This window comes from Corallococcus sp. AB045, assembly GCF_003668895.1.
GTDB lineage: Bacteria > Myxococcota > Myxococcia > Myxococcales > Myxococcaceae > Corallococcus > Corallococcus coralloides.
The window spans coordinates 1-52,989 of the sequence record NZ_RAWN01000051.1 but is presented as its reverse complement, the minus strand read 5'-3'; the positions used below and the strand labels follow the sequence as shown (position 1 = coordinate 52,989).

Genomic DNA, 52,989 nt, shown 5'->3' with positions numbered 1-52,989 from the left:
GGCGGGCGGGGGCATCGAGGTCACGGTCTCCTGGCGGGGTGCAGGCCATGCGGCCAGCCTCCGCTCTTTCCCCAGCACGCTAGGTGAATCCGGAATCGGCTTCAAGCACCCCTCCCGGCGGCCGGAGCGCCGGTTGTCGGGCGCGGACCACGCCCCACGGGCCGGGGAGCGAACGGGCACGCACGCGGTCTTCCCCCTCCGGCCTGTCCTCCACGCCCACCACCCCTAGCTTTTTCCCAGCGGGGGGCCCGAGGGGCCACCCCGTCCCACTCACACATCATCCGGGAGAGATTCCATGAAGAAGCTCATTGGGGTTTTCGCATCCGTGGCGCTGCTGGGTTCGGGTGTGGCCTTTGCCCAGGAAAGCGCGACGCAGGGCTCGCAGCAGCCGTCGACGTCGTCCGGCAGCATGCAGGGCTCCTCCGAGAGCACGGGCGGCTCGGGGTCGTCCTCGGCGCACACGATGGGTTCGTCGAGCATGACGGGCTCGAACGAGCTGACGGGCAAGGTCGTCAAGAGCGACAGCAAGAAGGTCTACATCAGCAGCGCCAGCGGCGCGGTGGTGCCCCTGGACATCGACAGCAAGACGCAGTTCACCGACCCGAGCATGAAGAACGCCAAGAGCCTGAAGGAGGGCCAGGAGATCCGCGCCAGCTTCCAGGTGAAGGACGAGAAGAACATGGCGACCAGCATCTCGCCGAGCTCGGGCACGGGCGGCTCGGGCACCGACCCGATGGCGCCGGACTCGTCCATCAACGAGGGCACGGGCGGCTCGGGCATGGATGACAAGAACCAGGGCATGGGCACCGGCAACGACTCCACGATGAACCCGGACACGGGCTCCAACACGGGTTCCAGCAGCTCGCCGAAGACCTACTAGCACCGCCGCCACTCCCCTCCCCTGTTCCTCTCCCGCACGGGAGGGGAACCCCGGCTCGCGGCCCTCCGTTCGTCGGCGGGCCGCGGGCGTCTTCCGTGATGGGCGCTTCCGCGCGGCGGAAGCAGGAGCGGCATGGACCACGAGGCGGATGTCGTCATCCTGGGGGCCGGCGCCGCGGGGCTCGCCGCGGCTGAACGATTGATGAGCAAGGGCCTGCGGGTCATCGTGCTGGAGGCGCGCGACCGCGTGGGCGGCCGCGTGGCGACGCTCCGGGACACGGTGGCGGACGTGCCCCTGGAGCTGGGCGCTGAGTTCGTCCATGGCAAGCCCGCCAGGCTGATCAGGCGCATCCACCGGGCTGGCCTGAAGGTGAGCCCATGCAACGACACGCATGCGCTCCTGTGGCGCGGGAAGCTGGGTGATGGAGAGGACGCCTTCGCGTTCCAGGAGCCCCTGATGTCCGCGAAGGGACCCGACCGCCCCATGGCGGCGTGGGTGGCGGAGCAGGCGCGCATCCACCGGTGGCCGCCCGTCGTGTGCGCGATGGCGCGCTCGTATGTCCGGGGCTTCTACGCGGCGGATCCGGACGTCGCGAGCACGCTCGCCATCGCGCGGATGGAGCGGACCGCTGACACGTCCGGGGGCACCACGCCTTCGCGCGTGCTGGAGGGGTATGACCGCGTGCCGCACGCGATGGCCGCGAAGCTGCTCGCGAAGCCGGACACGCTGTTCCTCAACGCCGTGGCCGAGGAGGTGCGCTGGAGACCGGGCTCGGTCCTCGTACGAGCCCGGACCCGGCAGGGCACTCCGCTCGGGACGTTCCGGGGGGAGCATGCGGTGGTGACGCTTCCCGTGGGCGTGTTGCAGGCGAAGCCTCCCGCCCCGGGTGCCGTGCGCTTCATGCCTCGCGTGCGGGAGCAGGAGCGGGCCTGGAACCGGTTGGCGATGGGCTCCCTGGTGAAGGTCATCCTGCGCTTCCGCACGGCGTTCTGGCGCGAGCAGGAGGCCACCGCGCGCTTCGGCTTCTTCCACGTGCCCGCCTCCGCGTTCCCCACGTGGTGGACGCTGTCGCCTCACCGACGCACGCGGCACCTGGTGGGCTGGAGTGGAGGCCCTGCCGCCGCGTCGCTGTCCCGCGCGAGCGAGAAGGCGGTGCTGGGACGCGCGCTCCAGGGGCTGTCACAGCTCTTCCATCTCTCCGTGCGGGAGCTGAACGCGCGGCTGGAAGCGTGGCACGTGCAGGACTGGCAGGCCGAGCCGTACACGCGCGGCGGCTATGCGGTCATCCCTTCTGGCGCGATGGACGCCGTCGGAGCGCTCGCGAGGCCCGTGGGCCGGACGCTCTTCTTCGCTGGCGAGGCCACGCACGCGGGCGGCGATGAGGGCACCGTGCATGGTGCGCTCGAGACGGGACGGCGCGCGGCGGACGAGCTGCTGGCCCGGCGCTCGAAGGCTTGAGCCCTTTCCGTCCTCCTGGCGGGGGAGCGGGCGGAGGGGCGCTGGTGGTGATGTGCGAGCGTTGGCGCGTGGACATCTTCAGGGCATGCGCCTCTGGATCGCCATCGTCGCGGGATTGAGCATGGGTCAGGCGTACGACCCGGAGCCGTTGCCCCCGGAAGATCCGTCCGTGAGGGACCCCGCCGCCGCAGCCCTGCAGGATGCCTATGAGCAGGCCGCGGACGACCGGAATGGTGCGCGGCCTCCGCAGGGCTACGTCATCCAGGCCCCGTCGGATCCGACCGAGGGCAGCTATTACTCGCTGACCCCCCTGATGCCCGATGGCAACCCGCCGGTCACTTCGGGCGAGGTCGCGGTCCAGCAGTCCCAGACGTATGTGCCGCCGCCCGTCCCCACCGTCTTCGAGCAGCAGCAGCCCGCCGCTGGTGAGGCGACCGAGACGGAGGCCGCACAGCCCCAGACGGGCACGGGAGGCGCTGGCACGGCGGGGAGCCCGACGGAGCAGCCCGCCACGGGTTCGGGAGCGGCCGGAACGCCTTCGACCACGGGTGGAACGACCGCGGGGCAGCCCGCCACGGGCGCGGGTGCCGCGGGGACCGCGCCGGCCTCTGGCACTCCTGAGGCGAATGCCCCTGGCTTCGGCGGCGGCGCCTATGACACCGGCGCGACCTCCTCCGCGGCTCCGAGCAACGTCGCTCCGGGTGGCACGGGCGAGGCACCGCTGGATACATCGAGCGTGACGGTGCAGGAGCCGGGGACCGCGACGGGCGGCGCGGGTGCGGCCGGTACGACTGGAACCGAAACCGCCACACCGCCCTCCGCGACGGGCGGCATGGGTGCGGCTGGCACTCCAGGAACCGGATCCGCCACGCCGCCCGCGACAGGTGGCGCGGGTACGGCGGGAACTGGCACCACCGCTCCGTCGGGCACGACGGCGCCAGCACAGGCACCCCAGGGAGCGCAGGGACAGGCCCAGACGCCGCAGGACACCGCCGCTGCCAAGGAGGAAGTGACGCGTCTGCGCCAGCGCATCGCGGACCTGGAGCAGGAGATGGAAGCCCGCGACACGCGCGCCACCGAGCGCACCCAGGCCGTGCAGACCCAGGTGGACACGCACGAGCAGCGCGCCTACGAGGCCGAGCGCGCTCGGCAGCAGCGGCTGGCTCGGATCCAATCCGGCGGCCAGTGGATGCTCGCGGCGGATCAGGCGCTGGAGCAGGGCGAGTTGGACGTGGACAACGCCCTCGACATCGCCGACGAGGACTTCTCGGTCGTTCGCCAGAGCGCATCGGCCTTCGGGCAAGGCGGCGTCGTGGTCCAGGCCGAGCGCATCCGCGCGCAGATCGCCTATGCCCGGGATGCCGCCAACCGCCGGGACATCTACGCCGCGCGCATCGCCCTGCAGAGCGCGGGCAATGAGCTGCGGCTGGCGCGCGCCGCGAGCCTGGAGCGCTCGGGCACGTCCAACTCCCTGCTCAATCCGTGATGCGCGGGGTGGTGCTCGCCGGTGCGCCCGCGGGCTTCGCGATGAGGTAGCCCTGCACGAAGTCCACCCCGTGCCGGCGCACCCAGGACAGCTCCTCGGGCGTCTCGATGCCCTCGGCCACCGTCTGGATGCCGAGCTGCCGGGCGATCTCCAGCAGCTTCTGCACGATGGACGCCTTGTAGGGGTCCGCGTGGACGCCCCGCACCAGCTCCATGTCCAGCTTCATGAACTCCGGCCGGAGCTGGTGGATGAGGTTCAGCGACGAGTAGCCCGCGCCCAGGTCGTCCAGCGCCACCTTGAAGCCCGCCGCGCGGTAGAAGTCCACGATGGCGCGCAGGTGCGCCGCGTTCGCGGCCCGGTCGGATTCGATGATCTCGAAGACGACGTGCGACTCCGGGATGCCCGACTCGCGGATGGCCGCCACCGTGGAGCGCAGGCAGTAGGCCGGATCGTAGATGGCCGTGGGCGTGAAGTTGATGAACAGGTGCGTGCTCAGCTGGTGCCGCACCGCCTCGCGGATGGCGGTGGTGCGCGCGGCCAGGTCCAGCTGGAACAGCAGGTCCGCCTCGCGCGCCGTGTCGAACAGCCGGTTCGGGGGCACCAGCGCCCCGTCCCGGTCACGGCCTCGCAGGAGCGCCTCGTGCGCGAAGACGCGGGAGGTGTCCTGCGCGTGGACGATGGGCTGGAAGAACGTGGTGAGCCGCGACTCCGCCAGCATGTCCACCAGCCACCCGGACTGATGCAGCATGGTGAGCCGCTGCAGTGAGTCCACGCGCGGGAAGTCCGCCAGGCCGGGCTCGCCGTCGCCTTCGACGAAGAGGGCGCGCGTGCCCCGCACCTCCTCCGCCGTCAGCACGTTGGGGAGGTTCGCGGAGAGCTTCCGCAGGCCGCCCTCCCCCATCCCCACCACGACACACTGAACGTCGGTGCGCAGTTGGAAGGTGCCCCCCGAATCACGCAGGTGGGCCACCAGCTTGCCCAGGCTGTGGCCCAGCGGCGGCCACAGGAAGAGACGCCCCGGTGCGTCCGGCGTCTCGGGCAGGGTCTGGCAGCGGCCACATCCGTTCAACGGGGTCATGACACAGCCTTGGCGTCACGGGGTGTGGCGGAAGATGAGCAGCCCGCGCGTTGTGTCCCACCCATACACCAGCCCGTCCGCGACATGAACGCCCTGGAGGCCGTCGAAGTAGCTCTTGCCCCGGCCCGCGTCCGTCTCGGTCCAGGTGTTGAAGTACCCGGCCGCCTTCGGCGTTCCCAGCGTGGCCACGTCGTACACCCGCAGGCCGTCCTGGTAGTTGGCCACGTAGAGCGTGGTGCCCGACAGGGCCATGCCGGCCAGCGTCGCCTCGGGCCGCAGCGGCACTTCGCCGCGCTGCACGATGGCCGTCGGGTTCGTGGCGTCCAGCGCCAGGATGGAAGAGCCCCAGGCGTCAGAGCCCTGGTAGACGACCGTGGAGTCCCCCAGCTTGCCCACCGCCAGGGCGCTGGTGGAGGGCCCGGCGAAGCGGCCCAGGAGCTTGGGCAACTTCGCCGTCGTCGCCAGGGGCGCGAGGTCCGTCACCGTCATGCCGTAGCTCCAGTTGCTCACGTACAGGCGGTTGTCCTGCACCGCCAGGGCGTAGGGGTACTCGCTCAGGGCGGGCGAGGCGCCCTCCACCGAGTAGCGCACCACGAGGGTCGGCGCGGACGGCTGGGTCACGTCCAGGATGACGATGTCCGACTTGGGCAGGGGCGACGCCACGTAGAGCAGGTTGCCGTCCTTCACCATGCCGTCCACGCGCACCGGCAGGTCCGCCAGCACTGTCTTGTCGCAGGTGGGGATCTCCGGGTTGGCGAGGTCGCAGATGCGGATGCCCGTCGCGTAGGTGCCCAGGTAGAGCGTCGTGCCGCTGATGAGCGTGCTGGTGAACGTCTCCGTGGGGATCTTCTGCTCGGACACCAGCGTCGGGTGCGCGGGGTCCTTCACGTTGTAGACGAACAGGCCCTCGCTGCCCGCGATGACGTAGGCGTAGCCGTTCGCGACCGACAGGCCGCGGGCGGCGCCGCGGGGCAGCACGCCCTGGCCCAGCAGCTCCACGCGGTCGGACTCGGCCTCGCCCTCGCGGCGCGCGACGCGCTTGGCGGTGAAGGTGCCCTGGCTCAACATCTCGCCGTTGCCGCACACGCGCACCACCCCCAGCACCTCGCCCGGCCCGGAAGCCTTGCAGCCGGCGAACGCGTAGCGCAGCGTCGAGCCGTTGGCGCCCGCCAGGTCGCTGGTCAGGAAGAAGGTGTCCGGGGTGATTTGCTTCGTCGTCATCGTCAGGCCGACGAGGAGCGGATCGCCGGGCGAGAACCGGATGGACGACGGGCCCGAGTAGCCGTCATCCAGGTTGATGTTGGTGTTCCAGATGCCTTCCGCCTGGACGACACTCAACGTCGACCGGTCACAACCGGGCAGGTCGATGGCTTCAAGCTGACACTCGGCCTTGTTGTCGGAACTGTCCTTGCCACAACCGAAGGCGAGGAGCGCGGTAGCAGCGACGAGAGAAAGACGATTCATTCCCTCCTCCATACCGGGCCATCCCGACCGCCGCCAAGTCCCCCCGGCGTGCACAGAGGGAGAAGAGCCGGGACGTCCACCGCAACGCAAAGAAACAAAAGGACCGCTTGTGCGTTTCCGGTGGGAGAGGGAGCCTTCCGCCAGGCCCCTGATAGCCTGTCTCCTCGCCGTACCGAGGTGCTTTTTGAACCCCCGTCCGCACGTGATCGCCGTGCTGCTGGCCCTGCTCCTGCCGGAGCTCGCGCTGGCCCAGGTCTTCGTCGTTCCCCGTCGCGCGGGGAAGACGCCCGTGAACAGCTACGAGTTCGAGTGGCGGCATGTCGACATCCTCGTGGGTCCCGCCGCCACCGGCCTGGCGAAGCCCGCGGACCACACCGCGCATGAGAACCCGCCCGGCACCCAGGGCGGCGCCAATCCGCAGGCACCCACCACGTCGTCCCAGACGGGCGACATGCAGTCCCCGCCGGGCGGCCCGGAGGTCACCCCTTCCGGCAACGTGACCATGGCGCCGCCGGGTGAGCAGAAGCCCCCGGCCGATGGCATCGCGCTCGACATGGGCGCGTCCGACGCCGGCATCCCTCCGACCGTCACGGGCCTTGCCGACGGCGGCATCCCGCCTCCGGGCGTGGTGGCGCTGGCGGACGGCGGCACGGTGGGCGACGCGGGCACGCTCGCGGGTGTCACCAGCGAGGACGGCGGCACGGTGTTCTCCGGCGCGCCGCTGATGCTGGGAGGCAGCACGGACGGCGGCTTCAAATACACCTACGCGAAGGACCTGGGCGCGAAGACGGGCGGCGTGCGCTTCTACTTCTACGAGCGCGAGCGCGAGGTGGCCGAGCGGGCCGCGCCCATCATCGAGGAGGCGTACCGGTACCTGGTGGATCAGTTCAAGTACGTGCCCACGGAGACGTTCCCGTACATCCTCTACAGCAGCTACGCGGAGTTCCTGCAGACGAACGTGTTCGCGGTCTCCGAGGGCACGCTGGGCGTCACCTCCACGGAGGACCTGAAGCTGTCCCTGCCGTACCTGGGCGACCACCACCTCTTCGAGGAGGTCAGCACGCACGAACTGGCGCACCAGTTCACCATCCAGAAGGTGCGCACCGTGGCCGAGCAGGCCAAGACGTTTGGCGACCCGCTGGGCGGCTATCCGCTGTGGTTCATCGAAGGCCTGGCGGAGTTCTACGCCAAGCGCGGCCTGGACCCCGAGGCGGAGATGATGGTGCGGGACCTGCTGGTGAACCCGGACCTGATGAAGGGCTATGCCTTCCTCGACTTCTTCTCCCCCGGGCCGTACGGCTACCTGTGGATCTACAAGGTCGGTCAGGCGCGCGTGGCGTTCCTGGAGGACGAGTACGGCGCGGGCATCACCCAGCGGCTGCTGGAAGAGGCGCCCCGGCTGGTGGGCGGCTCGCGTGATTCCCCGTCGCTCAAGTTCGAGGAGCTGCTGGAGCGGCTGACGGGGGATGACCCCAAGCGCATCTCCGCGCGGTTCGAGAACTGGCTCAAGCGCCGGGCGTTCAAGACGTACCTGGACTCGTCGCAGACGGCGCCCGCGCTGGACTCGCTGGGCGAGACGCCGGGAATCGTGACGGCGATGGCCAGCGGTCCGGACGGCAACGTGCTGGCGCTGCGCACCATCATTCCGGAGACGGGCGAGAGCCGGCTGTACCTCACGGATCCGCGCACGCCGGGCAAGACGGTGAAGGTGGCGGGTGACGGCGTTCCGGGCGTGGAGTCCCTGCACCCGGTGTCCGGCCGCAACTTCGCGCTGACCAAGGACAAGGTCGCGTTCGTGGCGGAGCGCACCGGGCGCGACGTGCTGTACGTGCAGGACTACGTGCACCTCTCCGAGAAGCGGGCCACGGACGTGCTGGTGCGGCGCTCGGCGGTGCGCACGGGCATCGGCACGGAGGTGGGCCTCAACGTGAAGCTGGAGACGGGCGACCGGCGCTCGTACCGCGTCGACAGGCAGGGCGTGCTGGCCATCTACTCGCCGGCCTTCTCCCCGGACGGCCGCTACATCGCGTTCATCGGCATCAACGACGCGGGCCTGCGCGACGTGTACCTGGTGGACCTCACGCAGGGCGAGGACGCGAAGATCCGCAAGCTCACCGATGACGTCTTCGCGGAGCGCCAGGTCACCTGGGGCCCGTCCGGCATCATCTACACGTCCGACGCGACGTCGCACCGCAAGTACAACCTCTTCCGCATCAAGCCGGACGCGCCGGCGGGACAGGCCGAGCGCCTCACCAGCGAGGACCGCGATGAGGCGGATCCGCTGGCGCTGCCGGACGGCCGCGTGTTCTTCGTCGCCTACAACAAGAGCAGCTCCGACCTGCACGAGCGGCTGGCGGATGGCCGCATCGTGCGGCGCACCGACCTGACGACGGGCGTCTTCGAGCCGGGCCCCGGCCCCGACGGCGGCCTGTGGATGCTCTTCCACATGAGCGGTGAGCGGAAGCCGTCCCTCCTGCGTCCGCCGCGCATGCTGTCGATGGAGAGCGCGAAGGAGCCGGCGGCGGATCCGCCCTCACCGCTGGCGCTCCGGCCCCTCACCGACGCGCAGGCCTACAGGCCCTTCACGCGGGAGAACATCGAGCTGGGGCCCATCTTCGGCTTCGCGGGCGCGGGCGGTGGCGGCTTCGTGGGACAGGTGTTCGCGTCCGCGTCCGACCGGCTGCGCGACCACCAGATGGTCCTGACGCTGGCGGTGTACGGCTCCTTCGAGTTGACGGACGGCCTGCTGCTCTACGTCAACGACGAGAAGCGCACGACGTGGGGCGCCGGTCTGTTCCAGTCGCTGCGCTTCCGCGTGGACAAGACGTTCGACAACCTGCCGGCGAATCAGCGTCCGTTCTTCGTGTCGTCGGAGCGCTACTTCGGCGCGTTGGGCAGCCTGCGCTACCCGCTCAGCACCTTCTTCTACCTCCAGGGCGACCTGAGCATCGGCGGCACGAAGTACTTCCTGGATGACTTCAGCGAGTTCTACCTGGCGTTCCCGGAGCGCAACGAGTCGAACATGGAGCTCTTGTCCGCGTGGCGCGCGGACAATCAGCACATCCGCTTCCAGACGGAGCTGAGCGGGCGCGTCGGCTACGACAGCATCAAGTACCACTACGCGACGGGGCCGCTCGCGGGCAGCTCCGTGCTGCTGGAGGCCACCGTCGGCGTGCAGCCCTTCGACGGGCAGGCGTACGGCAACCTGCGCCTGGACGCGGAGCGGTACTTCCCCATCTACGGACGCACCAACTTCTTCGCGCGCCTGGGCGCGGGCACCACGGCGGGCGGCCGCTACGCGCGCTCCTACTACCTGTCCAGCTTCGACACCCTGCGCGGCGTGAACTTCGGCGACGAGCGGTGGCTCCTGGGCCAGCACTTCGTCTACTCCACGCTGGAGGCGCAGCTGCCCCTCAACGACATCATCCGGGTGGCCTTCCTGAGCGACCTGGAGGCCATCGCCGCGGTGGACATGGGCGGCGTGGGCGAAAGCGCGAGGGACTTGTGGGACCACCGCGTGCTCAACGCCGTCGTCGGCTTCAACCTGTCGCTGGGGCCCCTGCTGTTGCGCCTGCACTTCGCGCGGCCCTTCGACATCAACGCCGCCGCGGGCATGCCCGACGAGGGCTGGGTGACGAACTTCTCCATCGGCGTCGCCGGCCTCAACGGCTTCTTCGACACCAGGGGCGACCGCAGGCCGGGCTCCGCCACGCCGGGCCCGGCGCTGATGCCTGCCCTGGGCGGCGGCTACACCACGCCCATGGCGCACTGAAGAAAGGGGCGCGCTTCCCTCTTCCCGGGGAGGCGCGCTCCCGTGTCAGGACTGCGCGGCGACGAGGGCGGCGTTGGCTCGAGCCAGCGGTCCCCCGTCGTTGGGGATGCGCTCGAAGTCCCCGCGCAGGGCCTTGATGGCGAACTTCTCCAGGTCAATCTCCCGGCGGGTGCGCACGCCCAGCGTTCGCACCAGCACGGAGAGGGGCCCGAAGCCGGTGAGGCCATGCTGGAGGAGCAGGGCCAGGGTGACGCCGCCGAGCATGCGCCAGCCCCGGCCGGACCTACGGCCGAGCAGCAGGCCTCCGAGCGCCATCGCGGGGACGCTCACGACCAGCGTCCGGTGCACGTCCCACTCGTGCTCCAGCTTGTCGAGGTACCGGCTCATCTCCGAGCGGTCCCCCTGCTCCGCCATGTAGCGGACACACGACTCCACATGGGCGTCGATGCGCCGGTTCATCGTGGAAGGCGCATGGGCACGCACGGCATCGGTCGAGGTCTGGTTCCAGGACTCCATCATCGCTCCCTTGACGGACTTGGGCCGTCCTCCAGCCTGCTCCTGAAAAGCTAGGTCCGGCGGTCGTGTCCGTGCACAGCGCGGCGTTCCGTGGCCGTTGCCCGGCTGCTCGCCTCGGGGGCGATGACGCCTGGCTCTTTGTTCCGGAGGGCAGGCGGGCAGGCCCGCGCCGGCCCCTCACGCGGTCCGTCAGCGGCCCCCAGGGAGGGCAGGCGAGCATTCCGGGAAGGGAAAGAGTTTTCCTTCCGCTGGGTGATCCAGGGCCCATGCGTCGCCCCCGTGAACTTCCTCGCAGACGACAGGCGGGGGCTTCCACCGTCCTGGCGGAGAGGCATGGGGCTTGCTCAAGGGTCGGACGATGATGCGCCTACGACTCCTGATCAGCCTCTCGATGCTGCTGGCGGCATGTGGTGCCGGAACGTCGAATCCCGATGACCCACTGCCCTCCGAGACCGACCCCGGCATCACGGACCCCAACACGCCGGACGCCGGTGCACCTGACGCGGGCTCCTCGGACGCGGGCACCCCGGATGCCGGGGCTTCCGACGGCGGCTCCGTGGATGCGGGCACCGACCCGGTGGATGGCGGGAGCGCGGATGCCGGCACGGATCCGCAGCCCATTCCGGAGGTGGAGCGGCCCTACACGCTGCCGAAGCTCCAGACGACGGTGCCGGAGTACGCGCTGATCATGCCTCCGGAGGTGCTGGAGAAGTTCATCAACGACCCGTGGACGGAGGAGCAGGACGCGACGTTCCAGGCGAACGGCAAGACGTTCCCGGTGAAGGTGCGGCTGCGCGGAGCCTCCGCGCGTTTCTTCGACAAGAAGAGCTGGAACGTCAGCTTCGCGGACAAGGACAAGTTCGAGGGCCGCACGTCGCTCAACCTCGTCGCTGAGTACGCCGACGCGTCGATGATCGCGGAGAAGATCTCCTGCGACCTGCTGGCGGCGATGCGGGTGCCTGCGTCGAAGGCGACGTTCGTGCGGCTCTCCGTGAACGGGAACTACGAGGGCGTGTTCCTGGAGGTGGAGCAGGTCAACAAGGCCTTCCTCAAGGCGAGGCAGTTCCCGGACGACGACGCGTCCATCTACCGCGCGGGCTGGAAGGACACGGAGTTCAAGACGTGGAAGGTGCCCTACCAGGGCGACTGGGTGAAGAAGACGAACGAGAGCGAGCCCGACGACGCGCTGTGGGAGGTGCTGGACGTCATCAACCACACGCCGGAGCCGCAGTTGGTGGCCGCGCTGGAGAAGAACCTGGAGATTGAGTCCTACGTGCGCTCCATGGTGCTGGACGCGCTGATGTCCAACAACTTCGTGGAGGACTCCGAGAGCTACTTCATGCACGACGACATCACCGGGCGCTGGCGCTACGTGCCCTGGGACCTGAACAACGTCGATGCGCGCTGGTGGTACACGAACACGGTGGAGGACCAGTCCGCCTCCACGAGCAACATGAAGCACCCGCTGTTCAACTTCACGCTGCTGGATGGCTGGGTGGAGAAGATGTACCAGCAGCGCAAGCTGGAACAGGGGAGCTACCCGGGCTACCTGCCGACGTTCTCCAACATGGGCACGCGCGTGGTGCTGAACCCCGTGCTGCGCTCCCGCCTGGAGGCTCGGCTGGACAAGGCGCTGGACGAGGTCTTCACCTCGAAGGTGATGGACCCGTACATCGACCAACTCCATGCGTTGCTCAACGCGTCCATGCAGCAGGACCCGTACATGGACTACGCGAAGTTCAGCGCGGGCAAGGCGTACATGAAGCGCTTCGTGAAGGTGCGCCGCGAGTTCGTGATGGCGGAGGTGAAGCGGCTGAAGGCGGCTCGGTCCACGCTGGTGATGGAGGCGTTCGACCCGCGCGAGGGCTGGGTGGAGGTGGCCAACCACGGCACGCAGGCGGTGTCGCTCCAGGGCATGACGCTGACCACGAACCTGCGCGTGAGCCTGGCGGGCGGTGACTACGCGCCCACCATCGTGAAGGCCCCCATGGGCGCGGTGCTGGGCAACACGACGGTGGCGCCGGGCCAGACGGTGCGGCTCACGGCCGCGTCTCTGGGCATCACCTTCCCCGCCAAGGGCGAGGTGGGCCTGTTCGACGGCACGTCGGTGGTGGGCATGAAGGACGCGCTGTTCTACGGCCAGCTGCCCGCGGGCAAGCACTACGCCCGCGGCGCGGAGGGCTGGGAGGTGCGCTGAGCCCTACTGCCGCTCGCGCACCACCAACGTGCGCCGAGCGGTGAGGCCGCGGTCGTCGGTGACGAGGATGTCGTGCGTGCCCACGCTCGGCTTCCACCACAGGCGCTCCGCGGCCTTCGCCGTTCCCAGGACGGCTCCGTCCACGAACCACGTCAGCTCCCGGTCGTGCGCGGCCTCCGCCTCCAGGGGGATCTTCTGCTCCTCCGTGTTCATGCCCGGGATGAGCAGCGCCACCGTCCCTTCCGGCGGCGATAGGATGGTCGGCGTGTCGCGCTCGCCTCCCGCGACGCAGCCGGGTGCCAGGGGCGGCGGTTCAGGCAACTGACGCTGCTGCTCCGCGAGCCACCGGCGCAGGCTGGACGGCCAGGTCAGGTACACGCGCGACTCCGTCTTGCGCCCGTCCCGGCACCCCGGCCCCACGGCCAGGCCCGTCGCCACGTCCACCTCCACCCGGTGGTGGTACGGACACGGTGTCGTCGGCACCGCCGTGCGCACCGCGTCCACCCGCTTGCGCTGCGTGCACGCGTCCGTGGGCAGGTGCCCCGAATACGCGCACACCTCCACGCTCACCAGGTCCTTCGGCGGCGCGGCGTCCTCCTCCTGCAACGCCGTGCCTCGCGGGCCGATGCCTTCCAGGATGTCGAACAGCAGCGGGGCCGCGTTCTCCGCGCCCACCAGGTGCACGCTCGACGCGTGGTCGAAGTTGCCCAGCCACACCACCGCCGTGTGCTTCGGCCCGGAGCCCGCCGCCCACGCATCCCGGTTGCCGAAGCTCGTGCCCGTCTTCCAGTGCACCCGCGCTGGCAGCCCCGTGAGCCGCCTTCGCTCCGGGAAGTCCGGCCGATCCCTCAACGCCAACGCCTGCCGCGTCAGCCACGCCGCTCCCGGCGATACCAACGCCTGGGCCTTCTTCGGCGCCGTGTCCTGCGCCAGCACCCGCAGCGGACGCACCTGACCATCTCCCGCCAGCGCCAGGTACACGCCCGTCAACTCCAGCGGCGTCAGCTCCAAGCCGCCCACCGCCGCGGACAGGCCGTAGTGCCCCGGCCGCGGATCCAGGCTGTTGACGCCCGCCTGCCGCAGCGAACCCAGGAAGCCCTCCACGCCCAGCCGCTCCAACAGCCTCACGAACGGCAGGTTGAGCGACTGCGACAGCGCGGACTCCATCCGCACCAGCCCCAGGAACCGCCCGTCGAAGTTGCGCGGCTGGTAGCCGCCGTACGCCACGGGGATGTCCGGCACCAGCGTCTCCGGTCCCACCAGGCCCTGATCAATCCCTAGCGCATACAACAGCGGCTTGAGCGCGGACCCCGGCGAGCGCGGCGTGGCGAAGCCGATGATCTGCCCACCGTGCTGGGCATCGAAGAAGTCGAAGTTCCCCACCAGCGCGCGCACCTCGCCCGTCTCCCGGTCCGCCACCACCGCCGCGCCGTTGTGGATGCCCTGCCGGTCCAACCGCCGGGCCGCTTCCCCCAGCGTGCGTTCGACGAAGCGCTGCGTGCCCGCGTCCAGCGTCGTCGCCAGCCACGTCTCTCCAGGCCGCTGCGCCTTGAGCCACACCGCCGCGTGCGGCGCTTCCCTCGGAAATGGCGTGAGCACGTTCGGCACCGCCGTCGCCCGCACCTCCGCCAGCACCGTGTCGGACGCGACGCCCTCCACGGCCAGCCCTCCGGACTCCAGGAGCCTCCGGGCAATGTCGTCCCGGGCCGAGCGCAGCCGCTCCTGGTTCTCCGGCGACGGGAAGCGCCGGTTCGGGTTCTGCGGCACCGCCAGCAGCGTGGCGATCTCCGCCGGGCTCAGGTGCTGGGCGGTGTGCCCGAAGTACGCGAGCGCCGCCGCCTCCACGCCCTCCACGTTGCGCCCGTAGGGCACGAACTGGAGGTACGCCTCCAGCACCTCCTGCTTGGACAACCGCGCCTCCAACTGGGCTGCGCGGAACGACTCAATCACCTTCGAGGTGAACGTGCGGGGACGGGGCTCCAGCACGCGCACCAGCTGCATCGTCAACGTGGAGGCGCCCGACACCCGCCGCCCCCGGCTCAGGTTGAGCCCGAGGGCGCGCAGGGCCGCGAGCGGATCCACGCCCGGGTGCTGGAAGAACCGCTTGTCCTCCAGCGCCAGGAGGGCGCGGACATAGGCCCGGTCGACGCGGTCCTTCGGCGCGGGGATGCGCCACCGCTCGTCCGGGGCGAGGAAGACGTACGCGGGCGACCCGTCCCGGTACGCCATCACCACCGAGGGGGGCGCCGCCAACCGCTCCGGCAGCGGCACCCACCAGGCCGCCACGAGGCCCGCGCCCAACAGCACGAGCCCCGCCAGCGCCACCCCCGCCCACTTCCTCACGTTGAGACGCACGCGACGCATGGGGCCTAGAGCAGGTCGTCCTTCCAGGGGCCCAACACCTGCACCGTGCCCGCGGCATCCCGGGCCCAGAGCGAGGAGTCGTACATCGCCTCGGCCTCCGCGGACGGCAGGGTGAAGCTGCCCGCGGTCACCGCGCGCACCGCGTAGACGAGCTTCTTCGTCTCATGGGCCTGCAGCGCGCCGAACGCCTCCATGCGGTCATCGCGCACGTTCACGTAGTCGGCGGCCCACAGCGAATCCGCGTCCACCCAGTCCACGCTGCCGCCGCGCCCCAGGCGGGCGTTTTCGATCTCCCAGCCCGCCGGCAGCCGGTCCACCAGCGCGATGTTCTGCACGCGCTCGCCCCGGGTGTTGGTCACCTCCAGTTCCACGTAGATGAGGTCCGCCAGCTTCACCGGCTGGGCCTTCATGTCCAGCGCGGTGCCGTCCAGCGAGCGCCAGGTGCGCTTGAGCGTCAGCCCCTCTCCCCCCACCTTCACCTCGGGCGTGGTGCGCACGCCCTCGCTGTTGAGGATGAGGTACACGTTGCCGCCGCCCTTCTCCTTCAGGTCCAGCGACACGCTGGCGCGCTCGCTGGCGCGGGCCAGGGCCCACGTGCGGTCCGACACGCGCGCGTCCTTCTCCGCGACGGGCGTCACCGTCTTGCCCGCCACCGTGAGCGTGGGCGGCGAGAAGCTGGTCGCCGTGCCCTGCAGCCGCTTGCCCAGGCCGGTGATGCCCCAGACCAGCTCCTGCGTCGAGTAGTACGCCGACGTGCGGGCGGACAGCGCCGTCGCCACCATGCGCGCCAGGGGCTCCCCTTCCGGCGCGTCGCCGAAGAGGTCCTGGAAGGTGCTGAGCATCATCCCGCGCCGGCGCCGGTCCGAATAGAACGACCAGTTGTTGCGGCGGTCATCGGTGACGGTGGACACGTCCGGGTTGCGCAGCTCCTTCTCGTAGCGGCGGTCGCCGGACAGCCACAGCGCGGCCTTGAGCAGGTACAGGTCCTCCTGGTCCTCGCCGCCGAGCGCGGCCTTCTTCGCCGCCGTCTCCAGCGCGCTCACCATCGCCTGCGCCCGCGCCTTGCGCCCCTTGCCCGCCACCGCGAGCACGTAGTGCATGTACGCCTCCGAGTGCTGGCCGTAGTGGTCGTCCTGCCCCACGCGGCCCTCCTTCCGGGTCAGCTCGTCACCCATCCACGCGAGCGCGCTGTCCACGCGGTCGTCCGGCACCGGGTACTTCAGCTTGCGCGCGTCCAGCAGCATGTGCGTCGCATAGGCCGTGCCCCAGGCCACCGGCTCCGTCTGGCCCGGCCAGTACGCGAAGCCGCCCGAGGCCGTCTGCATGGCCAGCACCCGGTTGATGCCCGACTGCACCATGTCCTCCACCTTCGCCGTGGAGACCAGCGTCGGATCCACGCGCTCCACCAGCTGGCTCACGAACAAGAGCGGGCGGGTGGAGGACGTCGTCTGCTCGATGCAGCCGTACGGGTAGCGCACCAGGTACGAGAGGTGCTGGAGCGACTTCGCGTAGGGATTGTTCGTCACCCAGACGCTGGTGCGCTCCGTGGTGGGCACCCAACCGGCGAGCAGCGCCTTCAGGTCCGTGGTGCCCTCCGCCAGCTCCACCTGCTGAATCTTGCGCTCACGGGGCCCGGCGGGAGACAGCGGCACGTCCAGCTGCTCGCGCGACGTGTAGCCACCGCCCTCCACCGTCACCACCAGCCGCGCCGCGCCCACGGACTGCACCGCGCGGCCCTGGAAGACGAAGGTGCGGGACTTGCCGTCCTCCAGCTTCGCGCGGCCCTCGCTCTTGCCCTTGAGCTCCAGCGGCGAGCCCAGGCCCTCCGGCATCGCGAGCCCAGGCACCGCCAGCGCCTCCGCGGACAGCGACACCTTCACGTCCTGCGCCTTGCCGGACAGGTTGGTGACGAAGACCGGGATTTGAATTTCGTCGTTCTGGGTGAGGAAGCGCGGCAGCGTCGTCTGGAGCACCAGCGGGTCACGCACCAGCACCTGCGCGCTGGCCCGGCCAATGCGCTTCGCGCCCGCCGTCACCACCATCACCCGCACCGCGCCCCGGTACTGCGGCAGCTTGAAGGGCACCTTCAGCTTGCCGTTGGCGGGGACCTCCACCACGCCGCTCCACAGGGCCACGGGCTTCACCGGCTGCACGCGGCCTTCCGCGCCGCCCTCGTCACCGCCGGTGGAGCTGGAGTTGCCACCCGGCGGCACCAGGAGCGCCCAGCCCACCGTCTCGTAGGTCTGGATGCCCAGCGCGCGCCGCGTGAAGATCTCCTTCAGCGGATCCGGACTCTGGAAGCGCGTGAGGGACAGGATGCCCTCGTCCACCACCGCCACGGTGGCGAAGGTGGGGCCCTCCACGCCTTCCACCGCCACGTCCACGGTGAGCGTGTCGTTGCTGCGGACCTCCTTGGGCACCGTCAGCGCGACGGCATGGGTGAAGTCCACCGGCTCCAGCGCGATGCTGCCCACGCCAAAGGCGCGGTCGGGCATGAACGCCTGTGCGGATTCCAGGTGCGGGTCCTTCACCAGGAACGCGCTCACGTACACGTTGGGCGCGTATTCGGAAGGCGTGAACGACCAGGTCACCTCACCCGGCTCCACCTGCTTCCACGCGGTGGTGAGCACGCGGTCGGTCTCCACGGTGAAGAGGACGCGGCCCCGGTAGGGCGCCTTCATCTTCACGGTGAGGGCCTCGCCCACCTTGCCCTTGGCGGGCAGCGAAATGTCCAGCGCCGTGGGCTTCAGGGGCCGCGGCGTCTGGTCCACGCGCGAGCCCTCACCCCACCAGTAGTAGCGGCCCTCTCCTTCGATGGCGAGGTCCGTCTGGGTGTTGCCCGCGCGAGCGCGCACGAGGTAGCCCGCGCCGTCGCGGCCCGGCAGCACCGTCGCGGTGAAGCGGCCGTTCTCCACCTTCGCCGTCGCCTCGCCCTCACGCTGCGGGCGCAGGTAGCGCTGGTAGCGCTCGTAGCCGGACTCCTCGTCGTAGTAGTAGCCGTAGTTCTCCTCGAGCAACTGGTACTCCAGCTGCACCGTCTTCGGCGCCTTGTCGCCGGTGACGGGCTGGCCGTTCCAGTCCACCACCACGCCGGTCAGCGTGAAGGGCGTGGCCGCCTTCACCTTCTGCGTGTTGGCCTGGAGGCCCAGGTAATACGCCTCCGGGTGCACCGGCACAGTGGCCTCGCCGATGGTGGAGCGGCCGCTGCCGGACTCGAAGACGCTGGCCACCGCGGACAGGCGCGCCGCGCCCTTCATGGGGCCGGACGCCGCCTGCGCCGGGCAGTTGAGGAGCGCCTGCCCCTTCGCGTCGAGCGTGCCCTTCACCTGCCCCAGTGTGACGGGCCGGGGCGCGTTGCCGTCCTGGCGCCAGACGCCGTAGGTGTACTGGGCGTTCTGCTTGGGCTTGAAGGGCACGGACTCCAACCGGCACGTCATCTCCACCGGGCTGCCCTCCGCGGATCCGCCGAAGAGGTACGCGGCCTCCACGCCCACCGGAATCTCCGTGCCCTGCACGTAGCCCGGCGCGCTGGTGCTGGCCGTCACCTTCATGCGCTCCGGGACGAACTCCTCCACGTTCACCGCGTAGGAGGCCAGGTCGCGGTCCGCCACCTTGAGGCGCACCCAGTAGTGGCCGGTGTCCTGGAACGCCGCGAAGGCCTGGTCGAAGGCCACGAGCCCCGCCGCGTTCGTCTTCAGCGTCACCTTGCGGATTTCACGCTCGCGCGGGTCGATGACACGCACCTCCACCGGCATGCCCACGGGCGGCGCCAGGTTGTCCTGGCCGCGCAGCACCGCGGCCACGTGCGCGGTGTCACCGGGACGGTACACGCCTCGGTCGGACCAGATGGAGGCGCGGTAGGGCTGCTCGGCGCGGTACGGCTCGCCCTGCACGTCCGAGTTGGCGATCTCCGTCTTCAGCTCGTCGTACTTGAGGTACGTCAGCTCGTCGCCCTTGCGCGCCACCAGCGCGAACGGAGCGCTGTCGTCCACGCCGGGCGCGGGGACCTTGAGCTGGCAGCCCGCCTCGCCCTGCGTGGTGCAGCGGGCCACGGCCTGTCCGCTCTTCTTCACCAGCGTCACCTCCACGCCGGACAGGGGCTCCGTGCTCTCCAGGCCCAGGGCCCAGACCCACACCTCGCCCGAGTCCTTCGAGCCGACGGCCGGCCCGCCGCGCTTGGCCACGAGGCTCAGGTCGGTGAGCAGGATGCGGGCGGCGGCCTTGTAGTCGCCGCGCTCGGCGAGGATCTCCACCAGGCCGCGCGTGTTCGCGGGCACCAGCGACGCCACGTCGATGTACGTGGTGAGCAGCGCGTCCGGCGTGGACTTGAGCGGCACCGCCTTGCGCACCAGCACGTTGCTCGTGCGCTCGTCGGCGGTCTCCGAGTAGTCGCTGCCCATCCAGAAGACGAGGTTCTCCGGCGGGATGTTGCGCACCGTGAGCGTCACCTCTTCCAGGTTGAGATGCTGCAGGGGCAGGTTGCGCCACGCGCTGCGCGGCAGGTAGCGGCCGTTGGCGTTGAAGCGCACCTGGGACTGGCGCGCGGGCACGGAGAAGCCGCGCGACCAGGCGCCCATCAGCGTGCCGCCGCCCACGGAGAGCGTGCCCTCCGCGAGGGAGAGCGTGTGCGGGCCGCGCTTGAAGTCACCGAAGATGCGGAAGCCGCGCCGCGACGGGGCCACGGTGAACTTCACCTTCGGCTTGAAGCGGATGGCGTCCTGGGCCACCGCGTCGCTCAGCGAGCAGCCCTTGTTGTCGTCGTCGTAGTAGTACGAATCCCACTGCTCGTCGGTGGGGCTCGCCGGGGCGTCCGCCGCCACATCGCGGCAGCTCACCTCGTAGAAGTAGCCGCTGGAGCCCTCCTGGAGGCTCACGTAGGTGATGTCCAGCCGCTTGCCGCCGTTCAGCCCGAAGCTGCTCGTGGCCGCGGGCGCCTGCACGGTGGAGGCGCCGCCCACCGGTGTCAGCCCTTCGCGCAGGGAGAACTGCAACGTCGCTCCGGGCTTGAGCTTCGGGTGGGTGAGCGCCACGGACAGGGAGCTGCGCGTGTCCGCGCGGGTGCTCCACTTCACGTCGCTGATGACGGTGTCGCCCACGCGGAAGCTGGTGCGGGAGCGCACGGCGGCCAGGTCCACCGGCCCGGAGAAGTCCACGTTCGCCTCCACGCGGCCCTTCGGCAGGTCCATGCGCGTGGGGTAGATCTGGGAGAACTTGAAGGCGTAGGTCGTGAAGTTGTAGCGCCACTCGCGCGCGGACGGCGGCTTGATGACGCCCGCGTCGGTGTTCACCGCGTCCACGGACACCGTGTACGTCGTGCCGGCGGCGAAGCCCGTGGACGGAGTGAAGAGCAGCGACGAGGGGCCCGTCCACCGCAGGCTGCCCCCGACCTCCGGAGACACCGTGACGACGCTGCCGTCGACGCTCTCGTAGCGCGGGCGCACCGGCAGCGCGAACTCGATGACCACGCCCGTGGGCAGGGCGTTCTCGCTGGCCAGCTCGTGGATGACGGGCGTGAGCTTCGCGGCCTGCACCGGCGCGGGGGTGGACGGGGACGTGGCGCCGGCATCAGGCGTCGTGGCGGACGAGGTGGTGGCGGGCGGCGTCTTCGCGGGCTCTTGCTTACAGCCGGCGGCGAGCGCGCCCACGAGCAACGCCGGCAAGAGCCAGCGGGCACGGGGAGCGCGCGCGGCCTTCGGCGGGACTGCGGACTGCGGGGACATGTTTCCTCCAGGAGGTAGCGGCGGAACCGATTTCATGCCGCGTGCCGCGCGTGGGCTCCTCGGAGGCGCACGGGAAGTGCGGCCCGGCGACCACATGCCGGCGCTCCCCCGTGCGCGTCCGCGGACCCACAGGGTGTCCGGGCAGCCACACTCGCGGGTGGCCTGCTGGACGCGCGCGGGACGCGGGATTTCGCGGTGCAGACTGGCGGTGAGACACCTCGGCGGTCAACAGGGGTCCCTGCCCGGGGCCCGCGGCGGTAGGGTGCGCGCCCATGGTGCTGCCCGTCCGATTCGTCCTCATGCGCCCGCGCAACGCGGAGAACCTGGGTGCCGCCGCCCGCGCCCTGAAGAACTGCGGCCTGTCCGACTGGGCCTGGGTGACGCCGGAGGTGGAGGACCTGGGCCCCGCCCACCGGCTGGCGGTGCACGCGGAGGACGTGCTGGGTGGGGTGAAGCGGCCGGACTCGCTGGACGCGGCGGTGTCCGACTGCGTCTGGGTGGTGGGCACCAGCTCCCGCAAGGTGGAGGGAAAGCGCCGCCTGTCTCCGAGGGCCGTGGGAGAGGAGCTGGTGGCGCGGGCGAAGCAGGGGCCCGTGGCGCTCGTCTTCGGGGATGAGCGCAGCGGCCTCACCAACGCGGAGGTGGAGCGCTGCCACGACCTGTCCGCTGTGCCCACCGCGCCGGAGCAGCCCTCCATCAACCTGGCGCAGGCGGTGCTGCTCTACGCCTATGAGGTCCGCATGGCGCACCTGGCGGACACCGCGCCGCCGCCGGGTCCCCTGCCCCTGGCCGCCACGGACGAGGAGCTGGCCCGGGTAGAGGCCACACTGGAAGCACTCCTCACCACGGGCGGCTTCCTCGTGGACGAAAAGCCCGGGCGCACGGCGGTGCGGGACCTGGTCGCGCCCCTGCGCCGCTCCCGCCTCACGCGCAACGAGGCCCGGCTCTGGCTGGCCGCGCTGCACACCGTGCGCAAGCACTTCCCGGGCAGGGACGACCCCTGAGCAGGCAGGGGGACACCCCACCCCTCGCGGCGGGATGCGTGCGCGTCGCTACCTTTCCTGGAACGTCCGAACCTCACGGAAAGGAGCACCGCGTGAACCACATGCCCTACGAGTCGATGATCGTGGGAGGCACCGAGCCCGGCCCTGGCCGTCAGGCGCCATCCCACGAGGACGCACTGGAGGAACCCGGACGCACGCCCGAGACGGCGGAAGACGGCGGGCTGGAGGAGGAGTCCCACCGCATGGCGGACGGCGACGAGCCGGGCAGGACGCCGGGCTCCGCCGAGGGCGAGGACCCCGACGAACCGGCCCGGCACTAACTGAGGGACACGCCGCCGCCCGAGCGCGGCTACAGTGCCGCGCCCATGCCTCGCAAGCCCGAACGGCCCCCCAAGTCCCCGCCCCGCCCCAACCGCTGGGAGGGCAAGGAGAAGCCGGACTGGCTCTCCCGCGCGCTCGCCCGCGCGGGCGCCATGCCCCAGGACGAGGCCGAGGCCGCCATCAAGGCGGGCCGAGTCACCGTCAACGGCCGCGTGGCGACCACGCCGCTGACTCCCGTGCCGCCCGACGCCGTCATCAAGGTGGACGGGATGCCGGTGCGCAAGGGGGCGCCCACGCACGTGCTGGCCTTCCACAAGCCTGCGGGGGTGCTGACCTCCACCGCGCGCCAGCACCGCACGGGCACGGTGTTCGAGCTGCTCCTGCCCCAGCTGCCCCTGGAGCTGAACCGCTTCACCTGGCACGCCGTGGGCCGGCTGGACGTGGACACCACGGGCCTGTTGCTCTTCACCAACGACGACAAGCTGGTGGCCCACGCCACGTCCCCGGAGACGAACCTGCCCAAGCGCTACGTGGCCACGGTGTTCAGCACCGCGGACGACGCGAAGGTGGAGCCGCTGCGCCAGGGGATGATGCTGGATGACGGCCCCGCCCGCCCCGCGGTGGTGCGCGTGCGCGACGAGCACACGGTGGAGGTGATTCTCACCGAAGGCCGCCACCACCAGGTGAAGCGCATGCTGGGCGCCGTGGGGCTGCCTGCCCGCGCGCTCCACCGGGAGGCCGTAGGCGACATCACCCTGGACGACATCCCCGAGGGCGGCTTCCGGCTCCTCACCGAGGAGGAGGTCCGCGAGAAGCTGAATTACTCGGGCCGGGACTGACTTCCCGGTGCCCTGGCCCCCCGGGGTGGGGTTAGGGTGCGGCCCATGGCGGACTTCGACCTGGTGGTCATCGGATCAGGCCCCGCGGGTGAATGGGGCGCGGTGCAGGCCTCGCTCGCGGGGAAGCGGGTGGCGGTGGTGGAGCGGGAGCCGGTGCTCGGCGGCACCGCGGCGAACACCGGCACCCTCCCCTCCAAGACGCTGCGAGAGACAGCGCTGCACCTGTCCGGCTTCAAGGCGCGCGGCCTCTACAGCGTGGACGCGACGCTGCGCCACGAGGCCACCGTCTCCGACTTCCTCTTCCGCGAGCGCCGCGTGAAGCAGATGGAGCGCGAGCGCATCCACAAGAACCTCCAGCGCCACGGCGTGACGCTGTTCCAGGGCGCCGGCTCCTTCGTGGACGCGCACACCGTCGCGGTGAAGCGCGACGGCGCGGAGGTCGCCCGGCTCACCGCCGGCACCGTCCTCATCGCCACCGGCTCCAGCCCGTACCGCCCGCCGATGTATCCCTTCGGCGACCCGCGCGTGCACGACTCGGATGAAATCCTCGACATCACCACCCTGCCCCGCACGCTGGTGGTGGTGGGCGGCGGCGTCATCGGCTGCGAGTACGCGTGCATGTTCGCCGCGCTGGGCATCCCGGTGACGCTGGTGGAGGTGAAGAACGACCTCCTGTCCTTCCTGGACGCCGAGGTGGGGCAGGTGCTGCGCGACTGCATGGAGACGCTGGGCGTGCGGCTGCGCCTGGGCCAGACGGTGGAGTCCGCGCACGTGCCGGAGTCCCACGAGGAGCCCATCCGCCTGAAGCTGTCCACCAGCGAGGTGCTGGAGGCGGATCAGGTGCTGGTCGCCTCCGGCCGCACCGCGAACATCGCGGGCCTGGGCATCGAGGCGCTGGGCGTGAAGCAGGGCAAGCGCGGCCAGATTGAAGTGGGGCTCGCGTACCAGACGGCCGTGCCGCACATCTACGCGGTGGGGGACGTCATCGGCTTCCCCGCGCTGGCCTCCACGTCCATGGAGCAGGCCCGCATCGCGGTGGAGCACGCGTTCGGCCCGGGCAAGCGCACGCTCACGCCCATCCTGCCCTACGGCATCTACACCATCCCGGAGGTGTCCATGGCCGGCGACACGGAGGAGTCCCTGCGCGCGCGCAGCGTCCCCTACGTGGTCGGCCGCGCCACCTTCGAAAGCAACCCGCGTGGGCAGATCATCGGGGAGAGGCAGGGACTCCTGAAGCTGCTCTTCCACCGCGACGACATGAAGCTGTTGGGCGTGCACGTGCTGGGCGAACAGGCCTCGGAGCTGGTGCACGTGGGGCTCACCGCGCTGCTCACCGGCTCCACCGCGCAGCTCTTCGTGGAGACCTGCTTCAACTACCCGACGCTGTCGGAGGCCTACAAGGCCGCCACCTACGACGCGTTGGACCAGGTCCGCGTGAGCAGCACCTGATCCACCAGACCCGCTAGCGCGAGTCCTTGAGGCTTCCCACCGTGAAGCCCGCCTCGCGCCGGGCCACCCGGTTCACGCCGTCCGCGGACACCCGGGCCAGCGGGGGCGCGGCGGCGGGCGATGGGGCCTTCGAGGCAGAAGCCTTGGGGGCGGCCCCCTTGGAAGCGCCGCTCTGCCCCGCGGCGCCCTGGAGCAGCTCCCGGATGCGCGCCCAGCGGACCTTCTCCTCCGCCACCAGCCGCACCAGCTCCTCGCGGGCGGAGGCGTCCGGCAGGTCCTCGGCGGCCGCGGCCACCTTGTCCATGAAGGGAGCCAGGTACCCGAAGTCCCGGTCGAAATTGGGGGTCGCCATGGGGGGCACCTTAGCCGTGGTAGACGCGCGACGCGACGATGCGCCCGCCCTTCACCTCCAGCACCTCCGCCACCGGCAGGGGGGCCTCGTTGGGCGCGTGGCGCAGGTACTCCATGAACACCCGGTCCCCGTCCGCCGTGAGGGCCGTCTCCTCGTAGCGCAGGCCCGGCAGCCGGGCGATGGCGTCCCTCCACCACCGCTCCAGGGCCGGCCGGCCCACCAGGCGCCCGCCCGTCTCCGGGTGCAGGACGCGAATCTTGGGCGAGGTGTGTGTTGCATCCTCCGCGTACAGCGCCACCAGGGCGGTGACGTCGTGGGCGTTGAAGGCCTGGAGCCAGGCCCGTGCCAGGGAGAAGTTTTCGCTCGCGCTCATTGTTATGAGACCTCAGTCGGAACAGGGACAGCGGAAAGTAGGCGGATGTACGCCCCGCGTCATGCGGATTTGTCTGGTAACTGGGTCCTGTGGGAAGTAAGGGCCCCGCCTGCTCTGTTCCCTCAGGCAATTTTTTCAATAGAAGAAGGACCGGATCGTGGCCTCCAACGTACCCATCGAGAAGATTCGTAACATCGGTATCTCTGCCCACATCGACTCGGGCAAGACGACGCTCTCCGAGCGCATCCTGTTCTACACGGGCAAGATCCACGAGATCCACGAGGTCCGCGGCAAGGACGGCGTGGGCGCGATCATGGACTCGATGGACCTGGAGCGTGAGAAGGGCATCACCATCCAGTCCGCCGCCACGTACGCGATGTGGGGCGAGTACAACATCAACCTGATCGACACCCCGGGACACGTGGACTTCACCATCGAGGTGGAGCGCGCGCTCCGCGTCCTCGACGGTGCCATCCTGGTGCTCTGCTCCGTGTCGGGCGTGCAGTCGCAGTCCATCACGGTGGACCGCCAGATGAAGCGCTACAAGGTTCCGCGCATCGCGTTCATCAACAAGATGGACCGCTCGGGCGCGAACTACGACCGCGTCGCCGCGCAGCTGAAGGAGAAGCTGGGCCACCACGCGGTGAAGCTCCAGTACCCCATCGGCGCGGAGGACCGCTTCCAGGGCCTCATCGACCTGCTCTCCATGAAGGCGTTCTACTTCGATGGTGAGAACGGCGAGAACGTGCGCGAGGAGGCCATCCCCGCGGACATGCTCGACGAGGCGAAGCTGCGCCGCGACGAGATGATCGAGGGCATCGCCAACGTCGACGACGAGCTGGGCGAGGCGTTCCTCATGGACCCGGGCGCCATCAACGAGGAGCAGCTCCGCGCCGCCGTGCGCCGGGCCACCATCGCGCTGAAGATGACGCCGGTGATGTGCGGCTCCGCGTACAAGAACAAGGGCGTGCAGCTGCTCCTGAACGCGGTGTGCAGCTACCTGCCCAACCCCAAGGAAGCGACCAACGAGGCCCTCGACCAGAAGAACAACGAGGCCAAGGTCATCCTGGAGTCGGACGCGAACAAGCCCTTCGTCGGCCTGGCGTTCAAGCTGGAAGACGGCCGCTACGGCCAGCTCACCTACATGCGCATCTACCAGGGCAAGGTGAGCAAGGGTGACTTCATCTTCAACCAGGTGAACCAGAAGAAGGTCAAGGTTCCCCGCATCGTCCGCATGCACGCGTCGGAAATGCACGACGTGAGCGAGGCCACGGCCGGCGACATCGTCGCGCTGTTCGGCATCGAGTGCGCCTCCGGCGACACGTTCACCGACGGCACCGTGAACTACACGATGACGTCCATGTTCGTGCCGGACGCGGTGATCTCCCTGGCGGTGACGCCGAAGAACCGCGACAAGCTGACCAACTTCTCCAAGGCGCTCAACCGCTTCCACAAGGAAGACCCCACCTTCCGCGTGCACCGTGACGAAGAGTCCGCGCAGACCATCATCAGCGGCATGGGCGAGCTGCACCTGGAGATCTACATCGAGCGCATGAAGCGCGAGTACGACTGCGAAGTGGTCGCCGGCAAGCCCCAGGTGGCGTACCGCGAGACCATCTCCCAGAAGGGCGAGTTCGCGTACACGCACAAGAAGCAGACCGGTGGTTCCGGTCAGTTCGCGCGCGTGTGCGGCTACGTGGAGCCCCTGCCCTCGGACGCCGTGCAGCAGTACGAGTTCGTGGACGACATCGTCGGTGGCTCCATCCCGCGCGAGTTCATCCCCGCGTGCGACAAGGGCTTCACGGAGGCCGTGAAGAAGGGCAGCCTCATCGGATTCCCCGTGGTGGGCCTGCGCGTGGTCATCAACGACGGCGCGTTCCACGCGGTGGACTCGTCCGAAATGGCGTTCAAGACGGCCGCCATCATGGGCTTCCGCGAGGGCTACGCCGCCGCCAAGCCGATCATCCTCGAGCCGATCATGAAGGTTGAAGTCACGGCTCCGGAAGACTTCCAGGGTTCCGTCGTCGGCCAGCTGAACCAGCGCCGCGGCACCATCCTGGAGACGGGCACCGCCGAGGGCTACGTCACGGCCGTGGCGGAAGTGCCGCTGAACACGATGTTCGGCTACTCCACCGACCTGCGCTCCGCGACCCAGGGCAAGGGCGAGTTCACGATGGAGTTCGCCCGGTACTCGCCGGTCCCCCGCAACGAGGCGGAGGCCCTGATGGCGCAGTACAAGGAGAAGCAGGCCGCGGAGCAGGCTGCCCGCAAGTAGTCCGGGTGCCCACGCCGCACTGGCTGTAGGAAGGGCGCTCCCCGCTTCAAGTGGGGGGCGCCCTTTCGCTTTCTTCCGTCCCCCTTTTCGAAAGGTTCCTTTCCGTGACGCTGCTTCGCGCCGCCAACGTCCAGCTCGCCTTCGGCAGCCGCACCGTCTTCGAGGGCCTCACCTTCACCATCGAGGAGGGCGAGCGCGTGGGCCTCGTGGGCGTCAACGGCTCCGGCAAGTCGTCCCTGATGAAGATATTGGCCGGCGCGGCGAAGCCGGACCTGGGCGAGCTGCAGCTGCGCCGGGGCGCGCGTGTCACCTACCTGCCCCAGGAGCCGGAGTTCCCCGAAGGCGCCACCGTGCAGAGCGAGCTCGCCGTGTCCCAGGCGCCGCTGAAGGAGGCGCTGGACGCGCACGCGGAGCTGTCCCGGAAGCTGGAGGCGGACCCCGCGCACGCCACCCAGAAGATGCTGGAGCAGCTGTCCGCGCTGAGCGACCGGATTGAACAGGCGGGCGGCTGGGACACGGAGCACCACGCGAAGACGCTCTTGGACCGGCTGGGCGTGAAGGACTGGGACCGGCCCGTGGCGCAGCTGTCCGGAGGCCTGCGCAAGCGCGTGGCCATCGCGCGCGCGTTGCTCACGCGCCCGGACCTGCTGCTCTTGGACGAGCCCACCAACCACCTGGACGCGGACACCGTGGACTGGCTGGAGGACGAGTTGGACAAGCTGCCCGGGGCGCTGCTGCTCGTCACGCACGACCGCTACTTCCTGGACGACCTGGTGGACCGCATCGTCGAAATCCAGCCCGGCGGCGGCCTCATCTCCTACCCCGGCAACTACGCGGCCTACGTGGAGCAGAAGCTCGTGGCCCAGGAGAACGCGGAGACGGCGGAGCACAAGCGCGGACGCTGGATTGCCCAGGAGGTGGCGTGGCTGCGCAAGGGCCCGGAGGCGCGGCGCACCAAGAGCAAGGCCCGCATCGAGAGGGCGCAGAAGCTGCTGGCGGAGAAGGGCTTCCAGCGCCCCAAGGTGGCGGATTTGAAGGTGGTGGCGGCGCCCCGGCTGGGCCACACCGTCATCGAGGCTGAAGGGCTGAAGAAGTCCTTCGGCGACCGCAAGGTGCTGGACGGCGTGGACTTCCGCCTCCAGCGCGGCGAGCGCGTGGGCTTCCTGGGGCCCAACGGCGTGGGCAAGACGACCTTCCTGCGTGTGATGCTGGGGGAGATTCCCGCGGACAGCGGCAAGCTCGTCATCGGGAAGAACACCAAGGTCGCCTACTACGATCAGCAGCGCGCCCAGTTGGATCCGGATCAGACGGTGTACGACGCGGCCTCCAACGGCGAGGACCACGTGGAGCTGGCGGACCGGAAGGTGGCCCTGCGCGACTACCTGGAGGACCTGCTCTTCCCGGTGCCCATGCAGCGCATGAAGGTGGGCGCGCTGTCCGGCGGCGAGCGCAACCGGCTGCTGCTGGCGCGGCTGTTCCTGGAAGGCGCCAACGTGCTGGTGCTGGACGAGCCCACCAACGACCTGGACATCGTCACCCTCAACATCCTGGAGCGCCTGCTCCTGGACTTCGCGGGCAGCACCCTGCTGGTGACGCACGACCGGTACTTCCTCGACAAGGTGGCCACCGCCATCCTCTCCTTCGACGGCGAGGGCAAGGTCACCCGCTACGAGGGCAACTACGACATGTACAAGCGGCTGCGCGAGCAGTCGCAGGCCGCCGCGCTCAAGGCCGCCGCGCTCAAGAAGGACGAGCCGAAGAAGGACGAGCCCCGCGAGGACTCCGCCCAGAAGCCCGCGCAGAAGAAGCCCGGGAAGCTCTCCTACAAGGACCAGCGCGAGCTGGACGGCATGGAGGCCACCATCGAGGCCGCGGAGAAGCGCAAGGCGGAGCTGGAGGCGAAGCTGGCCGACCCCGCCGTCTACAGCCAGGGCTCCAAGGTGGCGGAGGTGAATCAGGCCCTGGAAGCCACCACCGCCGAAGTGGACCGGCTCTATACGAGATGGCAGGAATTGCAGGACCTGGCGGCTGGAACTGCCTGACGCGGCGATATTTGCGCGGGGCAAACATCAATGGGTGGCACCCGTGCATGATTTTCGGGCCGGGGGACTCTGGCTAGAGTCCGCGTCCCTCCGCCTCGGGAGTCGTCACGTGTTCCGTCCGGCCTCGGTCATCACCGCTGCCCTGCTGTCCCTTCCCTTCTCCGCCCACGCCCTGGAAAGCGGCCCCAAGAGCCCGCTGCCCATGTTCGACTTGCAACGGCTGCGCCTGGACCCGGCGGCGCTGGGCTCGCTGGTGGTGGGGACGGGCCGGACGCTGGAGTCCGGGCAATTGCGTGTGAGTTTGAACTACCACTACGAGCAGTTGCCCATGCATTTCCAGACGCGCTGGGAGCCCGGCGAGGGCACGGGCCTGGTAGAGAACAAGATGACCGCCCACATGACGGTGGCCTTCGGCGTGCTGTCGTGGCTGGAGGTGGGCGGAGAGCTGCCCTTCGTCCTGACGCAGGGGGGAAAGCCCACGCTGGAGTACTTCGGGCCGAACTCCGGGGGCATCGCCACGCCGTGGCTGACGGCCCGGGCCGCCGTGCTCCGCCAGTCGAAAGGCGCCCCCATCAACCTCTCGGTGGGGCTCACCGCGGGACTGCCGGTGGGCAGCCGCGAGGCGCAGGCGCACGAGGAATACGCGTGGCAGCCGCGTCTGCAATTGGGCTACGTGGGCGAGGGCTTCCAGGTGGGTGGCGAGGCCGGCATCTTCCTGCGCAAGCGCCAGGACCTGGGCCCCGTGTCCTACGACCCGCGCGACATCGCGGGCAATGAGCTGCGATTGGGCGCCACGGTGACGTCGCTCCACGGCGAGACGACGCGCGGCGAGGTGAGCGTGCTCACGGGCATCCCGCTGAACGGAGGCCGGGTGGGGGCGGAGCTGCTCATCGCCATCCGCCGCCATGCCCTGTCCAGCCTGGACCTGTATGTGATGGGCGGCCCGGGCGTGGGCGCGGGGTTCGACACGCCCACCTTCCGCTTCGTCGCGGGCGTGTCCTGGGCCACCAGCAAGGTGGACTGACGGACAGCCCCTACTTCGGCATGAAGCCGAAGGCCTTCACCATCGCGATGGCGATGCCCAGGAGGCTTTCGCCCGCGATGAAGCCGGAGCTGACGGGCAGCACCGCGTCCTCCGCGAGCTTCGGCTTCGCGCGCCGGAGGAACGCCGCCAGCGCCGCGCCCACGAAGAGGCTGATGGAGCTGGAGCCGGGGATGACGATGGCCAGCCCCAGGCCGGACGCGCTGGGGATGAAGGCCTTCACCTTCGGATGGGCCCAGCGCTCCAGCAGCACCAGCGTGATGCCCAGGAGCGCGCCACACAGGGCGCCCACGCGCGCGGTGGGGTGCAGCGCGGACACACCCGAGGCGAGCATCTTCGACACGCCGGCCCACACCATGGACGCGGGCGCGGGGAACTGCTCCGTGCCCAGCACGTCCGCGGTGGGCACCAGCAGCTTGAAGATGGGCACCACCACCAGGGCGCCCGCGACCACGCCGAACAGCTGCGCGAAGAACTGCTGACGCGGCGAAGCACCCAACAGCCACCCGGACTTCAGGTCCGTGAGCAGGTCCGCCGAGTGCAGCCCCACGCCGCCCGTGGCGTTGGCGCTCATCACGTTGGCGGGGATGTTGCCCGGCGCCAGGCCACCGAAGATGAGCTGGGTGACGGGGCCCAGCGCCTTGGTGGGCGTGGTGTCCGTCTCTCCCGTCACGCGCGACGCGATGACGCCCATCACCACCGCCAGGGGGAGCGCGAGCACGCCGGCCCACCAGGGAATCTGGAACAGGTAGGCCATGAGGAAGACGGCCACCGGGCCCAGGAGTCCGAAGCCCAGGGGGAACCACGCCGGGGGACACTCGATGTCCGCCAGCGGATCCTCGCGAGCGCCCTCCTTGGGCTTCATCCCCACCAGCCCGCCCAGCGCGGAGAACGAGCGCACCACGCTCTTCCACTGGAACGCGAACGACAGCAGGCCGGACGACACCAGCACCGCGGAGCCCGTCCACAGCGACCAGCTGTTGATGGCCTTGTACGTCACCTCCGGGATGACGCCCTGGGAGACCATGGCCGGCGCGAGGAAGCCGTAGTTGAGGATGGCGCCCAGCAACATGGACCAGCCGGTGCGGAAGTTCACCAGCGCGCCCGCGCCGATGAGCAGCAGGCTGAAGTCGAGCGACAGGGACCACTTGCCCGCCTCGCGTCCGAGGATGCTGAACGGCAGGCTCACCTTCTCCGGCAGGTTCTTCAGCCAGGTGAAGCGCGCGTCGCGCACCAGCACCAGCAGCGCGCCCACCAGCCCCGCCAGGCCCAAGAGGCGCGACTTGCGGCGGGCCACCGCGCCGTGGCCGTGCAGCGCGCGGATGGTCTCCGCGGTGGCCGTGCCCGTGGGGAACGGGAGCGCTTCGATGTTGATGAGCTGGCGCTTGATGGGGATGGCGGCGAAGACGCCCAGCGCGGAGATGACGGCGAACCACACCATCAGCCAGCCGGACGACGGCAGCGTGCCGGTGAGCATCAGCAGCGCGGGCACCGCGGCCATGTTGCCGCCGCCCGTCATGTAACCCGCGGCGGACGCCACGGAGCCCATGGCGTTGTTCTCCAGGTCGGTGAACTCGTTGCGCAGCAGCTTCAGCGAGCGCAGCGTGCCGAACACCGCGAAGGCCAGGATGCACGCGGTGATGGTGACGCCCAAGCTCCAGCCCGTCTTGAGGATGACGTAGAGGTTGGACAGGCACATCACCGCGCCAATGAGCATGCCGGCGATGACGGCGCGCACGGTGAGCTGCCGCGCGCCGCCCTGGTAGACGTGCTCCCGCCAGTACAGCTCCGGATCCATGGCCGCGGAGGCGCCGGGCCGTTCGGGGACGGCGCCGGGGTCGGGCGCGGGGACGCGGAGCTGGCTGGGGTTCGGGACGGGAGGAACCATGGGGGGCGCAAGATAGTGCACGCCCCCCGGGGTCACGAAACGCTCCGTGCCCGGAGGCTGGGAAAAGCGCTACCCGTGCGCGCCGCCCGGCCCGTGGACATGACCGTGCGCCAGCTCTTCCTGCGTCGCGTCACGCACTTCGCGCACGGTGACGTCGAAGTGGAGCGTCTTGCCGGCGAGCGGGTGGTTGAGGTCCACCACCACGGAGTCCGGGTTCACGGCGATGATGCGCAGAGGGACGTCGCCGTCCTCAGTCTGGGCCATCAGCGTGCCGCCCACCTGGGGCAGGTACGTGGTGGGCAGCATGGTGCGGGGGACGTTGCGCACGCCCTCCGGCTTGTGGATGCCGTAGCCCTGCTCCGGCGTCACCACCACCTGCTTGCTGTCCCCCACTCCCAGGCCGTCCAGTTCGCCCTCCAGGCCGGGGACGATCTGCTTGTGCCCGTGCAGATAGGCGAGCGGCTGGTTCGGGGCGCTCTGGTCGATGATCTGCCCGTCTCCCAGGTGGAGGCGGTAATCGAGGGCGACGACGCGACCGTTGGCGACTTTCATGCGGCTGAAGCTCCTTGGATTCGAAAGACGGCGGAGGGGACTTCGGTCAAAGGTGGAACCGGGGTGACGCCACGTCAGGCGGTGGGGGACTGCGCCGCCTCCTCACCGACCGGCTGGTCGGGGGGCTCGCCGCGTGACACGTACACCGCGGCCGCCAGGTCTCCGGTGACGTTGAGCACGGTGCGGCACATGTCCAGGAAGCGGTCCACGCCGAGGATGAGGCCCAGGCCCTCCACCGGGATGTGGAACATGCCCAGGATCATGGCGATGACGGGGATGGAGCCCGCCGGCACGCCCGCGGTGCCAATGCCCGCCAGCACGCAGATGAACATGATGGTCGCCTGCTGCGTGAGGTCCAGCTGCACGCCATACACCTGCGCGAGGAAGAGGACGGTGACGCCCTCGAAGAGCGCGGTGCCGTTCTGGTTCATCGCGGAGCCGGCGGTGAGCACGAAGCGCGACACGTTGCGCGGCAGCTTGAGGTTCTCCTCCGCGACCTTGAGGGCGGTGGGCAGCGTGGCGCTGGAGGAGGACGTGGAGAACGCGGTGACGATGGCCAGCCGGCAGGAGCGGAAGAACTCCACCGGGTTGCGTCCGCCCAAAAAGCGCACGGACAGCGAGTACATGACGAACATGTGGATGCCCAACGCCAGCAGCACCACGCCCACGTACGACGCCAGCTGTCCCAGGATGTGGAAGCCCAGGCGCGCCGTCATGGAGAACAAGAGCGCGCCCACGCCCACGGGGGCCAGTTGGAGCACCCCGTCGATGAGCTTCATCATCACGTCATAGAGGCCCTGGATGACGTCCTTGAGCCGCTGCGCGGGCTCGCCCGGGGTGAGCGCCAGGCCCAGGCCGAAGATGAGCGAGAAGACGATGAGGCCAATCATGTCCCCGTCCGCCGCGGCCTTCAGCGGGTTGGTGGGCACCATGGACATGAAGAGCGCGCCCGCGGAGGTGTCTCCAGGGGGCGGCGCGGGTTTGATGGTCGTGCCCGTGCGGGCCAGGGCGCGGGCCTCGTCGCTCAAGCCGTCACCGGGCCGCAGCGTGTTGACGAGCAACAGACCGATGAGCACGGAGATGACGGAGAAGACGACGGTGTAGCCCAGCGTGCGGGCGCCCAGCCGGCCCACCTGCTTCAGGTCCAGCTCCGCCACGCCCACGACGAGCGCGGAGAACAGGAGCGGCACGACGAGCATCAGGAGCAGGCGGATGAAGATCTGCCCCAGGGGGTTGGTGACGTGCTCGACGAGCCAGATGAGCCAGTCCGCGCTCCCGAACACGGCGTTGCAGACGAGCCCGGCCACCGCGCCGGCGGAAATGCCGAGGAGCATCTTCTGATGGGGCTTCATGAGGGGGCGAAGCCTACCGGCGAAAGGGAGTGGCGCCCACCTCGCGTTCAGGGGAAAGCTTCCGCCCCATCGTGGAATCCCTCGTCCAGCTCACCGAGCCCGCCCTGCCCCCGACCCTCTTCCAACGGCTGTCACGCCGCGTGGGAGACCTGAAGGGCGAGCGCCTGCGTCACACGTACCAGACGACGTTCTGGTACGCCTTTGGCCCTCCGGAGAACGTGGTGGAGGAGGTCATCCACACGCTGCGGCCCCGGGTGACGAAGGGCTGGAAGATCGCCGGCGTGGAGTGGTGGCTTTCGCGGATGCGGGCCACGGACGTGCGGGTGGACTTCCACCAGGACCGGGACGAGCGGCTGGCGTTGGCCACGGGGAAGCTGGTGCACCCGGTGCGCTCGTCGGTGTTGTTCCTCAACCGGGTGCGGGGCGGCGCGCTGGCGGTGACGCGGGAGCTGCCGTGTGAAGACAACCCGTCGCTCGCGCCGGACCGGCTGGAGGATTTGACGCTGGTGGCGCCTCGGCCCAACCGGCTGGTGGTGTTCGACGGGACGCTGACACACGGGGTGCTGGACGCGGACAACCAGGTCCCGGACGGCAAGCTGCCGGGGCCTTCTCGCGAGCGGCGCACGCTGGTGATGAACTGGTGGGGGCACCGTCCCACGGACGTGCCCCTGTGGAGCGAGACGCGCTTCTACCGGGCGCTGGCCAGCTGACGGGCGGTTTCGCGCAGGCGGTGGGTGACGCGCTCGGCCCACTCGGGTTCGACCTCCATGCAGGCGGGGCGGCGGCCCAGGCGCAGGGCGGCGGAGGGCATGGAGCCGCTGCCGGCGAACGGATCCAACACGGTGTCGCCGGGGCGGCTCCAGGTGCGGACCAGGGGCTCCAGCACGGAGAAGGGCTTGTGGTGCGGGTGGCCGCCCCACTGCGCGGCCTCCGCGTCATCGTCGTAGCCGCCGACGACAGCCCACACGGTGGGGGCGTCCCCGAGTGCGAGCGGCGGCGCGGGCGTGCGGGCGATGACGAGGGCGACCTCGTAGACGCGCAGCATCTGCTCGTTGGCGTTCTTGTCGGTGGTGCGCTTGCCCCAGACGTATTCGCCGCGCAGGTGGGTGTAGCCCAGGCCGTGCGCGGCGGTGAGGATGGGCTCCTTGCCCAGCAGGTTGGTCCAGATGATGAGGGGCGCGTCCGGGGTGAGGTGCGCGGTGGCGCGCGTGAGCCAGGCCTCGGAGAAGACGCGGTAGTCGCGCACGGACTCGAAGCGGACGATGGGGTTGCGGTCGATCTTCTTGTTCGCGCGAGGGTCGCGCAGGTCCCCGCCCTTGCGGCGCCGGGTGAGCAGGCAATAGGGCGGATCCGTGTGGAGCAGCGAGGCGCGGGTGTCGCCGAGGGCGGCCCGGTAGCCCTCGGGCTCGCGCGCGTCGGCGCGGACGCAGCGCAGGGATTCGGGCGTGAGGTCGGAGGTCATCGTGTGGAGCCGCACCCTACCCGGCATGGGGACGGGGGTGCCGGGATTCTGGCACGCTCGGTGGGTATGCGTGTTCGGCCTGGAGTAGCACCGTGACGCGTTCTCATCCCCACATCCGGGATGGCGTGAGCATTGCCTTCTATTTGAGGCATTCGCACCGTGACATCACCCAGCGTATTGAACACACCCTCCATGTGTTTCAGCACGCCATCGCCCCGGCATCCCTGGATTGGTATTGCGACTACGAAGGGGACTTCCACGAACTGGATGAAGAGGGGCAGGAGGTCCTGGAGCAGGAGTTCCACGCCTCCCGGTTCGCCCATGTCCATCTGGCGGATCACGTCAACGGAGTCGGCGACTACAAGTTCATCTATGAAGGCCAGTGGCGGGAGAATCCCGGCTCCCCGGATGCGGCTCGGCTGTCGAGCACCGTCACCTTCTGGCTCCCCACGGAGTTCCTGGAGTCACACGGGCCTTGCGCCGTCCGCGAGCTGGCACTGAAACTCTCAGCGGACCTCCCGTTCGCCTCGGTGCACGCGGGGCTTGCATTCAACGCCGAGCTCGGCCTCCTGGAGGTCGATGAATGGATCCAGCGCGAACGCCTTCGCCATCCCGGAATGGATGTTCCCGATGAGTCCGCGTCCCTGCACCTGGGCGACCGCATCCGCGGCGTCCATTGGATGAACTTCCTGGGTCCTCCGGTGCTCACGGAACTGGGCGGTGTGGAGGCCCTTCGTGAACGGCTTCGGAGTCCTGGCACGACCGTGCAGTCCCTGTCCGACGGACGCGCGGTCGTCACGCTGGGGATTGAACCTGACGCAGAAGACGTAACGAACAGCCCAGTGCTACCGGCCTATCGTGAACTGGCTCGCGTCCTGGAGCCCTGGATGTACTTCCAGGGCGACTCCCGCCCGTGGCGTGGCACCGAAGAGCAACGCAGATGGGAGCGCCGGTTCCTGGATTGAGTCAGGCTTCGGGCTCAGGGGAAACTGATGCCGCTCCACTGCACCGTCCGGGCGCCATCCACATCCGAGACGTTCAGTTGATAGCCTTCCCAGTCCGGGTTGTTCACGTCGAACTCCAGCACCACGGTGACCTGGGATTCGTTCGTAATGGGCCCGGATTGGAAGGGAGGAAAGGACGGCCACTCCTTTCCCTGCCGGTCCACCAGCACGGCCCGCCCGATGGTCCATGGCTTCTTGTCGGCCGCCGTCAGCAACAACTTCACCGCACGTCGCCGTCCCGACGAGAACGTCGCCCCCTTGTCCATCAGCAATGAGCACTGCCGCCTGCAGTTGAAGGTGCGCACCTGGTCCACTCCGAGGCCAGGAAACGCCGGCGTCGTGATCAGGAGTCCGCGAAGTCCCGTCGGTTCGCTCGCGCCTCCCGCCGGGGAACCGCGTTCCTGTCGCAAGCGTTCGAGCTCTGCGCGCAGTTGCTGGATTTCCTGGAGGTACGACTCCGCGGAACGTGCACGCCGGTAGACTTCCACCTGCCGATCCACGGCACCGGAATCCACCACCAGGGTCAATGACAGCCTTGAGGGAAGCGTCGAACTCGCATCCTTGAAGGGAATGGCCAGCTTCAAGACGTTCCCCTGCGGCAAGTCATTGGATGGAACGAGGACCAGAACCGAACTGCCCGTGCTCACCCGCGCGAACTGGGCTCGCGACTCCAGGTTCACCTGGTCCTGCTGGATGTCGGTATCGAAGAGCAGCGTCGTGCTTACCCCTGGCCCGATATGGATGGGACGTATCCCCGAGTCCGCTGCTCCCACTTCCATCCGGAGCGTTCCCTCAACTGCATCCTTCGCACCGGGAGAAGCCGCCAGGACATGGGACGACCAGAGCAGCAGAGGAAGCACGACGAACAGACAGGAGGGCACGGTGGGAAGGGCTCCTCGAACCGGGGGGCGGCAAAGGTCTCCTTCTACCACGAGGCGTTCGAGGTGCCCCCCGCGCGATGATGACCCATCGCCGTGAGTAGGCGTCAACGCGTCGAAGGGTTACTCATCGATCGGACGGAGGAGGCGCGTGACCGACACCACGTTGAACAACTGGATCGGAGTGTACCGGACAGTCGCGGTGTCCTCCGGGAAACCGGTCTGGTTCAGCGGCCAGCCGAACAGGCGGGTAACGCTGTCTTGGAACTCCATGCAGATGGGGATGACCCTCCCTCCAGGTAGGGTGGCCTCGGTGAAGAGGAGCCGTGTGTATCCCGGTTCAAACACCGAGCGGCCCCTCATGATCGTCCCGCCTGGCAGTTGACCGGCTTTGTGGCCTAGATAATGGACGATGCCTTGGATGGGCCCTTCACGCATCGGCATGTACCCGGCCTCGGACTCCATCAGGTAGACGCTGTTCATCGCGGCTCGGCCTGCTTCCCTCTGCTCCTTCATGGCCTCCTTGGCCCCCGGAGGGCATGGTTCGCCTTCAGTATTGCGCGTGTTGGCACTGCTTCCCGCGCAGGACATGCCCACGCAGGCCGCCACGGCTGCTCCAGCGATCTTCCGCATGACACCGCCATCTCTACGCAGGGGTTTCGCGAGCGCGCTCGCGGCCTCGGGTGGCACGGACGGAGTCGGATCCACCGCAGCGGAAACGCCCGCATCCGGGGAAGACGCCACCGCGAGCACGGCGGCATCGGGAAGACTCGGAGTTGGTGTCACAGACGAACTTCCTTTCTCAGACACAGGCGCTACGGCAGGTGGAGGACGGTCTGGAGTCAGCCGCAACAGCCCGAAGATCAAGAAGCCCAGCAGCAGTGCTCCAAGGCCGAGCACCGCGCCGGAACGACGGCGCCTCTTCGGCTCGACAGACTCCGCGGGTGAGGTCGGTCCCGAAGGTGCTGGCTCCCGGGCGGCTTGTGCAGCCAGCTCCGTGGAACTCCCAGAGAACTGCGACAGCGACACCACGCCCCGGTCCAGCCCGGACGCATCCGGATCCGCCGGGACATCCAGCGAGACCTTCCAGTCCGCGTGGCGCTTGTCCTTCGCCGCGTCCCAGAGCGCCTGCAACAGCGTCTCCGTCCCCGAGTAGCGATCCTCGGGACGCTTGGAGAGCAGCCGCATCGCGATGTCCGACAGGATGGAAGGGACCTTGGGGTTGATGTCCTTTGGCGCTCGCGGCACCACCGCCTCGATGGCGGGAAGCAATCGTTCGTAGGGAAGGCGTGGGTCGAAGGCGTAGCCGTCCGTCAGGCACTCGTAGAGTAGCGCGCCCAGCGCATACAGGTCCCCCGGGATGCCTGCGTCGAAGTTCGCTCCGGACTTCCAGGAGCCTTCGCGCAGGAAGGCCACGCACTCCGGCGGCAGCAGATGCGGCGACGCGGGCGCCACGCCCACCGTCAGCGTGGAGGCCCCCGGGATGCGCGCCGTGCCCAGGTCGATGAGGATGGGGCGCTCGTCCAGGCGGCGGATGAGCAGGTTGTCCGACTTGAGGTCGCGGTGATGCACGCCCCTGCGGTGGAGATCCGCCACCACCCGCACGACCTCCGTGTAGACGGTCAGCAGGTGCGCGGCGGAGGGCTTCACCCGCCAGCGCCACTCGTGGAACGTCTCGCCGTCCACGAAGTCGGTGACGTGGAAGAGGTAGCCGTCCGGTGGCTCCGGCCAGCGATCCACGGCGTGCACGCGCGGCAGGTTGGGATGCGGCGCGCACGCGAGCAGCGCCGCCACCTCCCGCGTGATCCGCCCGTTGACATCCTCTTCATCGCTGGCGTGCTGGTTCGCCGGACGCAACGCGAGCTTCAGCGCGTAGACATTCCCGCCCCGCTCCACCTTGAAGACCCGGCCGAAGCCTCCCGCGCCAAGCGTCCCGACGATTCGCCAGGGACCGACACTGTGGCCGACTTCAAGCTGGTCCGGGTGAAGCGGCGTGGTCATGACCCTGACTCAAGCAGTGACATAACCTGGGAGGTGGGGACGACCACCCGGGTTTTCAGGACCGCCGAGGGCGCCTTCCCTGCCACACCCCACCGCGGAGGTCGGATTCCCCGCAATCCGCGAGCGTGCCCGGCCGATGACGGCGCGGACCCACTTGGCGGAACCACCCAGGGAGCGGTGCTCAATGCGGACAACCTCCGGGGTTGACCCTATCTGGCCCTGCGGGGCTGTCACGTTTTTTCGTGACGCAGCAGGGGGGTCGCCCCTGAACGGGCGTCCAACCCGTCAGGCAGCCCGAGGCTCGTGAAACAGGTTTCAGCCCGTCCGGATGTGACGGTGGGCCCTGTCTGGGATTGCGTGGGGCCCGACTCCGGCCGGCTATTCGCCTTCGTCGGACGTGTCGTCCGCTTCCGCCAGCGCGCGGGCGGCCTGCTCCCACTGGCCTCCCAGTCGGGCCTCGGACGCCAGGGCTTCGTCCCAGGAGGGACCATCCGGCAGGAGCCGCGACGCGTGCTTCAAGGCCAGGCGCTCCAGCGCGCGGGCTTCGCACAAGCGGCGCAGTTCCAGCGCATCGAGCCCATTCGCGGCGAGGAAGGCCTCACGGCGCGAGGCCCGGACCTTCCGCTCGTTCCACCACTCGGCCTCCTCCGCGGCGATCTCCTCTTCCGTCGCGTCGAGGCCCAGTGAACGCGCCCAGCCCGCGAGTAGTGCCCTCCGCAGGCCCGCCTCCGCCCAGGCCGCCGCATCGGGCGCGCCGCGCAGCAGCTCCATCACGCGCCCGGAGTCCACGGCGCGGGAACCCACGCGCGTCACGTCCTCCATCAGGCGCCGGCGCCTCACCAGCGACGAAGGATTGCGCCGCGCTCCAGGTTGCGTCGGGGCCGCTCGACTCACGAACTCCGCGCCTGCGCGCACGCACTCGATGGCGTCCAGACGCTTGAGGTCCTCCACTCCGCCCGCGAACCAGGCGTCCCATGCATCGAGCACGGGCCGGGTCCACGCGGGCTCCACGGCCTCGCGGATCCGGGTCCAGGTGCGCTCCTGGTAGAAGACACTCGCCGCCGCGTCCACCAGGGACTGGGCCGCCGAACGCCCCAGCACCCGCGCCTTTCGCGCCAGCTCCGCCGCGTGCCTCACGTTCACCAGGGGCACCGTGAGGGGACGCCAGCCGTGTTCCGCGTCCGCGTGCAGCAGCGCCACCTCCGAGTCATCCACCGCCACGCCGTCGCGATACCAGCCGAAGATGCGGCCCACGCCGACCACGCCGTGCTCGGACAGCTCCGAGGCGCGCAGTGCGCCCATGCTGCCTCCGCCGAAGACGGCCACTCCGGCTTCCAGCGCCGCGAGCAGTTCGTGATGCCACACGGACGGCTGCGCTTCGAAGACGCCATCCACCAGCACCAGCGCGCGGGGCTTGAGCGACAGCGCCCTCCACACGTCCCCCTGCCGCGCGGGAGGCAACACCGTGCACGGCGCGATCCTCCGCGCCTCCGCCGCGGGCAACGAGGGCCCCAGGAACACCACCAGGTCGTCCGGCCGCCGCTTCACGCGAGCCCGTTCACGCGCAGGCCCGCTCACGGCATCCGAGACACCTTCAACCACGGCCCCGGTCCCTTTGCGCTTCACGTGAGATCCATCACGCGCAGGCGCAGGGTCGCGCCCACCAGCCGAGACGCCAGGACCCGTGGGCCCGGAACCCTTGCGCTTCAGGCGACTTCCCTCACGCGCAGGACTGCTCGCGGCATCCGGGACGGCCCCTGAACCCTTCACACCTGACCGCCGCTTCACAGGAGCTCCGAGACGCGCATGCCCGGCACCACGACCTTCCACACGTGCAGCCCGGGCACCGGTGCGTCCAGCGCCACGCCCGCCACCTGTTTGAACCCCGCGCCGTCCAGCAGCGACAACACCGTGCGCACCTTCGCCGCCGCGGTCTTCGCGCGCCGGTCCATCGCATCCGGCATCGCGGCCACCTCGCGACGGGGCCTCACCTCCGCCAGGGCCTGCGCGAACCCCAGCGCCGCCTCGCGGTCCGCCGCGGCCACGTCCTCACGGGCTCCGTGGATGTCCGTCAGCCGTGATTGCGCGGCCTCCAGCAAGGCCTTCAGCAAGGCCTCATCCCGGTCCATCGCGCACGCATAGCCGGCCGTGAGCGGCACCGGGCCCTCGTCCGCGTCCACCAGCACCGCCGCCGCCACGGGCAGCCCCACCCTCCCGCGCGTCCGGGGCGCGGGCGTCACATCGAAAAGGTAGGCCCTAAACCCCTGGGCCTTCAGCGCGTTCCTCAGCGCGGCCGTGCGTGGTGCCCAATCCTCCAGGGACTCCGGCCGCAGCATCCGCCCCACCACGCCCTCCTCCGACCAGCCCTCTGGCAACGCCCTCGACAGCTGGTCGCGCTCCGTGGCCTCCAGCAGCGCGTGCAGCAGCGCCGGGTCCGACTCCGGATGCGCCCCGGAGCCATTCGTCGTCCACGCCACCGACACCGGCCCCAGCTCCACCGTCCCCGCGGGCGGGCAGTACACGCCCTGCGCCGGGACCCAGACCCGCTCGTCCCCGGCCAGCGTCCGCGCCTCGCACCACGCCAGCCGCACCGCCGGCCCCGCGAGCCTCGGCGCCACCACCGCGCCCGCCGACCCGAGCGCCTCCACGCCCCAGACCGTGTCGCCTGTCCGCTCCAGCTCCGTCTGGGAACCCCAGCGCAGCCGCTCCGGCCGCACCGTCTCCGCCGCCCACAGCTCCGCGGTCTCGAAGAGCGCGCCCCGGGCCGCGGCCTCGTACGTCAGCCCCTTGCCATTACACACCTGGAGCACGTGTCCACCCGGACGCACCGCGCAGGCGACCTCCACGCCGGTGCGGTCCAGGCCGGTGACCCGGGCGACCCGGGTGACTCCCAGGCCTCGGGCCAGGGCATCAAGAAAGGAGGGGGAGATGGAATCCATCAAGGCAGGCGACACGGAGGGACACCTTAGCGGACACCCGGCGCGGCGCGGCATGGGATGACGGGGAAAACGTGGTAGGGGAAGGGCAGCCCCGGCCGTATCGGGATGGAGCGCGCATCGAATGATTGCCGTCGGAGAACTCGCACCGGACTTCGCAGCGACCGACTGCCACGGGCAGCCCGTTCGATTGTCGGAGCTGCGAGGCCGGCGCGTCGTGCTCTTCTTCTTCCCCCGCGCCTTCACCGTGGGCTGCACCATCGAGAACCGCGCCTTCAGGGACAACCACGAGCGGATCCGCTCGCTGGGCGCGGAGCTCGTCGGCGTCTCCGTGGACACGCTCACCACCCAGTGCGACTTCGCTGAACAGGAGGGCATCCACTTCGCCCTGCTGGGAGACGACGAGCGGCGGATCAGCCGCGCCTGGGGCGTGCTGTGGCCGATCCTCAACATCGACCGGCGCGTCACCTTCATCATCGGCGCGGACGGCGTCGTGGAACACGTCATCCACCACGAGGTGCGCGTCTACCGCCACCTGGATGATGTGCTGAAGTACCTCCAGGCCCACCCCACCCCGGGCAGCGACACCGCCTCCGCCTGAGGCCTTGCGCCCGCCCGCCTGCCCGGTACCGGACGCCTTGCGCACGTCCCGGGAGGCGAAAAACGGGCCGGAAAATAACCTTCCGGCCCCTGGAGGGTTCAAGCCCCTGTGAGCGGACGGGTCCTAGGACTGGTGCGGCCCGGTGGGGCCGTGAGCGCTCTCTCGGATGAGGCCCTGTGCGGGGCCTTCCTCGCGGGGGACGCGACGGCGTTCGGTCAGCTCTTCGAACGGCACCGGGGCCTCGTCTTCTCGCTGATGCGCCGCTACACCGTGAGCGCGGAGGACGCGGCGGACCTGACGCAGCAGGCCTTCCTCCGGGCCCTGGAGGCATCGCGGCGGGTGTTCGCGCGCTTCACGCCCACCACGCCCACGCCGTTCCGTTCGTGGCTGGTGCGGGTGGCGCTCAACCTGGCGAAGAACCACGCGCGCCAGGGGCTGCGGTGGCGGCCGGTGCTGGTGGAGTCGGTGACGGATGACGTGGCGATGGACATGGGCGAGGGCGCGGACGCGTCGCTGGAGCGCACCCAGCAGGGCCAGCGGGTGCGGCAGGCGGTGCTCGCCCTGCCCCGCCGTCAGCGCGAGGTGCTGACGCTGCGGGTGGACGGCGGTCTACCGTTCAAGGACATCGCGGAGACGCTGGGCATCACGGAGAACAACGCGAAGGTGCAGTTCCACCACGCGGTGAAACGCTTGAAGGCCGACGTGGCCGGGGAGACGCAGTGATGGGTGCGTGCGTGGAATACGAGGAGCAGGCGAGCCTCCACGCCGCGGAGGCGCTGGAGGGCGAGGAGGCCGCGCGCTTCCAGGCCCACCTGGAGTCCTGCGCGGCCTGTCAGGCGGAGGTGGCCTCCGCGCGCGAGGTCCTGGGCCTGGTGGCGCTGCCGCCCCAGACGCCCGTGGAGGTGCGCGCGCAGGAAGGCCTGGGCGCCAGGACGCTGGCGGCGTGGCGCCGGGAGCAGACGCGCCGGGGGATGGGCCGCCGGGCGCTGGGGTCGCTCGCGGCCGTGGCGGCGGTGGTGGCGCTGATGCTGGGACCGTCCGCGCTGGAGCGGCTCAAGGCGCCCCGACCGGTGACGGCGCCGGCCTCCGTGCCGTCCGCGAGCGCCCGCGACGACGTGGACGCGGAGACGCTGGCCGCCTTCGAGGCCTGGGCCGGGTTGGATCCGCTGGAGGACGACGGCTCGGGGTACGGCGTGGATGAGGACCTGTCGTGGGACGACTCCGACCTGGACGGGGACTTCGACCTGGGAGAGACACTGTGAAGACGATGAAGCGGATGACCTGGGCGCTCGTGTTCGCGCTGCCAATGATGGCGATTGCGCAGCCCGGGCCGAGGGCGCCGGGCGCGCGTGACGCCGACCGCATGGCCCGCGCCGAGCAACGGCAGCGGCTGCGGCAGGTGCTGGAGCTGGCGGACACGCTGGAGCTGGACAGCGCGCAGGCCCTGAAGATGGATGAGACGCTGCGCCGCTTCGAGGACCGGCGCCGCCCGCTGCGTGAGCAGGTGCGGGACTCGGCGCGCATCCTCCACCTGGCGTCGCGGGGCGACAGCGCGGCGCTGGGTCAGGTGGACGCGGCGGCGCAGAAGGTCTTCGACGCCCGCGCGCAGATCGCCGCGCTGGACCGGGAGCTGTACCAGGCGCTCGCCAGGGACCTGAGCCCGGAGAAGCGCGCGCGGCTGGCCGTGGTCATGGCCCGCTCCGAGGGCATGAAGGGACTGAAGACCAAGGGACCGAAGGAATCGCGCGGCGACTGAGGACGTCCCTCCCGACGGTCGGAGGCGGACGGGCGGGCACGGACGGGCATCCCCGGGGGACATCCCCAACGTCATGGCGTTGACCGCGCCCCTTCCCCAAGGGATGCGCCCCTCCTCCTGGAGTCCGCCATGCGTCTGCTGTCCCGTGTTCTTCCCGTGCTCGTGGGCCTTGGGCTCGCGTCCTGCGCGGGCGTCGATGTTGGCACCAACTACGACCCCGCCGCCGTCCAGCGCATCCAGCAGTTCCACACCTATGCGTGGCTGACGCATCCCCAGCAGACGAAGGACACGCGCATCAACAACGACATCACCAATAGCCAGGTGACCGGGGCGGTGGACCAAGACCTCCAGGCCCGCGGCTACCAGAGGGTGGATGCGAGCGCGAACCCGGACTTCCTCATCGGGTGGCAGGGTGCCATCAACAAGCGGTTGTCCGCGGAGACGGTGGACAACTACTGGGGCTACCCGTGGGATCCGTTCTGGGGTTCGTACTACGGGCCCTCGCAGACGTACGTGCGCGAGTACGACGAGGGCACGCTTATCCTCGACGTGGTGGACGCGAAGGAGAAGAAGCTCGTCTGGCGCGGCACGGCAAAGTCGGACATCGGCAACAGCCCGAGCGCCCAGACCGACAGCGGCAAGATTGAAAAAGGCGTGAACAAGATGCTGAAGGACTTCCCGCCCGAGCCGAAGGAGAAGAAGTAGGCGCTCTTTCAGCGCGCGCGCCGCCACGCCCGGGTGAGCAGCAGGCCTCCCAGGAGGCCACCCACGCCCAGCAGCACCGTCAGCAGCGTGAGCCAGAGGAACACGCGGTCCACCAACGGGCCCAGCCGGTCGAACGCGTGGTCCACCCAGCCGCGCGCCAGTCCGTCCAGCTGCTGGAGCGTGGCCACGCGCTCGGCGTGCAGCGCGTCCACCAGCGCCTGCCGCTCCCGTCCCACGTCCGCGAACACCGCCTGCCGCTCGCCGTTGACGAACTCCTGGAGGCCCAGGCGTTCGGCGTGCACCGAGTCCAGCACCGCGCGGCGCTCGCGTTCGATGAGCGCGGGAGAGTTCGCGGCCAACGCACCCACCCTGTCCAGCAGGTCCACCGTGCGCCCCAACTCCGCCAGCGCGGCCTGGACGGTGGGAGCCTGCATGGCATCCGTCGCAACCAGCTCCGCCTGCCAGCGCGCCTGCCGGGGCAGGCTGGTCGCGTAGAGGTCCACCCGCGCGGTGAGGTCGCGCGTGTCCTCGACCAGGTTGGCGGCCGTGGAGCGCAGTCCTCCGCCCGTCACCTCCGTGAGGGAGGCCAGCAGGGCCGTGGTGGATTCGCGCGTGACGAGCGGCCCGGTCAGCGGGTGCGCCGCAGCCCAGGCGTGCACCTTGTCGCGCGCCTGGGTCACGTCCTCGAGGCCCGTCACCACGCGCCACTCGGCCTCCACCTGGGACTCCAGCTCCACGAGCGTGGCATGGGCGCGCGCCAGCAGCTCCGGCGATGCGTCCACCGCCGTATGAGGCAGCGAGTCCTCGAGCTGGGCCAGCAGCGTCCAGGTGTCGATGAGGGCGGCCACCGGATCCGGCTGGAAGAGCGCGCTCTGCACGGCGGGCACCGCGTTGGCCTTGAAGCGCAACATGGCCGAGGCCACGTGCGGTGAACCGGAGCGCGCGGCCAGGTCGTCCGCCAGGGCTTCAATCAATCCGGAGAAGCGCCGGGCCAGGTCCCTCACCCGCGTGCGCATCACCGCCACGGACAGGTCGGAGCGTCCCACACGCGTGGTCAGCTCCGAGCGCTGCGGCGCCAGCGACGCGCATCCACCGCACAGCACCGCGAACAGCACCACGGTCACGACGCGTACGGGGAAGAGAGCCGGAACCATGGGCCGGCACCCAAGCTGCGCACGCCCGGCCCCGCCGCCGAGCAGTCCCCCGGGGCGGAGCCAACGTCGGACGTCCGACGTCCGTCACTTCTCCGCGAGCGCCTTGTCGATGGCGGCCTTCAGCTCCGGGCTGTCGGGCGTGACGCTGCTGGGGAAGGCGGCCTTCACCTGGCCGTCCTTGCCCACCACGTACTTGTGGAAGTTCCACTTGGGCTCGCCATGGTCCTTGGCGAGGAACGCGTAGACCGGGGACTGGCCCTCGCCCTTGGTCTTCACCTTCTCGAACATGGGGAAGGAGACCTTGAAGCGCAGCTCGCAGAACTTCGCGATCTGCTCGGAGGTGCCCGGCTCCTGGCCGCCGAAGTCGTTGGACGGGAAGCCCAGGACGACCACGCCCTTGTCCTTGTAGCTGTCGTAGAGCGACTGGAGGCCCTTGTACTGCGGCGTGTAGCCGCACTCGGACGCGGTGTTCACGACGAGGGCGACCTTGCCCTGGAAGTCCGACAGCTTCTCGGGCTTGCCGTCGAGCCGGTTGGCGGAGAGCTGGTGGAAGGACATGGCTTTCTTCTCGGTCTTGTCCGCGGCGGAGGCCACCGTGGAGAGGGAGACCACCGTCGCGACGGTGCACAGCAGGGAGGTTCTCATGGCGGGCGCAGGATGCCGGAAGGAGCGCATGGATTCACCGTCCCCGTGAGGCGACACGCGCCTTGGGTTCTTCAGTGGAAAAAACCGACTTGAGCACGCGGCCCGTGGGCGTCTTGAGCTTCGCCACCTCGCGCGGCGTGCCTTCGCCCACGATGCGGCCACCGCCCTCGCCGCCCTCCGGCCCCAGCTCCACCACGTGGTCCCCCGCGGCGATGACCGACGGGTGGTGCTCAATCACGACCAGCGTGTCGCCCCGGTCCACCAGCCGGCCCATGAAGGTGATCAACTTCTCCACGTCGCCCAGGTGCAGGCCGGTGGTGGGCTCGTCCAGCACGTAGAGCGTGGGCTCGTGGCGGGAGGTGGCCGTCAGCTCCGCGGCCAGCTTGAGCCGCTGCGCCTCACCGCCGGACAGCGTGTTGGAGCCCTGGCCCAGCTGCAGGTAGCCCACGCCCAGGTCCGCCAGGCACTCCAGCGGCGCGGCGACCTTGGGCAGCGCGCGGAAGACGTCCTTGGCCTCGTCCGCGGACAGGCGCAGCACATCGCCCACGGTGAGCCCGTGGTAGCGCACCTCCAGCGTGGCGGCGTCGAAGCGCGCTCCGTTGCAGGCCTCGCACGGCGTGACGACGTCCGGCAGGAAGGACATCTCGTGGGAGATGGCGCCCTGCCCTTCGCACACCTTGCAGCGGCCACCCGCCGCCGTGTTGAAGGAGAAGCGCGCGGGCCCGAAGCCGCGGATCTTCGCCTCCGGCGTGGCCGCGAACACGCGGCGCAGCTCGTCCCAGATGCCCAGGAACGTGGCCGGCACCGAGCGCGGCGTGCGCCCGATGGGCGACTGGTCCACCGACAGCACGCGCTTGATGGACTCCGTGCCCTTGAGCGCGTCGAACGCGCCGGCCTTCGCCGTGACGAGCCCCAGCTTGTCGCGCAGCGCCGGATACAGCACCTGCCGGATGAGCGTGCTCTTGCCGGAGCCCGACACACCGGAGACGACGTTGAGCCGCCCCACCGGCAGCCGCAGGTCCACGCGCTGGAGGTTGTTCGCGCGAGCGCCCTTCAGCTCCACCCAGGCCTTCGGCTCTCCCCGGCCGGACGGAGGCCGCACCTGCGCGGCCCGGAGCGCCTGCGCGGTGGGCGAGTCCGACTCCAGCACCACGTCCGGCGTGCCCTCCGCCAGGATGTGCCCACCGCCCCGGCCGCCCGTGGGCCCCAGGTCCAGCAGGTGGTCCGCGGCGCGGATGGTGTCCGAGTCATGCTCCACCACCAGCACCGTGGAGCCCGTCTCCACCAGCGCGCGCAGGTTATCGAGCAGCCGGTGCGTGTCGCGCGGGTGCAGGCCGATGGTGGGCTCGTCCAGCACGTACATCGCGCCGGTGAGGCCCGCGCCCAGCTGCGCGGACAACCTCAAGCGCTGCATCTCGCCGCCGGACAGCGTGGCGGCGTTGCGGTCCAGGGACAGGTAGCCCAGGCCCACGCGCTCCAGGAACTCCAGCCGCCGCAGCATCTCCTGCCGCGCCGTCTCGCCCAGCAGCGCCCGGTCGCCCTTGAGCTTCCAGGTGCGCACGCGCGCGAGCGTGGCCGTCACCGACGCCTGCACCACCTCGTGGTAGCGCGCGCCCTCCAGCCGCACCGCGCGCGGCACCGGGGACAGGCGGGTCCCCTCGCACGTGCGGCACGGGGCCGTCTCGCCCTCGGCCATCGCGGCGGCGCCGCCCTGCACGCCAGTGCCCTCGCACGACTCGCAGCGGCCCTGCTTCGTGTTGAAGGAGAACCAGCGCGGATCCAACTCCGGCACGGCGGTGCCGCACTTCGGGCACGTGCGCTCGCTGGACAGGAGCGTCTCCGCCTTGCCCGTGCGCAGCTTCACCGCGCCCTTGCCCCAGTTGAGCGAGGCCTCGAACACCTCGCGAGGCAGCTTCGCGAGCTTGCCCTCGTACATCACGAGGTCGATATCGTGCTCCTTCGTCTTCGCCAGGCGCGGCGGGTCGTCCGTGGACGCCAGCTCCCCGTCGACGATGGCCTGGGTGATGCCCGCGCGCGCCGCCGCGGTGAAGACGTCCAGGTACGTGCCCTTGCGTGAACGCACCGCCGGCGCCAGCACCTGACCGTCGCCCTTCGTCGCCAGCACCTGCGAAAAGAGCGCGGCCGGAGTGGTGGCGCCGATGGGCGTGTCGTCATGCGGGCAGTGCGGCTCGCCAATCTTCGCGTACATGAGCCGCAGGTAGTGGGCCACCTCCGTGACGGTGGCCACGGTGCTGGTGGAACCCGCGCGCGACGTGCGCTGCTCCAGCGCCACGGTGGGCGGGATGCTGCTGATGCGCTCCACGTCCGGTCGCGGCAGCGTGGGCAGGAACTGCCGCGCGTACGGCGTCAGCGTCTCCAGGAAGCGGCGCTGGCCCTCCGCGAAGACGACGTCGAACACCAGTGAGCTCTTGCCGGAGCCGCTGGGCCCCGTCACCACCGTCATCTTCCCCAGGGGGATGCGGCAGGACACGTCCTTGAGGTTGTGCTCGCGTGCGTGCTCCACCTCGATGGCGGGCGGCGCTTCCTTCCCCGGGCGGCGCAGCTTCACCGCCTTCGCCAGCGGCTTGCCCTCGCCCCGGAGCGCGGCGGCGGTGGCGCTGCCCTGCGCCTTCGCCACGTCCGCGGGCGTGCCCTCCGCCACCAGCCGGCCACCGTCCCGGCCACCCTTGGGCCCCAGGTCGATGATCCAATCCGAGCCCTTCATCACCGACACGTCGTGGTCCACCACGAGCACGCTCGCGCCCCGGTCCACCAGCGCGTGCAGCGACGCCATCACGTGGCGCACGTCCTCCGCGTGGAGGCCCGCGCTCGGCTCGTCGATGAGGAACAGCGTGCCCTTCGCGTCGCTCGCCAGCGCGCGCGCCAGCTTCAGCCGCTGCGCCTCGCCGCCGGACAGCGTGGACAGGGGCTGGCCCAGGGGCAGGTAGCCCAGGCCCAGCCGCTGCGCCGGTCCCAGCGTGCGCTTGAGCGCGGAGTCGTCGCCGAAGTGCTGGAGCACCTCGTCCACCGTCATCTCCAGCACCTGCGCCACGCTGAAGCCCTGGTGGCGGACGGCGAGCACCTCCTCCTTGAAGCGCCGGCCCCGGCACACCGCGCACAACAGGGCCACGTCCGCGAGGAACTGCATCTCCACCGTCTCGTAGCCTTCACCGGAGCAGGCCTCGCAGCGGCCCTTGTCCACGTTGAAGGAGAAGTGCGCGGACGTCAGGCCCCGCACCTCCGCGTCGGGCTCCGAGGCGAAGCGCTCACGCAGCCGGTCCCACGCCTTGGTGTACGTGGCCGCGTTGCCGCGCGACGTGCGCCCCAGCGGGGACTGGTCCACGAAGGTGATGGCCTCCACCTGCGCCCCGCCCTCCACCGCCGCCACGTCGCCGGGGGCCTCCACGTCCTTCACGCCCAGCCCGCGCGCCAGGTGCCGGTAGAGCACCTCGTCCATCAGCGTGCTCTTGCCGGAGCCGCTGGGGCCGGTGATGGCGCACAGCACGCCCAGCGGCACACGCACGGACACGTCCTTCAGGTTGTGCTCGCGCGCTTCGCGGATGACCAACTCACCCGTGCGGGTGCGCGGCGTGCGCGGCGCCTCCGTGCCCCCGGACAGCATGCGGCCGGTGGGCAGGTCCTGCCGCTTCGCCAGCGCCTCCGGAGTGCCGTCGAAGCACAGCTTGCCACCCTGGCGTCCCGCGCCCGGGCCCAGCTCCAGCACGCGGTGCGCGGAGCGGATGATCAGCGGATCATGCTCGATGACCAGCGCGATGTTGCCCCGGTCCGCCAGCTCCGCGATGGCCTCCGTGAGCGGCGGCAGGTCCCCCGGGTGCAGGCCCACGGTGGGCTCGTCCAGCACGAAGAGGGCGCCCGTCAGCGACGTGCCCAGCGCCGCGGTCAGCGACACGCGCTGCGCCTCGCCGCCCGACAGCGTGCGCGCGGGCCGGTCCAGCGTGAGGTAGCCCAGGCCCACGCGCTGGAGATAGCGCAGGCGCGCGGCCAATTCGCGCCGCGCCAGGTCGCCCTGCCCCGTCAGCGTCTTCAATCCGTCCAGCCGGGCCAGCGCGTCCGTCAGCTCCAGCCCGTGCCAGGCCGGCAGGTCAATGCCGCCCACGCGCCACGCGCGGGCCTGTTCGTTGAGGCGCGCGCCATGACAGCTCTCGCAGAGCGTGTACGCGCGATAGCGCGCCAGCAGCACGCGCACGTGCATCTTGTACGTGCGGCCCTCCATCCACCGGAACCACGCGCGCACGCCCGGGTAGACACGGCCGCCGTCGTAGTCGCCCTCACCCTGGAGCACCGCCTCGCGCTGGGCGGCGGTGAGCTTCTCCCACGGCTTGTCGAAGGGGATGTTCTTCTGCCGGCAGAAACGCTGGAGCATCTCCCGCTCCCAGGTGGTGGACTGGCCGGACCACGGGCGGATGGCGCCCTCCGCCAGGCTCAGCATCGGGTTTGGGATCACCTTCCCCCAGTCGATGCCGATGGTGCGCCCGAAGCCGCGGCACGGCGCGCACGCGCCCACCGGGCTCTGGTAGCTGAAGAGGCCCGGCCGGGCGAGCTCGAACTCCCGCGCGCACTTGGGACACACCAGGCCCCGGCGCAGCCGCTTCGGTGCAGCCTCCGGAATGAAGAGCAGCGCATCGCCGTCCGCGCGCGCCCACGCGTCCTCCAGCGCCTGCGTGACGCGGGACAGGTTCGCGTCCGTCAGCTTCACCCGGTCCACCACCACCTGCGCCACGCCCGCGGGGTCGGTGGCCTCGCCCGGCTTGAGCGTCTCCAGCTCCTTCACCTCGCCCTGCACCATCAGCCGGTGGTAGCCGTCCTTCAGCAGGCGGGCCCGCGCGTCGATGAACGCGGACGTGTCGGGGATGCGCACCGGGTACGTGAAGACGCCCTGCGCGTCCGGGTGCTCACGAAGGGCCGCCCGGGCGGCCACGCGCGCGTCGGTGCGCACCGCCTCCAGGCCACAGTCCGGACACACCGGCATCGCCTCGCGGGTGAAGAGCGCGGACAGGTACGGCTCCACGTCCGCCAGCGTCGCCACCGTGGAGCGCGAGCTCTTCACCGGCGCGCGCCGGTCCACCGCGACGCCCGCGGCCACCGGCTCCAGCGCGTCCATGGGCGGCCGCTCCAGCCGCTCGAGGAACTGCCGGGCGTACGGGCTGAAGCTCTCCACGAACCGGCGCTGACCCTCCGCGTAGAGCGTGTCGAGCGCGAGGCTCGATTTTCCGCCTCCGGACACGCCGGTGACGCAGACGAACTCCCCTTCGGAGAGATCGACGGACAAATCCTTGAGGTTGTGGGTACGGGCGCCGACGAGGTGGGTCTTGTGCATGCCGGCCGGAGGTTTAACGACCGGACACTCGCGCGCCAATCACAACATGAAGGCCAACATCGCCCCGCCCGGGTGGGTTGGGTGG

General features: G+C 70.2%; 37 protein-coding genes. 19 read left to right on the top strand and 18 right to left on the bottom strand.

The features are described 5' to 3' along the window. The first annotated feature begins 295 nt into the window (after positions 1–295). The 3 genes from D7Y21_RS14965 to D7Y21_RS14955 all read left to right on the top strand — a co-directional run bounded on the left by D7Y21_RS14965 (position 296) and on the right by D7Y21_RS14955 (position 3,824). A complete protein-coding gene (locus D7Y21_RS14965) occupies positions 296–880 on the top strand; it encodes a hypothetical protein (RefSeq protein WP_121713943.1) in 585 nt (194 codons plus the stop codon). Between the two features lie 132 nt (positions 881–1,012). After that, positions 1,013–2,338 carry an NAD(P)/FAD-dependent oxidoreductase gene (locus tag D7Y21_RS14960; RefSeq protein WP_121713941.1) on the top strand — a complete coding sequence of 442 codons (1,326 nt, stop codon included), beginning with the start codon at positions 1,013–1,015 and terminating at the stop codon, positions 2,336–2,338. Positions 2,339–2,423: 85 nt separating this feature from the next. Then, positions 2,424–3,824, top strand: a complete 1,401-nt coding sequence (locus tag D7Y21_RS14955; RefSeq protein ID WP_121713939.1) for a hypothetical protein — start codon at positions 2,424–2,426, stop codon at positions 3,822–3,824. Here the strand turns inward: D7Y21_RS14955 and D7Y21_RS14950 are convergent. Beyond that, the gene (locus tag D7Y21_RS14950; RefSeq protein ID WP_120563430.1) at positions 3,814–4,902 is read right to left on the bottom strand and encodes an EAL domain-containing protein; all 1,089 of its coding nucleotides are present in this window, start codon (positions 4,900–4,902) and stop codon (positions 3,814–3,816) included. The two genes, D7Y21_RS14955 and D7Y21_RS14950, sit on opposite strands and share 11 nt — an antisense overlap. 15 nt (positions 4,903–4,917) lie before the next feature. Then, entirely contained in the window at positions 4,918–6,366 is a 1,449-nt protein-coding gene (locus D7Y21_RS14945) for an LVIVD repeat-containing protein (RefSeq protein WP_158619262.1), read from the bottom strand. A gap of 184 nt (positions 6,367–6,550) precedes the next feature. Between D7Y21_RS14945 and D7Y21_RS14940 the strand changes: the two genes are divergently transcribed. Further along, entirely contained in the window at positions 6,551–10,138 is a 3,588-nt protein-coding gene (locus D7Y21_RS14940; RefSeq protein ID WP_121713936.1) for a PD40 domain-containing protein, read from the top strand. 45 nt (positions 10,139–10,183) lie between these two features. On the opposite strand, the gene D7Y21_RS14935 is transcribed toward D7Y21_RS14940, so the two are convergent. Next, positions 10,184–10,654 carry a hypothetical protein gene (locus D7Y21_RS14935; RefSeq protein ID WP_120563739.1) on the bottom strand — a complete coding sequence of 157 codons (471 nt, stop codon included), beginning with the start codon at positions 10,652–10,654 and terminating at the stop codon, positions 10,184–10,186. Between the two features lie 358 nt (positions 10,655–11,012). Here D7Y21_RS14935 and D7Y21_RS14930 point away from each other — a divergent pair, with 358 nt between their 5' ends. Then, the gene (locus D7Y21_RS14930; RefSeq protein ID WP_121713934.1) at positions 11,013–12,851 is read left to right on the top strand and encodes a CotH kinase family protein; all 1,839 of its coding nucleotides are present in this window, start codon (positions 11,013–11,015) and stop codon (positions 12,849–12,851) included. 3 nt (positions 12,852–12,854) lie between these two features. Here D7Y21_RS14930 and pbpC read toward each other — a convergent pair whose 3' ends face one another. Together pbpC and D7Y21_RS14920 are read right to left on the bottom strand one after the other, a co-directional pair. Continuing rightward, positions 12,855–15,215 (bottom strand): penicillin-binding protein 1C, encoded by a 2,361-nt coding sequence (gene pbpC, locus D7Y21_RS14925; RefSeq protein WP_120563434.1) that lies wholly within the window; start codon positions 15,213–15,215, stop codon positions 12,855–12,857. A 5-nt stretch (positions 15,216–15,220) separates the two neighbouring features. After that, positions 15,221–20,935, bottom strand: a complete 5,715-nt coding sequence (locus D7Y21_RS14920; RefSeq protein ID WP_121713932.1) for an Ig-like domain-containing alpha-2-macroglobulin family protein — start codon at positions 20,933–20,935, stop codon at positions 15,221–15,223. Positions 20,936–21,207: 272 nt separating this feature from the next. On the opposite strand from D7Y21_RS14920, the gene D7Y21_RS14915 reads away from it, so the two are divergent. The 4 genes from D7Y21_RS14915 to sthA all read left to right on the top strand — a co-directional run bounded on the left by D7Y21_RS14915 (position 21,208) and on the right by sthA (position 24,548). Then, complete coding sequence (locus tag D7Y21_RS14915) at positions 21,208–21,939, top strand: RNA methyltransferase (protein WP_121713930.1); 732 nt, start codon at positions 21,208–21,210, stop codon at positions 21,937–21,939. A 101-nt stretch (positions 21,940–22,040) separates the two neighbouring features. Next, positions 22,041–22,259, top strand: a complete 219-nt coding sequence (locus D7Y21_RS14910) for a hypothetical protein (RefSeq protein ID WP_233591584.1) — start codon at positions 22,041–22,043, stop codon at positions 22,257–22,259. Between the two features lie 45 nt (positions 22,260–22,304). Then, entirely contained in the window at positions 22,305–23,099 is a 795-nt protein-coding gene (locus D7Y21_RS14905; RefSeq protein ID WP_120563438.1) for a pseudouridine synthase, read from the top strand. A gap of 45 nt (positions 23,100–23,144) precedes the next feature. Further along, positions 23,145–24,548, top strand: a complete 1,404-nt coding sequence (gene sthA, locus D7Y21_RS14900; protein WP_121713928.1) for a Si-specific NAD(P)(+) transhydrogenase — start codon at positions 23,145–23,147, stop codon at positions 24,546–24,548. A 13-nt stretch (positions 24,549–24,561) separates the two neighbouring features. Here the strand turns inward: sthA and D7Y21_RS14895 are convergent, their stop codons facing one another. Both D7Y21_RS14895 and D7Y21_RS14890 read right to left on the bottom strand, forming a co-directional pair. Further along, positions 24,562–24,900, bottom strand: coding sequence for a hypothetical protein (locus tag D7Y21_RS14895; protein WP_121713926.1), 339 nt, complete (start codon positions 24,898–24,900; stop codon positions 24,562–24,564). A gap of 10 nt (positions 24,901–24,910) precedes the next feature. Then, positions 24,911–25,273 (bottom strand): nuclear transport factor 2 family protein, encoded by a 363-nt coding sequence (locus tag D7Y21_RS14890; RefSeq protein WP_014398450.1) that lies wholly within the window; start codon positions 25,271–25,273, stop codon positions 24,911–24,913. 157 nt (positions 25,274–25,430) lie between these two features. Here D7Y21_RS14890 and fusA point away from each other — a divergent pair, with 157 nt between their 5' ends. The 3 genes from fusA to D7Y21_RS14875 all read left to right on the top strand — a co-directional run bounded on the left by fusA (position 25,431) and on the right by D7Y21_RS14875 (position 30,614). Further along, the gene (fusA, locus tag D7Y21_RS14885; RefSeq protein WP_120563441.1) at positions 25,431–27,548 is read left to right on the top strand and encodes an elongation factor G; all 2,118 of its coding nucleotides are present in this window, start codon (positions 25,431–25,433) and stop codon (positions 27,546–27,548) included. A gap of 104 nt (positions 27,549–27,652) precedes the next feature. Beyond that, positions 27,653–29,590 carry an ABC-F family ATP-binding cassette domain-containing protein gene (locus D7Y21_RS14880; RefSeq protein WP_121713924.1) on the top strand — a complete coding sequence of 646 codons (1,938 nt, stop codon included), beginning with the start codon at positions 27,653–27,655 and terminating at the stop codon, positions 29,588–29,590. A 109-nt stretch (positions 29,591–29,699) separates the two neighbouring features. Further along, entirely contained in the window at positions 29,700–30,614 is a 915-nt protein-coding gene (locus D7Y21_RS14875; RefSeq protein WP_120563443.1) for a flagellar motor protein MotB, read from the top strand. A 10-nt stretch (positions 30,615–30,624) separates the two neighbouring features. On the opposite strand, the gene D7Y21_RS14870 is transcribed toward D7Y21_RS14875, so the two are convergent. The 3 genes from D7Y21_RS14870 to D7Y21_RS14860 form a co-directional block, all read right to left on the bottom strand. Continuing rightward, a complete protein-coding gene (locus tag D7Y21_RS14870; RefSeq protein ID WP_120563444.1) occupies positions 30,625–32,520 on the bottom strand; it encodes an OPT family oligopeptide transporter in 1,896 nt (631 codons plus the stop codon). 69 nt (positions 32,521–32,589) lie between these two features. Then, positions 32,590–33,072 (bottom strand): peptidylprolyl isomerase, encoded by a 483-nt coding sequence (locus tag D7Y21_RS14865; RefSeq protein ID WP_120563445.1) that lies wholly within the window; start codon positions 33,070–33,072, stop codon positions 32,590–32,592. A gap of 74 nt (positions 33,073–33,146) precedes the next feature. Then, entirely contained in the window at positions 33,147–34,424 is a 1,278-nt protein-coding gene (locus tag D7Y21_RS14860) for a dicarboxylate/amino acid:cation symporter (RefSeq protein ID WP_120563446.1), read from the bottom strand. 71 nt (positions 34,425–34,495) lie between these two features. Here D7Y21_RS14860 and D7Y21_RS14855 point away from each other — a divergent pair, with 71 nt between their 5' ends. Then, positions 34,496–35,134 (top strand): hypothetical protein, encoded by a 639-nt coding sequence (locus tag D7Y21_RS14855; RefSeq protein ID WP_120563741.1) that lies wholly within the window; start codon positions 34,496–34,498, stop codon positions 35,132–35,134. On the opposite strand, the gene D7Y21_RS14850 is transcribed toward D7Y21_RS14855, so the two are convergent. Beyond that, the gene (locus tag D7Y21_RS14850; protein ID WP_121713947.1) at positions 35,113–35,886 is read right to left on the bottom strand and encodes a DNA methyltransferase; all 774 of its coding nucleotides are present in this window, start codon (positions 35,884–35,886) and stop codon (positions 35,113–35,115) included. The two genes, D7Y21_RS14855 and D7Y21_RS14850, sit on opposite strands and share 22 nt — an antisense overlap. Before the next feature lie 92 nt (positions 35,887–35,978). On the opposite strand from D7Y21_RS14850, the gene D7Y21_RS14845 reads away from it, so the two are divergent. Then, entirely contained in the window at positions 35,979–36,851 is an 873-nt protein-coding gene (locus D7Y21_RS14845; RefSeq protein WP_121713922.1) for a DUF3396 domain-containing protein, read from the top strand. Positions 36,852–36,865: 14 nt separating this feature from the next. Here D7Y21_RS14845 and D7Y21_RS14840 read toward each other — a convergent pair whose 3' ends face one another. The 4 genes from D7Y21_RS14840 to D7Y21_RS14825 form a co-directional block, all read right to left on the bottom strand. Further along, positions 36,866–37,771, bottom strand: a complete 906-nt coding sequence (locus D7Y21_RS14840) for a DUF2381 family protein (protein ID WP_158627290.1) — start codon at positions 37,769–37,771, stop codon at positions 36,866–36,868. A gap of 120 nt (positions 37,772–37,891) precedes the next feature. Next, positions 37,892–39,769 carry a serine/threonine-protein kinase gene (locus D7Y21_RS14835; protein WP_121713918.1) on the bottom strand — a complete coding sequence of 626 codons (1,878 nt, stop codon included), beginning with the start codon at positions 39,767–39,769 and terminating at the stop codon, positions 37,892–37,894. A gap of 378 nt (positions 39,770–40,147) precedes the next feature. Continuing rightward, positions 40,148–41,317 carry a TfuA-like protein gene (locus D7Y21_RS14830; protein WP_121713916.1) on the bottom strand — a complete coding sequence of 390 codons (1,170 nt, stop codon included), beginning with the start codon at positions 41,315–41,317 and terminating at the stop codon, positions 40,148–40,150. Between the two features lie 236 nt (positions 41,318–41,553). Beyond that, positions 41,554–42,708 (bottom strand): YcaO-like family protein, encoded by a 1,155-nt coding sequence (locus D7Y21_RS14825; RefSeq protein ID WP_121713914.1) that lies wholly within the window; start codon positions 42,706–42,708, stop codon positions 41,554–41,556. Between the two features lie 121 nt (positions 42,709–42,829). On the opposite strand from D7Y21_RS14825, the gene D7Y21_RS14820 reads away from it, so the two are divergent. The 5 genes from D7Y21_RS14820 (at position 42,830) to D7Y21_RS14800 (ending at position 45,767) form a co-directional block, all read left to right on the top strand. Further along, complete coding sequence (locus D7Y21_RS14820; protein WP_120563452.1) at positions 42,830–43,306, top strand: peroxiredoxin; 477 nt, start codon at positions 42,830–42,832, stop codon at positions 43,304–43,306. A gap of 150 nt (positions 43,307–43,456) precedes the next feature. Continuing rightward, a complete protein-coding gene (locus D7Y21_RS14815; RefSeq protein ID WP_120563453.1) occupies positions 43,457–44,029 on the top strand; it encodes an RNA polymerase sigma factor in 573 nt (190 codons plus the stop codon). Next, positions 44,029–44,568 (top strand): zf-HC2 domain-containing protein, encoded by a 540-nt coding sequence (locus tag D7Y21_RS14810; protein WP_121713912.1) that lies wholly within the window; start codon positions 44,029–44,031, stop codon positions 44,566–44,568. The genes D7Y21_RS14815 and D7Y21_RS14810 overlap by 1 nt, the downstream gene beginning before the upstream one ends. A 5-nt stretch (positions 44,569–44,573) precedes the next feature. Further along, the gene (locus tag D7Y21_RS14805; protein WP_120563742.1) at positions 44,574–45,062 is read left to right on the top strand and encodes a hypothetical protein; all 489 of its coding nucleotides are present in this window, start codon (positions 44,574–44,576) and stop codon (positions 45,060–45,062) included. Between the two features lie 129 nt (positions 45,063–45,191). Beyond that, on the top strand, positions 45,192–45,767 hold the full coding sequence (locus tag D7Y21_RS14800; protein WP_120563455.1) for a DUF4136 domain-containing protein: 576 nt from the start codon (positions 45,192–45,194) through the stop codon (positions 45,765–45,767). Positions 45,768–45,775: 8 nt separating this feature from the next. Here the strand turns inward: D7Y21_RS14800 and D7Y21_RS14795 are convergent, their stop codons facing one another. From D7Y21_RS14795 to uvrA, 3 genes are all read right to left on the bottom strand, one after another. After that, on the bottom strand, positions 45,776–46,921 hold the full coding sequence (locus D7Y21_RS14795; protein ID WP_121713910.1) for a chemotaxis protein: 1,146 nt from the start codon (positions 46,919–46,921) through the stop codon (positions 45,776–45,778). A gap of 84 nt (positions 46,922–47,005) precedes the next feature. After that, a complete protein-coding gene (locus tag D7Y21_RS14790; protein ID WP_199735423.1) occupies positions 47,006–47,566 on the bottom strand; it encodes a glutathione peroxidase in 561 nt (186 codons plus the stop codon). 34 nt (positions 47,567–47,600) lie between these two features. After that, on the bottom strand, positions 47,601–52,904 hold the full coding sequence (gene uvrA / locus D7Y21_RS14785; protein WP_121713908.1) for an excinuclease ABC subunit UvrA: 5,304 nt from the start codon (positions 52,902–52,904) through the stop codon (positions 47,601–47,603). Between the last annotated feature and the right edge of the window lie 85 nt (positions 52,905–52,989).

Excerpts from the sequence above, each read along its gene's own strand:
- D7Y21_RS14965 (WP_121713943.1), top strand. The coding sequence starts at position 296 with ATGAAGAAGCTCATTGGGGTTTTCGCATCCGTGGCGCTGCTGGGTTCG.
- D7Y21_RS14960 (WP_121713941.1), top strand. The coding sequence starts at position 1,013 with ATGGACCACGAGGCGGATGTCGTCATCCTGGGGGCCGGCGCCGCGGGG.
- D7Y21_RS14955 (WP_121713939.1), top strand. The coding sequence starts at position 2,424 with ATGCGCCTCTGGATCGCCATCGTCGCGGGATTGAGCATGGGTCAGGCG.
- D7Y21_RS14950 (WP_120563430.1), bottom strand. The coding sequence starts at position 4,902 with ATGACCCCGTTGAACGGATGTGGCCGCTGCCAGACCCTGCCCGAGACG.
- D7Y21_RS14945 (WP_158619262.1), bottom strand. The coding sequence starts at position 6,366 with ATGAATCGTCTTTCTCTCGTCGCTGCTACCGCGCTCCTCGCCTTCGGT.
- D7Y21_RS14935 (WP_120563739.1), bottom strand. The coding sequence starts at position 10,654 with ATGGAGTCCTGGAACCAGACCTCGACCGATGCCGTGCGTGCCCATGCG.
- D7Y21_RS14930 (WP_121713934.1), top strand. The coding sequence starts at position 11,013 with ATGATGCGCCTACGACTCCTGATCAGCCTCTCGATGCTGCTGGCGGCA.
- pbpC (WP_120563434.1), bottom strand. The coding sequence starts at position 15,215 with ATGCGTCGCGTGCGTCTCAACGTGAGGAAGTGGGCGGGGGTGGCGCTG.
- D7Y21_RS14920 (WP_121713932.1), bottom strand. The coding sequence starts at position 20,935 with ATGTCCCCGCAGTCCGCAGTCCCGCCGAAGGCCGCGCGCGCTCCCCGT.
- D7Y21_RS14915 (WP_121713930.1), top strand. The coding sequence starts at position 21,208 with ATGGTGCTGCCCGTCCGATTCGTCCTCATGCGCCCGCGCAACGCGGAG.
- D7Y21_RS14910 (WP_233591584.1), top strand. The coding sequence starts at position 22,041 with ATGCCCTACGAGTCGATGATCGTGGGAGGCACCGAGCCCGGCCCTGGC.
- D7Y21_RS14905 (WP_120563438.1), top strand. The coding sequence starts at position 22,305 with ATGCCTCGCAAGCCCGAACGGCCCCCCAAGTCCCCGCCCCGCCCCAAC.
- sthA (WP_121713928.1), top strand. The coding sequence starts at position 23,145 with ATGGCGGACTTCGACCTGGTGGTCATCGGATCAGGCCCCGCGGGTGAA.
- D7Y21_RS14895 (WP_121713926.1), bottom strand. The coding sequence starts at position 24,900 with ATGGCGACCCCCAATTTCGACCGGGACTTCGGGTACCTGGCTCCCTTC.
- D7Y21_RS14890 (WP_014398450.1), bottom strand. The coding sequence starts at position 25,273 with ATGAGCGCGAGCGAAAACTTCTCCCTGGCACGGGCCTGGCTCCAGGCC.
- D7Y21_RS14870 (WP_120563444.1), bottom strand. The coding sequence starts at position 32,520 with ATGGTTCCTCCCGTCCCGAACCCCAGCCAGCTCCGCGTCCCCGCGCCC.
- D7Y21_RS14865 (WP_120563445.1), bottom strand. The coding sequence starts at position 33,072 with ATGAAAGTCGCCAACGGTCGCGTCGTCGCCCTCGATTACCGCCTCCAC.
- D7Y21_RS14860 (WP_120563446.1), bottom strand. The coding sequence starts at position 34,424 with ATGAAGCCCCATCAGAAGATGCTCCTCGGCATTTCCGCCGGCGCGGTG.
- D7Y21_RS14850 (WP_121713947.1), bottom strand. The coding sequence starts at position 35,886 with ATGACCTCCGACCTCACGCCCGAATCCCTGCGCTGCGTCCGCGCCGAC.
- D7Y21_RS14835 (WP_121713918.1), bottom strand. The coding sequence starts at position 39,769 with ATGACCACGCCGCTTCACCCGGACCAGCTTGAAGTCGGCCACAGTGTC.
- D7Y21_RS14825 (WP_121713914.1), bottom strand. The coding sequence starts at position 42,708 with ATGGATTCCATCTCCCCCTCCTTTCTTGATGCCCTGGCCCGAGGCCTG.
- D7Y21_RS14820 (WP_120563452.1), top strand. The coding sequence starts at position 42,830 with ATGATTGCCGTCGGAGAACTCGCACCGGACTTCGCAGCGACCGACTGC.
- D7Y21_RS14810 (WP_121713912.1), top strand. The coding sequence starts at position 44,029 with ATGGGTGCGTGCGTGGAATACGAGGAGCAGGCGAGCCTCCACGCCGCG.
- D7Y21_RS14805 (WP_120563742.1), top strand. The coding sequence starts at position 44,574 with ATGAAGCGGATGACCTGGGCGCTCGTGTTCGCGCTGCCAATGATGGCG.
- D7Y21_RS14800 (WP_120563455.1), top strand. The coding sequence starts at position 45,192 with ATGCGTCTGCTGTCCCGTGTTCTTCCCGTGCTCGTGGGCCTTGGGCTC.
- D7Y21_RS14795 (WP_121713910.1), bottom strand. The coding sequence starts at position 46,921 with ATGGTTCCGGCTCTCTTCCCCGTACGCGTCGTGACCGTGGTGCTGTTC.
- D7Y21_RS14790 (WP_199735423.1), bottom strand. The coding sequence starts at position 47,566 with ATGAGAACCTCCCTGCTGTGCACCGTCGCGACGGTGGTCTCCCTCTCC.
- uvrA (WP_121713908.1), bottom strand. The coding sequence starts at position 52,904 with ATGCACAAGACCCACCTCGTCGGCGCCCGTACCCACAACCTCAAGGAT.